Source organism: Pseudomonas kulmbachensis (assembly GCF_963681935.1).
Taxonomy (GTDB): Bacteria; Pseudomonadota; Gammaproteobacteria; order Pseudomonadales; family Pseudomonadaceae; genus Aquipseudomonas; species Aquipseudomonas kulmbachensis.
Map to the genome: position 1 here is coordinate 1992860 of NZ_OY817088.1, position 57383 is coordinate 2050242.

Genomic DNA, 57383 nt, shown 5'->3' on the forward strand with positions numbered 1-57383 from the left:
CATTGCCGAGCAACTCAATGCCTTGGGTGTGATTTATCTGCATGTCGTTGAAGGCGCTACAGGAGGACCGCGAAACGTGGCGGCCTTTGATTATGGCGAGCTACGCAGCCGTTTCAAGCAAACCTACCTGGCCAATAACGGCTACGACCTTGAGCTGGCTACCTCGCGGCTGATCAATGATGACGCCGATTTGTTCGCTTTTGGCCGTCCCTTTATCAGTAACCCTGACTTGATCGAACGCTTGAAGATTGGTGCACCGCTGGCGGCGTTAAACCCGGCTACTTTGTATGGCGGTGGTGCTGAGGGTTATATCGACTACCCGACACTGGCCGAAGCTAACGCTCGGTGAGCACAGACAACACGTCCTCCATGCTGGCGCGCTTTGGGCTTTAATTAAACTCAGAGCACGTGCTGAAGGCAGTTCTGCTGGTTTGACTTGTTCAAGTGTTGTCGAGGTTTCAATGGATCAGCTCGTATCCCGAAGCGTTTCAGCCAGAACATTTATCGATGCCCCTAACTTGTCGATCAAGGTGGGCAACGTCTCTTTTGCTTACCGTGAACTTGGACCGGACGCTGCTGTGCCGATAGTACTGCTCAACCATTGGGCGGCGGTCCTGGATAACTTCGACCCGCGCATCATGGATGGCCTGGCTTCCCGCCATCGGGTTATTGCCATTGATTATCAGGGGATTGGTGCCTCCACGGGGAGTGCTCCCGACACCATCGAGGCGATGGCAAGCGACGTCGTTGCGCTTGTCCTGGCACTTGGGTACTCAAAAATTGATTTGCTGGGGTTTTCACTCGGTGGTTTCGTGGCGCAGCAAGTGGTGCTTCAAGCTCCCGAGCTGGTACGCAAACTCATCCTCACAGGTACCGGACCGGCCGGTGGGGAAGGTATTGATCGAGTGGGCGCCGTCTCGTGGCCACTGATGCTCCGCGGTCTGCTGACGCTGCGTGATCCCAAGTATTACCTGTTTTTTACCCCTTCGAGACAAAGCCGAATGGCTGCCAAGGCTTACCTGCTGCGGCTGAAACAGCGTACGACTGACCGGGACAAACCAGCGACCCCCATTGCTCTGTTACGACAGCTGAAAGCGATCAAGTCGTGGGGTAGGCAGGCCCCACAGAACTTGAGCCAGGTTGGTGTGCCTGTGCTGATTGTAAATGGTGATAACGACATCATGGTGCCAACCCGATTGAGTCAGGACATGGCGGCTCGACTACCCAATGCGCAGTTGGTGATCTTCGAGGACGCAGGCCACGGGGGGATTTTTCAATACCACGCTGAATTCGTGTCAAAGGTGTTGGCCTTCCTGGATGGGTCTGGCTCCCAAGCCGTCCAGTAGGGTTACAGGATTTTTTGAAACTCGACTTGATTTGCAAATAGAGAAGTCATTCAGATGAAAGCATTCATCATTGATCGGTATGGGAAAAACGTGTCCGGGCGGATTGGCGAAATGCCTGAGCCGGCGGTGCAAGACGACGATGTTCTGGTGCAAGTGCACGCGGCGGGCGTCAATGCGCTGGACGTCAAGATTCGCAGTGGCGAGTTCAAAATGATCCTGCCTTATAAGTTGCCACTGGTACTGGGTAATGACGTTGCGGGAACAGTAATCAAAGTCGGCGCGCAGGTTAGCCGTTTTAAACCGGGTGATGAGGTTTATGCGCGTCCTGACCAGAATCGTATTGGTACATTCGCCGAATTCATCGCGATCAAGCAATCCTCCGTGGCGCGAAAACCGTTGAATCTGTCGATGGAGGAGGCTGCTTCAGTTCCTCTTGTAGCGTTGACCGCCTGGCAAGTGCTGGTCGAGACAGCCAAGCTCAAACCCGGACAAAAAGTGCTGATCCATGCTGGCTCCGGCGGCGTGGGCAGCGTTGCCATTCAATTGGCCAAACATCTTGGTGCCTATGTTGCAACGACCACGAGTACGGCGAATGTTGCTTGGGTCAAAGCATTGGGCGCTGATATCGTTATCGATTACAAACAGCAGGACTTTGCTAACGAGCTTCGCGATTACGATGTAGTCCTCAATAGCTTGGGCAAGCGCGAGTTGAGCAAGTCGCTATCGGTGTTGAAGCCCGGTGGGCAGTTGATTTCGATTTCCGGGCCACCTACACCCGAGTTCGCCGTAGATCAAGGTCTGTCCTGGCCGTTGAAGCAGGTGCTGGGGCTTTTGAGTCGCAGCATTCGTAAACAAGCCGGGCAACGCGGCATCAGCTACTCCTTTGTTTTCATGCGTGCAGATGGGCAGCAGCTAAACGAGATAACCACCCTTATTGAGTCAGGAGCGATCACGCCTGTGGTCGAACAGGTATTTGCTTTCGAAGAAACTGCCGCAGCGCTGGCGTATGTTGAAAGTGGCCGCGCGAAGGGCAAGTTAGTGGTCAGGATGGTCTGAGGGGTGACGCCAGGTGCTTGAGCTGCTGTGGTAGTTGGGTTTTCGAGCCTGAGGCCACTATCGCCAGATGGCGACGATGACCTCAAGGGCATGGTTCATCCTGCGATGTACAGCCCGCCGTTAACGTGTAGCACTTCACCGGTCATGAAACTTGAGCCGTTGCTGCACAGGAAGGCAATCACCGAGGCGATTTCGCTCGGCTGACCCAGGCGTTTGAGTGGGGTCTGTTCCACCGAGTCGCTGCCGCGGGTAGCGATCAGGTTCTGGGTCATCGGGGTTTCGATGACTCCGGGAGACACGGCATTCACCCTGGTCTGCGGCCCCAATTCACGGGCCAGGGCGCGGGTCAGGCTCAGAAGCCCACCCTTGGACGTGCCATAGTGCGCGTTGGAGTACGCCCCCCGATGTGCGGCCACCGAGGTCAGGTTGACGATCGCGCTGTTGGCGCGCAGTGCCGGGATTGCCCGACTGCACAGGTAGAACACGCCGTCGAGGTTGATGCTCAGCGTCTGGCGCCATTGCTCATCGGTCATCTGGCGAATCGGTTGCGACTGGTACAGGCCGGCCGACGGCACCAGGAAGTCGATACCGCCGAAGCGCTCGATAGCCAGTTGCACTGCTTTGGCCGAGTCTTCTGGGTCTGCGGCATTCATCTGCAGGGTACTGACGCGCTGGCCGCTGGGGTCGAGTTCTCGGGCAAAATCTGCCAGGCCTTCGCCGTCCAGGTCGGCGAGCACCATCGAGGCGCCATATTGATAAAACAGTTTTGCCACTTCGCGGCCAATACCACCGTTGGCACCTGACAGCAGCAGGACGCGATTGTTGAAGTCGTACATGGTCGGGGTCTCCGTAAGAGTGCCTGGGATCATGGGCCGAGAATGCGCGCCAGATGTTCGTGCTGCAGGTCAACGCCGAGAAACCGACAGATCTGCACGATCTGGCCATAGATCATGTGCTGTCCGTGGTGAACGCGGCAGCCACGCTGGCGTGCCGCAGCCAATAGTGGTGTATCGCCGGCGCGCATCACGGCTTCGCAGACCAGGGCGCCAGCCTGTAGGGTGCTGGGGTCAAGCGGCAGGGCGTCGTCATCCTTGAGGCCCAGAGATGTGGCGTTGATGATCACATCGAAGCCCTGCGCATTTCCGTCACTGGTGCTCAGATCAACCGTGGGGTAGTGCGCTGTAAGGCGTTCCAGCAGGGCTTCGGCGCGGGCCGGAGAACGATTGTAGATCGCCAGTCGTGCCGGGTTTTGCCGGGCAATCGCCGCGGCAATCGACTTGCCGGCGCCACCGGCACCCACCAGCAATACGCGCTTGCCTTCCAGTCGATGACCCTGCTGATGCAGCCCGGCAAGCATGCCTTCGCCGTCGAAGTTGCCACCGGTCAGTCGACCGCTCTCGGGGTCAATCCGAACTGCATTGACCGAGCCGACCTGACGCGCCATATCGGTCAATTCATCGCAGTATTCAACGATGCTTTCCTTGTAAGGGATGGTCACGACCAGGCCGTGCAGGTTGGCAATGCCGGATGCGCCGAGCAGTACCTTGTGCAGGTTTGTCCCTTGTACGTGCAGCGGCACGCAAACTAGGTCAAGGCCCTGGTTGGTGGCGCTTTGGTTGATCACTTGTGGGGTTTTTACATGGGCAATCGGATCGGCAACGATGCCGATCAGTCGCGTCTGGCCACTGATGTGCATGGGGAACCTCAAAGGCAGGAGTAGAAGCGCACGTAGGCTGTCGCGCCACGGGCGGGGTTGACGCAGGAGGCGCGCTTGCATGAAGCCGGTGGTTGTAGCAGTGCTGTGATATGGCCCATGAATGACAACCTGTCTGACATATTTTTTAGTGGTCTGACATGATGTTAGGAGGCTTCGCTTTCAGGTGTCAAGGGGGCTCAGGGGATCAAGCCTGCAGGTACATGTCCATGCGCTTGGCGGCATTGCGCAGGTGTCGCTCGGCGGCTTCACCAGCCAACACCGGATCACGGGCCTGGATGGCCTGGAAGATGGCCTGGTGCTCGTCCTGCACGTCCTGGATCAGCTCGTTGTAAATTTCAGCGGTGTTGCTGCGGGCTTCTCGAATCAGGCGCCGAACGCTGTGGTCGAGGTACTCGTTGAGTGATTTGAAGTGCGGGTTGTGGGTAGCCGCGACAATGGCCTGGTGGAAGGCGTAGTCCTCTTCGTCACCCAACTGGTCATTGACCATCGCGTATTCCATGCCGACCAGCGCCTGGCGAATTTTCTTCAGGTCTTCGGGGGTATGACGCAAGGCTGCCAGGCGCGTGGCGCCCACTTCGATAGTGATCAGGAACTCGAGGATATGCAGCAATGCGTCTTCCTCGCCCAGCGATACTTCCTTCAAGCGAAACGCATGGCGCTCGCCGCGCTTGGCAACAAACGCACCCTTGCCTTGCTGGGTGGTAATCAGTTCTTCGAACTTGAGCTGCGACAAGGCTTCGCGCACCACCGCCCGGCTAACCGAAAACTGTTCGCACAATTGCCTTTCGCTTGGCAATTGATCACCGGTAGCCAGCCGTCCGGACTGGATCTCGCCGCTGAGCCAGTTGACTATCTCCATAGGTAGGGGTTGGTGGGGATGCACGTTAACGCTTTTCATTGTTCAGTCCTCTGCCGGTAGGCAGCACGGGTACAGGCATCGAAGTGATGAGCTGTTGATAGTGAAGCAGCGGGCTGTGGTCTTACAAGTGTTTGAAAAAATATTTTCAGCTTGGGTTGGCTGTTTTAAAGGCCTGCGAGCGAATTATAAAAAAATAAAATTATATTTTAGGGTTCGGGTGCTTTGACTTAAGGCAAGCGTTGTCGTAGTTTTCGCCAACTGGTCAGACATGTTGTTGATGATGTTCTACCAGGCCGTAAATAAAAATAAAAAACGAGGTTTCCATGCACACCAAGACCACGCTGCGTCTGCTCACCCTCGGCACGACCCTGTTCGCTGGCATCGCCTGCGCTGATCCTTTGAAAGTGGCGTTGGTCGAGACCCTGTCGGGGCCGTCAGCCGCCACCGGGCAAATGTTTCGCGCCGCCACACGCTTTCAGATCGAACGGCTGAATGCCGAAGGCGGCTGGAATGGCGAACCGATCCAGCTTATCGAACTCGATAGCCAGGGAACCCCGGCAGGTGCTTCCGAGAAACTCAAAGCCGCCATTGGCAGCGGTGCGCAAATGATCGTTCAAGGTGCGTCCTCAGTGGCCGCAGGGCAGATCACTGAAGACGTGCGCAAGTACAACCTGCGCAACAAGGGTAAGGAGGTAGTGTTTCTCAACGTCGGGGGAGAAGCACTGGAACTGACGGGCAGCAAATGCCACTTCTACCACTTCCGTTTCAACGGGAATGCGCCGATACGGGTCAAAACCCTGGTGGTGGCGATGAAAGAAGCGGGCGCCTTGGGCAGTAAGGTCTATTCCATGAACCAGAACTACAGCTGGGGCCTGGACATGGAAAAAGCTATTACCGAAAACGCGGCGACTGGTGGTTATCAGTTGGTAGGTAAAAGCCTGCATGACACCCAAAAGGTGCAGGACTTCTCGCCCTATATTGCTCGCATCCAGGCTTCGGGTGCCGAAACCGTGCTGACCGGCAACTGGGGCAACGACCTGTTGTTGCTGATGAAGGCCAGTCGCTCTGCCGGGTTGAAACTGCGCTTTGGCACCGCCTTTCTTGACCAGCCGGGTAACCTGGCCAACGCCGGCGATGTCGCGCTGGGGCACTACGTCTCCCATCCTTTCAATATCGAGGCGGCAGGTGAGGAGGGCGAACGCTTTGCTACTCAGTACCAGGCCAGCACCGGGCACCTGCCGGCTTACATCGAACCCCAGACCGTATTTGCCTTGCAGATGGTCGGCAATGTGCTGAAGAAACTGCCGGCACAAGACGGTCGCCTCAATACCCGCAGTTTCGCGCTGGCTCTGGAAAAAGCCAGCGACAGCAACCCGCTGGGTGAAGTGCGCATGCGGACCGAAGATCACCAATTGCTGATGCCGTTTGTGGTGTCGGTGGTCTCGAAAGAAGCTCGCTACAAAGTCGATGGCACTGACATGGGCTTCTTGCCGATCAAGTCGTTCAGTGCCGATGAAGCAGCAGCGCCTGTCCAGGACACCTGCCAGATGCAACGACCTGAGTGACGCCGCATGGCGTGCCGGCCGGTACGTCTTTCTGTCCATCGCGAACGCTGGAGTCGCCTATGGAATTTCTCACAGTTTCACTGCTTAACGGCGTGATCTACGGTCTGCTGCTGTTTATGGTTTCGGCCGGGTTGACGCTGATTTTCGGCATGATGGGCGTGCTCAATTTCGCCCATGCCTCCTTCTATATGGTGGGTGCCTACCTGGCCTATACCCTGCAGAAGTTTGTCGGTTTTACCAGTGCGGTACTGCTCTCGACCGTGCTGGTGGGCCTGCTCGGGGTGATCGTCGAGCGTTTCTTCCTGCGCCGGGTACACAAGCATGGCCACGCTCATGAACTGCTGCTGACCTTCGGCCTGACCTTTATCATTGCCGAGTTGATCAAGTTGTTCTACGGCAATTTTTCTGTCGAGTACCGGATCCCTGAGTTCCTCAATTTTGCTGCCTTCCAGGTATTCAACACGGATTACCCGTTCTATCGCCTGTTGATGGGCGGGGTTTCGCTGCTGGTGTTCGGCCTGATTTACCTGCTGCTGACCCGCACCCGAGTCGGCATCGTCGTGCGGGCGGCGATCCATCGTCCGCAGATGGCCGAGGCCCTGGGGCATAACGTGCCTCTGGTGTTCATGGCGGTATTCGGTATCGGTGCGGCACTGGCGGGGCTTGCCGGAGCGCTGGCCGGAGCGTTCTACACCACCAATCCGAATATGGCCCTGGAGCTGGGCGTCATCGTCTTTGTCGTGGTGGTTGTCGGCGGTCTGGGTTCGATGGCCGGGGCAATGATCGCTTCGCTGTTGATCGGGTTGATCTCCTCGTTCGCAGTAGGTGTAGACCTCAGCCTGGCTTCGCTCTTCGGTTTGCTGGGGGCAGGTGACTGGGCACAGCAGATGGGTGGGCTGATGACCCTCAAAGTGTCCAGCGTGGCGGCAACCATTCCGTTTGCACTGATGCTGCTGATTTTGCTGATCCGGCCGTCCGGGCTGATGGGCGAGAAGGGATAAACCATGAAACTTACGAAAATCCTCCTGGCGGTGTTGTTGCTGGCTCTGCTGGTGCTGCCCGCCATCCTGCCGGCAGCGATGGTCAATGCGGCTATTCAGATGCTTATCGCAGCCTTGTTTGCCTGTGCCTTCAACTTGTTGTGTGGGCAGGGCGGCATGCTTTCGTTCGGCCACGCGGCATACTTTGGCGTTGGTTCGTTCGCCACATTACACGCGATGAATGCGCTAAATGGCGAAGGTTTGCTGCCAACGCCGTTTCTGCCGCTGATCGGTGCCTTGGGCGGCTTTATCTGCGGTTTGTGTGCTGGCTGGTTTGCCACCAAACGGGCGGGTGTCTACTTCTCCATGATTACCCTGGCGCTGGCTGAGCTGCTGCATTCCCTGGCCCCGCACCTGAGTATGCTGTTCGGTGGTGAGGCGGGTATTTCGTCCATGCGCTCCCCTGCCTGGGGCCTGGATTTCGGCGACGCCACCCAGGTGTACTACCTGACGCTGGGCTGGGTGGTGCTGTCGATTGCCTTGCTCTATGCCTTCACGCTGACCCCTATGGGGCGTTTGACCTTCGCCCTGCGCGAGAACGGCCACCGGCTGCAGTTCCTGGGCTACAACGTGCATCGTTTACGGGTGCTGGTATTTGCCTTGTCGGCAATGTTCGCCGGTATCGCCGGGGGCTTGCAGGCGCTGAACCTGGAGTCGGCCAACTACGTGTTGTTCGACATGCGCTTTTCCGCAGAAGTGGTGCTCAATACATACATCGGCGGGGTTAACGTGTTCCTCGGGCCGGTGCTCGGCGCAGCGCTGATGACGTTTTTTGGCAATGCTGCCTCCGACCTTACGCAGTCCTGGTTGCTGTATCAGGGCCTGCTGTTCGTTTTGGTGATGATGTTCATGCCCAGTGGCCTGGCCGGACTGGTGCTGTGCTGGAGTGCGCAAATTCGTCGGCGCGGCTGGCTGGCGGTCATCCCGGCGGCGTTGTCTGCGCTGATCACTGCGGGGCTGTTGAGCCTGGCGGTGGTGTTTGCGATCGAGACGTTGCAGCGGGTGTTTAGCCAGGACTATCAGGCGCTGCTGATAGCGGACCAGCCCTGGCCTGCAATCAGCCTGTTCGGTCGTGAATGGCTACCGGGCGCGCTGCTGACCTGGGCCATGCCGTTGCTGCTGGGGTTGGCGGGGTTGCTGGTCTTGAAGCTGGCTCGTCGGCAATGGCTGCGTCTGCAGGACGATGAGCCGGCGGCCGGGCCCGTCGCCCTCAGATCTCGGGTCGAAGGAGAACAATCATGAGCCGTGCAATCCTGCAGTTACGCGATGTGCACAAGTCATTTGGCGAGGCACACATCATTCGTGGTGCGCAGCTTGAGTTGCACACCGGGGAACGCCACGCGGTGATCGGTCCCAACGGGGCGGGCAAGTCGACCTTGTTCCATCTGATTTCCGGGCAGTTGCAGCCCAGCAGCGGGCAGATTCTCCTGGGTGAGGAAGCGATCCAGGGTTATTCGCCGCAGCACATCAATCACTTGGGGTTGTCGCGTTCGTTTCAGATCACCAACATTTTTCCCGGACTTTCGGTGTTCGAAAACCTGCGTATCGCAGTCATGCGCAAACACGGGATGCAATACCACTTCTGGCGCTCGATCCAGCGTTACCCTGAGGTGCGCGCACAGACCGAGCAATTGCTCGAACAGGTGCGGCTACAGGACAAGCAAACAGTGTGCGCAGCCGAACTGTCCTACTCCGAGCAGCGCGCCCTGGAGATAGGCATGACCCTGGCCTGTGACCCTCGGGTGATCCTGCTGGACGAGCCGATGGCGGGCATGTCCCATGAGGAAACCGACTACGCCCTGAACCTGATTCGCGAGGTTACCCAGGGGCGTTCGCTACTGATCGTCGAGCATGATATGGACGTGGTGTTCTCCCTGTGCGACCGCATCAGCGTACTGGTGTACGGCGAAGTCATAGCCACTGGCACGCCGGATCAGATCCGCGCTGACCGTCGGGTGCAGGAAGCCTATCTGGGAGAGGAGCAATGCGCATGAACTCGATTTCGCCAAACCTGCTGTCGATCAGCGATCTGCATGTTCATTACGGCAAGAGCCATGTGTTGCATGGAGTCGACTTGAGCATCGGTCATAACGAAGTGGTAAGCCTGCTTGGGCGCAATGGCGCCGGGCGTTCGACCACCATGAAAGCAGTAATGGGCCTGGTGCCGCCCAGCGCGGGCAGCATCCAGCTGGGGGGCCGGGAGCTGACGGGGCTGCGTCCGTACCGCATCAGTCGCGCCGGAGTCGGTTTTGTTCCGGAGGAGCGTGAAGTATTCGCCAACCTCAGCGTCGAGGAAAACCTGCGCATGGGGCAGCAAGTGGCGACTGACGGTGCCACGGCATGGACCGTCGAGCAGATGTTCGACTACTTTCCGCGACTGCGCGAGCGACGCAACACGAGTGCAGGCAACCTTTCGGGTGGCGAGCAGCAGATGCTCACCCTGTGCCGTTCGCTGCTGGGCTGTCCCAAAGTGCTGATGATCGACGAACCCACCGAGGGGCTGGCACCGAAGATTGTCGCAGTAGTCGCCGAGGCCATTCGCGATATTCACCGGCGAGGGGTCTCAATCCTGCTGGTAGAACAGAAGCTGACTATCGCCCTCAAGGTCTCCAGCCGTGTCTGCGTAATGGGGCATGGGCGGATCGTCTTCGAGGGCACGCCCCAGGCACTCACCAATGACCCGAGCCTGATGAAGGAGTGGCTGGCGGTCTGAGGTCGCAAGCGCGTTTAACCGGCAGGTCCGCCTGCCATTTTCTACCTGATCCCATCGCCGACCTCGTGTGCGCAAGGGATCGTTGTGTCTGCAATCCACCGGGAATAACAATAAAAATGAGCCTATCTAAACATTTCAGCGCACGACCACTGTTGTTGCTCAGTACTTTGCCGGGCTTGGCCCTGGCCCAGGAGCAAGGTTTTATCGAGGACGCCAAGGCCAGCGTGCAGATGCGCAACTTCTATTTCAATCGTGACTTTCGCGACAGCGGCGCCGCCAGGGCCAAGAGCGAGGAGTGGGCCCAGGGGTTCTTGCTCAATGCTCAGTCCGGCTACACCCAAGGTACCGTCGGTGTGGGGGTCGATATTATCGGTCGCCTCGGGGTCAAGCTCGACAGCGGCGGTGGGCGCGCAGGCAGCTTGTTGCTGCCCAATGACGGCAATGGTTCCGCAGATGATTTCTCCAGCCTGGGGGCGGCGGTCAAGATGAAAGTGTCCAGGACCGAACTGAAAGTCGGGGAGCTGCTGCCGACCCTGCCGATCCTTCAGTACAACGATGCGCGCCTGCTGCCACAGACCTTTCAGGGCGCCATGCTGACCTCCAGGGAAATCACCGGGCTGACCCTCAATGCCGGGCAGATGCGCTCGTTCACCCAGCGCAACTCGAGCAATCGTGAAGACTTGTTCATCGATGGCCGCGCCTTCGCCACATCTGATCGTTACAACTACTTGGGCGGCGAATACCGTTTCAATCAGGAGCGGACCATGGTGGGCCTGTGGGGCGCACAACTGGAGGATATCTACCGTCAGCGCTTTATCCAGTTCACCCACAAACAACCGGTTGGCGCCTGGACGCTGGGCGCGAATATCGGCCTGCTGGATTCCGAAGAAGAGGGTCAGGCCAAGGCTGGGCAGATCGACAACCGTTCGTTCTTCACGGCCCTGAGTGCAGGATTGGGCGGGCATACGCTGATGGCCGCCTGGCAGCGTATGTATGGCGATGACGGCACCATCTGGTTGAGCCCCACCACCACCGTGCTGCCCAGCGATATCCAGGTGCGCAATTTTGCCTCCGCCGAAGAGAAAGCCTGGCAACTGCGCTACGACTACAACTTTGTCGCTCTGGGTGTCCCTGGGCTTAGCGCCTTCGTGCGCTACGTCAATGGCGACAATGTGGCGGTTGCTGGTGGTAACGGCGGCAAGGAATGGGAGCGGGATTTCGACCTGTCCTATGTGATCCAGAGCGGGCCTTTGAAGAACCTCGGGCTGCGCTGGAGGAATGCCATGGTGCGCTCCAATTTCGGCCCCTCAGTGGACGATAACCGGCTGATTGTAAGCTACAGCCTGGCGCTGTTCTGATCGTTGCAGCAGGGTATTTTCAACAAATCCCTTTGACAGACTCCTGGCAGCGAGTTAATTTTTTGCTACTGGTCTGACAAGTAGTTTTAAATGTATGACCAGACATAAAAACAAGTGAGAACAGCATGTCCCATCCAGATATTTCTCCTGCTACCTCCCAACAGTCACGGTCCGATGCAGCCGTTTTCCAGCACAGTGCCTATGCCGGTATCGACGGCAAGGTGGTGGTCGTAACCGGCGGCGGTAGCGGCATAGGCCTGGCCTTGGCCGAAGGCTTTGCCCGCAACGGCGCGCACTTGCTGCTGATCGATATCAATGCCCAGGCCATGGCGGACGCCAAGAGCGCGTTGCAGCACAATTTTCCGTCGACACGGGTTGAATGTTTCCTGGCTTCGGTCACCGACGAAGCTGCTGTCGAAGCTGCCTTCGCTCACGCCAAGGCGTGTTTCGGGCGTATCGATGTGTTGCTCAACAACGCGGGCGTATCGATCAACAAACCGTCCCTGGACATCACTCCCACCGAATGGCGTCGGGCCATCGAGATTAATTTCAACAGCGTGTTCTTCTGCGCCCAAGCGGCAGCACGACACATGATCGACCAACAGAGCGGGGTGATTATCAACACCTCGTCGATGTGGGGCGTGTCCCATTCCGCGGATCGCACTGCGTACTGCGCAACCAAGGCCGCTGTGGTCTCCATGACCAAGTGCCTGGCGGTGGAGTGGGCCGGGCATGGTATCCGCATGAATGCCATCGGCCCGGGCTATACCCGGACTCCGCTGGTGGAAGAACTGCAACGTGCTGGCCGCCTGGACGTCGAAGCCCTGCGCAAGCGCACACCGCTGCAACGCCTCGGTGAACCGGGCGAAATGGCTGAGCTGGCGCTGTTTCTGGCCTCCAGCAGCGCGACCTTCATCACCGGGCAAATTTACGTATCGGACGGCGGCTGGACCGCTAACGGCTTCTAGTTCGCCCTCGTTGCGCGGGCCCGCCGTGGCCTGTCGATTCAAGTCATTTGTGGAGAAGTGAAATGCCGAAAAGTGTTGCCTTGTCGCCGGCCTCGCCGTGGGTCGAGCTCAGTTCCACTGACGCCGATTGGAAGCAGGCCGATCCTGCGTTGCTGGGCACCATGCTCAGCCAATTACACCTGATCCGAGCCTTTGAAGAGACCGTGCTGGAATTGGCAGGCGAAGGCCTGGTGCATGGTCCGGCGCATTCGAGCATCGGTCAGGAAGGAGGCGCGGTAGGTTCGATCGTTGCGTTGGGCGCGGCGGATGAAGTCAATGGTTCGCACCGGGGGCATCACCAGTTTCTGGCCAAGGCGCTGGTGTACCTGATGCCCACTGGTATCGACCCGAAATCGCCTGTCACTGCGCCGATCCAGGATTTGCTGCAACGCACCCTGGCGGAAATCCTGGGCCTGGCCCAGGGGTTTTGCAAAGGCCGTGGTGGTTCGATGCATCTGCAGTGGGCCGAGGCTGGTGCCCTGGGAACCAACGCTATCGTCGGTGGCGGGGTACCGCTGGCAGCCGGTGCCGCCTGGGCCCATCGGCATGCCCGGACCGACACCGTGGCGGTGACCTATTTCGGTGATGGCGCGGTAAACATCGGTTCGGTGCTGGAAACCATGAACCTGGCAGCGGCCTGGAAACTGCCGCTGTGTTTCTTCATTGAAAACAATCTGTACGCGGTCTCCACCACGGTTGAGGAAGCCACTGCCGAGCCACGTCTGTCGGCGCGCGGGCTGGGTTTCAATATCCCGAGCTGGAAGGTCGATGGTATGGACCCGCTGGCGGTTTACCTGGCCATGCAGCAAGCGCTGGCGCATATGCGCGCGGGCAACGGTCCAACCGTTATCGAGGCTGATGTGTACCGGTTCTTTCATCAAAACGGACCGTTCCCTGGCAGCGCATTCGGTTACCGCAGCAAGGAAGAAGAACAGAGCTGGCGTGCCCGTGATCCGTTGGAGCGTCTGGCGCGGGAAATGAAAAAACGCGACCTGATCGACGACGCCGGCTTGGCCGATCTGCGTGAAACCATCAAGCTGGCTATGGTTCAGGCGGCTGCCGCATTGCTCGAAGCCGACCCGGCTGGTAAACCGGGCAAACGACGGATTCGTCGCGAGTTGTGGCCGTCGCCGGACTTTCGCGATGTCGGTATTCGTGGTGACCTCAGTGAACTGGCCTCTGCCCGCACCTGTGAACAGGCGACCTATCGCGGTGGCCTGGAGCCACGCAAGTTCATCGACGCCATCGCCGATGTGATGAACAGGCGCATGGAAACCGATGACAGCATTGTCGTCATGGGCGAGGACGTACACCGTCTAAAGGGCGGAACCAACGGCGCCACTCGCGGCCTGAAAGAGCGTTTTCCGGAGCGCATACTCGGCACCCCTATCAGTGAAAACGCTTTCTGTGGGCTGGGTGGCGGTATGGCCCTGGATGGGCGTTTCAAACCGGTGGTGGAGTTCATGTACCCCGACTTTATGTGGGTCGCCGCCGACCAGGTATTCAACCAGATCGGCAAGGCCCGGCACATGTTCGGCGGGCAAAGTGACGTACCACTGGTGCTGCGTACCAAGATTGCCATGGGCACCGGCTACGGTTCGCAGCACTCCATGGATCCGGCCGGAATCTACGTGACCAATCCGGGCTGGCGCATCGTTGCGGCTTCCACGCCGTTCGACTACATAGGCTTGATGAACACCGCGCTGGCCTGCAAGGACCCGGTGCTGGTGATCGAGCACGTCGATCTGTACACCCAGAACGGCGAAGTGCCTGTGGACGACCTGGACTATCAGATCCCGTTCGGTACTGCCGCCGTGCGCCGTGAAGGTCGCGACCTGACCATCCTTACGTACTTGAGCATGGTCGGGCACTCGCTGGAAGCGGTGGCACAGACCGGTATCGATGCCGAAGTCATTGACCTGCGTTTCCTCGACCGCGCCAGCTTTGACTGGGCCACGGTCGAGGCGAGCATTCGCAAGACCAATAATGTACTGATCGTCGAGCAGGGCGCACGGGGGACTTCCTACGGCGGTTGGCTGGCTGACGAACTGCAGCGCCGTTGCTTCGACTGGCTCGACCAACCGATCCAGCGCGTGACCGGTGGCGAAGGCTCACCAAGTATTTCAAAAGTCCTGGAGCGCGCCGCCTGTGCCCGCACCGAGGAAGTGATCGAAGGCCTGCAACAGGTCATCCGTGAAAAAGGGGCACACCAATGAGTATGAAGATGCTGGTTCCAATGGAAGTGGGAATTTGCTGCGTCGATCTCCCGGCCCTCAGCCGTTTTTATCAGAATGTGTTGGGTTTTACCTTTGTCGCCCAGGTACATATGCCCGCTGCCGCCGCGCAACAGGTCGGTCTGAGCGAAGGCGGCTACAGCGTGGTGCGTCTGCAGACGCCTTACGGTGAACGGATCAAGCTGCTGGCACCTGAGCGGGCGCCAACCCGGCATGAACAGGGGTTGATCCTCGACCGCCAGAATGCGAGCTACCTGACGTTCATTGTCGAAGATATCGCCACTCTGGTGGCCGACCTGAAACATGCCGGTGCGAGCTTTTTCGCCGGTGATGCGCCGATCCAGCTGCGACCTGACGTGAAGGCTCTGTTCTGCCGAGACCCGGAAGGCAACGTGCTGGAACTCGTGGAATACGCCGACATCGCCGCCTACCGTCCCGACCTGTTAAACGACCGGAGTGCCTGATGGCCAAGCTCTTACATATGCCGGAGGTGTCGGCCAACGCTACCCACGCCGCGATCCAGAACTGGACCCTCAAGGAAGGCGACACGATTAGCGCCGGTGATTGCATTGCCGAGATCGAAACCGAAAAGGCGCTGGTCGAACTGGCAGCCGAAGAAGATGCGGTGCTGGGCAAGATCCTGGTCGAACCGGGGCGTGAGGTGGAAGTGGGGGCGCCGATTGGGGTGCTGTTTGCCAGAGGCGAAACTAATGTCGATATTGCGGCGCTATTGGCCAAGGCTGGTGCGCTGTCGGCGGCCAATGAACCGGTGGTGGATGATGCACCTGTGCTCCAGCCTCGGGCCGAGGTGGCATCTGCGATTGACGTCTGTCATAGCGAGCGCATCTTCGCCAGCCCTCTGGCCCGCCGCCTGGCGGCGGCCAAGGGCCTTGACCTGACGAGCCTCAAGGGCAGCGGGCCAAACGGGCGCATCGTCAAGCGCGACGTCGAGGCAGCACCCGCTGCCAATGCAGCGCTCACGTCGGTGGCGGCGCCGGTATCGGCTATCGACTTTGATGAAGTCCCGCACAGCAGTATGCGCAAGACCATTGCCCGGCGCCTGGTGGAGAGCAAGGCCACGGTCCCGCATTTCTATCTCGAGCTGGAGTGCCGGATGGAGCCTCTGCTGGCCCTGCGCGAGCAGGTCAACCGTACGGCATCGAGGAAGATTTCGATCAACGATTTCATCGTCAAGGCGGTGGCCGTCGCCCTGCGGCAAGTTCCGGCAATGAACGTAACCTGGACCGAGACGGCGCTGCGCCGCTATCACCAGGCGGATGTCTGCGTGGCGGTCTCCACTGATAGCGGCCTGATTACGCCAGTGGTGCGCAATGCCGACAGCAAGGCTCTTTCGCAGATCAGCGCGGATGTGGCGGAGCTGGCCGGGCGTGCCCGCGACGGCCGTCTGCGCCCCGAGGAATACCAAGGTGGCAGTTTCACTATCAGTAATCTGGGAATGTTTGGCGTCGAGCAGTTCAGCGCCATCATCAATCCACCCCACGCGGCGATTCTGGCGGTGGGCGCAACGCAGCTGAAACCGGTGGTTGAAAACGGTGAGTTGACGGTCGGTTCGGTACTGCGTTGCACCCTCTCGGTGGATCATCGGGCCGTGGATGGCGCACTGGCGGCGCAATGGCTGGCAGTGTTCAAGGGCCTGCTGGAAAACCCGTTGGGCATGCTGATCTGAGGGAGTTGCCATGAGCGAAATAAAATTTGATGTGATCGTCGTGGGTGGCGGTCCCGGCGGTTATGTGGCGGCCATCCGCGCCAGTCAGCTGGGGCTGCGCACGGCGTTGGTGGAAAAGGCGCAGTTGGGTGGGGTCTGCCTCAACTGGGGCTGTATTCCGACCAAGGCCCTATTGCGCAGTGCCGACGTACTGCGCCTGATCGGCAATGCGAGCAGCTTTGGTATCGAGGTCGCAGCGGCCAGGCCTGACCTGAAGGCAATCGTCAAGCGTTCCCGCGATGTGGCCGCCCAGTTGCATCGGGGTGTCAGCGGGTTGATGAAAAAGCACCGCGTCCAGGTGTTCAACGGACATGCGCGACTGGATGGGCCGCAGCGGCTGAAAGTGACCGGGGAGAAGGGTGACTTTAGCCTGTCGGCGCCGCACATTATTCTGGCAACCGGTGCCCGGGCACGGGTACTGCCGGGCATGGAGCCGGACGGTAAACATTTCTGGACCTACCGCCAGGCGCTGGTGCCGGACAGCGTGCCCAAGCGGCTGGTGATCATCGGCGCGGGTGCGATCGGTGTCGAGTTCGCCAGTTTCTATCACGCTCTTGGCGCCCAGGTCAGCCTGGTGGAAATGGCTGAGCGGATTCTCCCGATAGAGGATCAAGAGATCAGTGCCCATGTGGCGCAGGCCCTGACTCGTGACGGTATCCGGCTGTACACCGGCTGTGCGCTGCAAGGCAGCAAGGTGGAGCAGGGCATAGTGCAGTTGCGTCTGGAAGGAAAGAGCAATGAAACGCTGGAGGCCGACGTAGTGCTGGTGGCTACGGGGATTGTCGGTAACGTTGAGGAACTGGGGTTGGAAAGCACTGGGGTCAAGGTGCAGCACACCCATGTATTGGTGGATGATTTTTGCCGCACGGGCGAGCCGGGGGTATACGCCATTGGTGATCTTGCCGGGGCGCCGTGGCTGGCGCACAAGGCCAGTCACGAAGCCGTGCTTTGTGTTGAAAAAATCGCGGGTTTGAATCCCCATCCATTGGATTCCCGGAGCGTGCCGGCCTGTACCTATAGCCACCCGCAAGTCGCCAGCGTCGGCTACACCGAAGCCCAGGCGCGCAGTGCCGGCAAGACAATCAGGGTCGGTAAGTTCCCCTTTGCGGCTAACGGCAAGGCGATTGCCATGGGCGCTACGGAGGGTTTCGTCAAGGTCGTGTTCGACGCGGCCAGCGGCGAGTTGCTGGGCGCCCATATGGTCGGGGAGGAGGTTACCGAAATGATTCAGGGCTACGCCATCGCACGGGGGCTGGAGACCACAGAGGCTGAACTGATCGACAGTATCCTGCCACACCCGACCATGTCCGAAGCCATGCATGAAGCGGTACTGGCAGCCTACGACCGTGCCCTGCATGGCTGAGCGCAGCATGGATTGCGCTCCTTTCTGCGGCCGCTGGGCGGATGGGGCAGACGAGTTTTCGAAGAGCTTCCTCGGCTTGTAAGTCGCCCTGAGCCGGGCCCCATCACTATCAGGTTACAGTGTCAGGGCCCGGGTTCGTGCCTGAACCACCGCCTCTATTACCTGGCAGACTCCGGCCATATCCTCTGTACTCAATATGTTGAGCGTTTTAAGTGCTTCGCTAAAGCCCTCTGCGCGTTCGCATGCCATGCGAACTTGCAGGGTGTTTTTAGCGCCCTTGATAGCATTAAGTTGACGGTGCAAGCCGACACGTACCGCGTCGGGCATGCAAAGAGTTATAAAGGAACCAACACCTTTGCAGTAACGTATGCTCATCGCTTTATATACCCAATCCATGTGATTTTAAAGCTGACACTAAGGGTGTTCTATTGGCGCTGCTTGTAGTGTTTTGCACGCTTGCCAAGTGTAATTTATCAAAATTTTTATATATGTTTGCGGCAGGTCAGTTCAGGTCTTTAAAGCGCTTGGCTCAAGGCTTTTATGCCTTGTTTGCACTGTTTTAGTGCCTGCCGGGCTGCGTTGTAGTTCGCAGATTCTCGGTAGGTAATGTGCCGGGTCTGGGCGGTCAGGAGTGTCACAATAAGTTCATTTAATGTTGGCCGTCTTAGTGTGTACCGCCTATCAAGTATTATTGCGGAGGTTTTATGGGGTGGGTAGTTATACTTTTTATATAACTATTTAGTTTTGATAGCTTCGGAGTTGGTAACTGCTGGGTGTCCGCTGACAGCTGAAATCGGTGGATTAAGGGGGGCGTCATTCAAGCCCTGCCAGGTTGGCCGTTAGCCATGCCCTGTGTACTGCGTGCGTGAACCGGGTAGCGAGCTGCCCGGCAAGCGTTTGGCTGCTGATTCGTTATAGCTCGAATCTAGTCTCTTATTCCTTAAAACAAGTACAAATAGATTTTATAGTACGTTTTAATCTATCAAGGTGGCTGAAGTGATTGGCGTGCTGGTCTTTGAAAGCAATGGCGCTCTTACCCTTGAGCCAACGATTTTTTTCGCACTCGGCTCTATCTCACGTGGGCAGTTTTATTCGGTTTGTGCCGCCTCGAACGCAACTTCGGCAAAGGTCCGTAAATCAGCGGTCAGTCTGCCCATTTAATTATTCTACTTTCAGGAAGAACGATGTCTGATCCAAAACCTCTGTTGTTTGCGCTCTATGAGCAAGCGAGTGTTGGCTGTGGTGGCGCCCCCAGCCTCTGGACGCACCCGGCTGACGAGCGATTGAGCATCAACTCTTTAGGGTACTGGTCGAATCTGGCGCGTATTGCCGATCAGGCGCATATGGACATGCTGTTTTTCGGAGATGTCCTGGGCTTCTACGATGTGTTTGGCGGTAATGCCGAGGCTGCGATGAAGTGGGCCGTGGAAGCACCGGCAAACGACCCGTTGATGATTATTCCGGCACTGGCGGCAGTCACCGAAAACCTGGCCTTTGGCGTCACGGTAACTACCAGCTACGAGCATCCGTTCACCCATGCCCGGCGCTTCAGCACATTGGATCATCTGACCAATGGCCGGATAGGCTGGAATATCGTGACGTCGTACCTGTCGAGTGCCGCTCGAAATTTCGGCCTGGAACAGATGATCAAGCATGACGATCGCTATGAGCGTGCGGAAGAATTTCTCGACGTAACCTATAAGCTTTGGGAGGGCAGTTGGGCCGATGATGCTGTGGTCGCCGACAAGGCGCGTCAGCTTTATGCGCGTGGTGATCGCGTGCGTCCGATCAACCATGTCGGGGAGCATTATCGCGTAGCCGGGCCGCACTTGACGGCCCCGTCGCCGCAACGTACACCGCTGCTGATCCAGGCAGGCTGGTCAGGTCGTGGACGTGAGTTTGCGGCCAAGCACGCGGAACTGATCTTCGTTGCCAAGTCTAACCCGCATGAGATCCGCCAAGGTCTGGAGGAGATCTGGGTTCAGGCCCAGGCGCGCGGTCGCGCGGCTGAAGATGTCAAATCGCTGACTGTGTTGCGCATCGTAACGGCCAAAACGGAAATTGAAGCCCAGCGCAAATATGATCAACTGCAGAGCAATTACCACTTGCAGGCGCAACTGGTCAGTTATGCAGGTGATACCGGTATCGACATCAGTCGCTACGCGGACGGTGATGCGCTCTCTACTCACACCGAAGGCATGACTTCCTATGTGATGCGTGCAGATGGTAGCGGTAAACCGTTAACGGCGGGTGACGTCAAACAACGTTTTGCCAACGTCACCCGTGGCAGCGATTTGATTCTGGTGGGCACCCCGCAACAGGTTGCAGACCGGATTGAGGAGCACGCTCGCATTTCCGGTACCAGCGGCTACATGCTCAACCCGTTGATCAGTCCTGGCAGTCTTGAAGACTTTGTAGAACTGATTATTCCCGAATTGCAAAAACGTGGCTTGTATCGCACCGAGCCTCAGAGCGGGACCTTGCGCTCGCGATTGCGCGCAGACGGCGCCAGTCACTTACCAGCGTCAGCTTATGGTGCATCGTTTCGTTTCGATCAAGGTTTATAGGGGGAATCTGCGCAGACCACCCATTTGCAGGCGCAGAGGCTTAAAACAAGGCAGGGGCAACTTCAGAAGGTTGTTTGGCAACCCGTACAATGCCGCTACTTTCGCTATTTGCCCCTGTTGCTGACGTTTTGATCCACCTCAAGGACCGCGCCGATGATTACCTCTCCTGACCAACTTCTTTTTCTGCCAGGTGCCTCCGGCAACACACAGTTCTGGCATCCAGTTGCGCAAAAGCTTGCCACTCGAGCGCAGAAGTTCCATGTGGGCTGGCCTGGTTTTGGCGATACACCCTCTATTCCTGGCGTGAACAGCATGGATGATCTGGTTGTGCGGGTGCTTGGCGATATCGATCAACCGACGGCGTTAGTCGCTCAGTCCATGGGCGGTATCGTTGCTGTGCGTGTGGCGCTTGAGCGCCCTGAACTGATCACGCATCTGGTACTGACCGTTACCTCTGGGGGTGTCGATATGTCCGCCCTGGGAGCGCAGGATTGGCGCGATGAATTTGCTGCCGATAATCCGACCTTGCCGCGCTGGTTTCTGGACGATCATACCGACCTTACGCATCGACTGGCCGAGCTGCGTATGCCAGTACTGCTTCTTTGGGGCGATTGCGACCCTATCAGCCCGGTTCGTGTCGGGGAGCGTCTTGCGCAACTCATTCCACGGGTTGAAATGCATGTGCTTGCCGGCGGCGGGCATGATCTGGGATTTACCCATGCCGATGAAGTGGCCAGCTTGATCGATAAGCATCTGGCTTACTGATGCAATTGGTCCAAGCGGCTGTTCGCCTCTTGGACCTGGACGTCGCTGGTCTCGCTATGCCCTTGCTGAAACGACAACCCCCGGTTTTTCCGGGGGTTGTGTGAAGCCAGAATCATGCTTTCAGGCGTACGGGTTTCAGCCGTTGGAAACTTCGCCTGCCGGAAGGATTTCCTTGCTGCGCCAGTGCGGCAGCGAGTTCCAGTAGCGCTCGCCCTTGGCGTCGTCGTACATGCCTTCCCAACGCGAGATCACCAGTACCGCCAAGGCGTTACCAATCACGTTCAGGGCAGTACGAGCCATGTCCATCACGCGGTCAACACCGGCGATAAAGGCCAGGCCTTCCAGCGGGATACCCACGCTGCCCAGGGTGGCCAGCAGCACCACGAAAGACACGCCCGGTACACCGGCGATGCCTTTGGAGGTGACCATCAGGGTCAACACCAGCAGCAATTGCTGGCTGATCGACAGGTCGATGCCGTACAGCTGAGCGATAAAGATCGCCGCGATGCTTTGGTACAGCGTCGAACCGTCAAGGTTGAACGAGTAGCCGGTCGGAACCACAAAGCTGCAAATCGCCTTGGGTGCGCCGTAGGCTTCCATCTTCTCGATCACACGCGGCAGCACGGTTTCGGAGCTGGCAGTGGAGTAAGCCAGAACCAGCTCATCCTTGAAGATGCGCATCAGCTTGATCACGGAGAAGCCGAACAGCTTGGCAATCAGGCCCAGTACTGCGAAGGCGAAGAACAGGATGGCGGCGTAAACCAGCACTACCAGTTTGGCCAATGGCACCAGGGAGGCGAAGCCGAAGTTGGCAACCGTCACAGCGATCAGCGCGAACACACCGATTGGCGCGTAGTTCATGATCATGTGCGTGACTTTGAACATCGACTCGGACACGCCCTGGAAGGTTTTCACCAGCGGGTCGCGCAGTTCGGCGTTCAGGCTCGACAAGCCGAGACCGAAAAGCACCGAGAAGAAGATGATCGGCAGCATCTCACCGCGAGCCATGGCCGCGAAGATGTTCGAGGGGATCAGGTTGAGGATGGTCTCGATAAACGCATGTTCATGCGTTACTTCAGCAGCAGTGGCTGCATATTTGGAGATATCGACCGTGCCCAGGGTGCTCATGTCGATCCCGGCACCGGGTTGGAACACGTTGGCCAGCACCAGGCCGACCAAAATCGCGATGGTGGTAACCACCTCGAAGTAAAGAATGGTTTTAAGACCGATGCGACCGAGTTTCTTCGCATCTCCCACACCTGCAATACCCACTACCAGCGAAGAAATAACGATCGGGATTACGATCATCTTGATCAGGCGGATAAAGATATCGCCGGCAGGTTGCAGCACGTTACTGATCCACCAGGCCTTTTCGGCACTGAAATGGTTGAGCAGCGCGCCGATTGCAATCCCGAGGATCAGACCGATCAGGATCTGCCAGGCGAGGCTAAGTTTTGCCTTCTTCATATTATTTTTTTTTTACCTTTACTTCAGTTTGATGTAGTTAGGTGCCCGAACCGGAACGCTCAGCGACCGAAAAGCCTGTGCATCAGCTCCGGATAGGTCGCTCGGAAATCATGCTTAAAGCTCTCTGGCAGACCGTTTAGGCGGCGCGACTATTCCAATGCGCGAGAGCGGCGTCTAATGCTGTAAATGCCTACCCTATGCAGAATAAGCATGCATTTATCCAAAAAAAGCATAGGTACTGGCTGTTCGAATACGCCATTTCGGGGGGCATAAGTGCCGTACCCCGGCAATTACAGGGGGGCGAGCATTTTTGAATGACGCGATGAGGGGCTGAAGCTGCGGGGGCGGAAAACAGGAAAAGTTAAAAAAATGTGTAATTTAATCCTGTATTGGCTCGATGGCCGGAGTCCTTTGGCCATGACGGGGGCATCCGATCGGGCGGGACGGCAATGATACTGCGGTCATTGCCGTCCACGTCTTTCGAATCATGGTCTGCGGCCTTGTACAGACCTGAGCCTGGATCTTTAGCGGTGTTTGTTCTTGTTTTTGTGCTTCTTGTTGCCTTTGTGGTGTTTGCCACCCGAGTCATGCCTGCTGCCATCGTCGGCAAGATTGTTGCCTATTGCCCCACCAGCAGCGCCACCAAGGCCAGCACCTATAGTGGAGCCGGTTGAACCTCCCAGTTTGTTACCGATGACCGAGCCACCGGCTGATCCGAGCCCGCCACCAATGGCTGCTTCGGTTTTGTTGCCTCTTGGTGCACCGATCGCGCCACCGGCAGCACCACCGACTCCGGCCCCAACAGCGGCACCAGTGGCCCCGCCTAACTGTTGCCCGACAATATTACCCAGCGCGCCACCAACACCGCCGCCGACTGCGGCGGTCCCGTCTCCAGCAGCCATTGCTCCTTGTGCGATCAGGATGCCCAGAGCAAGGGCAGGTAGTGTCATTCGCATTGTTATGTTCCTCGGGGGTAGAAATCAGGGCGCCCAGGAGTTCAGGCATGCCTGAGTATATAGAGGGGTTTTTGAACTCAAAGTTCGATGATGGCGCCAGGCAAAAATTGACAATTATTAGTTGTTCGCAACGAGTAACACTTCGCCTCAAACCGTGTTTATTTCAACCTGGAAATAAACCGGACATCTGCCAGCAAAATCGCTCAGGCAATCTGCGCGCCATTCACTCCGGGGCTTGCACTAAAGCGCTGGAGTTCCCCAAGTACACACCTTGTTTCAGGAACTGTTGCCCAATGCGAAGAAGTACCTCGCTGCCACTGTTGGCTGCCCTCTGCGTTTTGCTTACCGCCTGTGCCGGCAAGACCGTCCAGCCTGAAGAGTATTCAGGCTTTCTTGATGATTACAGTCAACTGACGCCAAAGCAGCTGTCATCAGGGCAGACCGTTATGTCTTGGGTAAGCCCAGCACTTGAGAGCAAACATTACTCCGGCGTTTATATCGAGCCGAGCCAGTTCTATCCGCAACTGTTGCCTACCGAACGTGAGCCGCAATCGACACTTAACGCCGTGACTCATTACTACGATGCTGCGCTCAAACATGAGCTGGGCAAGGTAATGACAATCGTCGCGGCTCCAGGCCCGGACACTTTGATTGTCAGGCCCGCTATTATCTCGGTCACGGCTAAAACTCAGAGCTTGAGGTTTTATGAGTTGTTGCCAGTTACCTTGCTTGCTGCCGGTGTCAGTACGGCTACCGGTATTCGCGACCAGGACAGTGAAATCAGCACCGAAATAGCTGTTGTCGATGCTGCTGATCAGAAGGTTTTGGCGCAAGTTGTGCGCAAAGGAACGGGCCTGACACTGGAAAATGACAAGCAGGTCATGACCCTGGATGATTTTAAGCTGGTGCTTGATGGCTGGGCCCTTGATATGCGGCGCGAATATTTATCCAGCCGCAAGTAAAGGCGGTTACCGGAGCTTTCGCACGTTGATCACCAGTTGATTATCATCGGTAATAACGGGCGAAAGTCATGTGTCCGGTGGTGCAAGCCATGGTCGATTTCCAGCGTGATCAAGTGTTCCTCACCTTGAGTGAGTTTGAATCCGTCGACCAGGTTTGCGCTGTTCGCCGCTGTTGAGGCGCCATGGCAGTGGGGGCTACTAACGTTCACGGATGTGATTTCGTGGAATTCGTTGCGATGCTCGAGTGGTTGCGCTCGGGCTGCCGGAGCCTGATCGGGCCTTTTGGCAAATGACAGAAAGAACCACATCGGCTCGGACACGCAGGCCGTACCTACATCCACTTTCAGGCCCGCGGGCAAGTAAGTCGGTCGATAATCCCACGTAGTAAATGTTGGCGCCTGATGGTCTGCGCAAGGTCTAAAACAAATACCGAACGGCGAAACTACGCCATCGGTACACGTCAGCCGTTCAAAAAGTCGGGTTGGCGCGGTCAGCGGACTTTGTGCCTGAGCCTCATCAGTGAGATGCAGAAGCTCAATAAAGGCATTATGGAAAAAGAACCTTCTGTTTGCAGTGCCTTGACCGGGATGCACGTTCGGCGTCCCCTCCGAGAGGCCCAGCGACTTCATGGCGTCAGCCGCCTGCTGGTGATCTCTCACGCAAATAAAAACATGGTCTATTTCCATCTTAAAACTCCTTTAGCTGTCCTTGGCCTGGTTGCGCCTATCGAAAATGTGCAAGTGCTCTCCCTGTTTCAGTCGCGTGAGCAGGCACTGATAAATCTCGCAAGGCAAATGCGCCGCAGGGTTAGTGAGGCGCAGGCGGGTTACTCGACTTCAAGCGCGGCCTGAATCTGATCCGCATATTTGCTCAGCCTGCTCAGCTCCGACTGCAGCTGGGTGGCGCTGCTTGAGTTTAAAACTTTGGCCTGGATCAGCGTCAAGGCAGCGGCAACAGCTAGTTCTCGTTTGATCTGCGGGCTTGCAGCGCCAAAGGCAGTGTCGCCTCTGAGATTTTTGAAGTGCTCAGACATGCTGCTCTCCTTGTTATTGATTTGAACCTCAGCATTACCGCCAACCGGCCACTATTTCAAGTTCGTGGGGATCAATGGATAAACCGCATCCACCTGCGGTTTGAGAATAACCAGCGCTTTCATCTGTCCTCGCTTCAACGCATCGGCCCGCGACATGCCCGCGCATAAAACCAGCAGAAACGATTAACTTGCAACAATGCTTTTAATTCGGACGACCGGTAATTCTTCAGCAGTAACTTTTGACAGCAGATATCTGTTCAATCAGGTTCAAACTGACCTTGCGATTGCGCAATCCTACGGCCTATGAATAGAGCGCAGGGATGGCTCCTGTGTAATGTTTATTGGCTTTTGCCCCACGAAATGTCTACCGGTACAAAGTTTTAACAGTTTGTGCGATGCAGGTAGGCGGGAAGGGTGGGTGGCTTGCGCCAATAATCTACAAATAAAAGCGTCAAAATAATGGCTCAAAAGCAGGTGTTTTCTCGTTGAAATTAGGGTGATAATCCTGACTTGTTCAAAATATTGACGATGTCATCGTGATGCCTTATTTTTAGTGTGGTATGCACGGTCATATGCCGATTATTGCCAGCGCAGGGAGCGTTTTTATGAGTCGTACAGACGACATATCGAATTTATTCAGCCGGTTCGGAGCAACTTCGGACAGCTATTACGAGTTTGAAAGTCAGTTCGATTACAAAAGTACGCCACCGTCGCTGGAAAAGACGGCTGTGCCGGTCGAGCAAGTGCCTTTGGCTGCGGCCATAGCACCAGTGGTCGCACTAGTTGCTCCAGTACCGCAATCGGTGCCGCTGGTTGTCGTCTCTCCAGTTGCACAAGCCACAGCGCAGCCAGCCGTGCCATCAGTGGTTCTTGCTATTGAGCCACCGAACCTGCCCATTCAGGCGCCGTTGATGACTCCTGCGGGCGCCGGCAAACCGCTGCGCAATTTGCTTGCCGAAGTGGTTCTTGCCCGTCAGACCGGTGCCCAGTCCTTGCACAATGAGGCGCTACCGCGTCCACCCAAGTGCAAGGCGCATATCGTGGCGCTGGTTTCGGCCAAGGGTGGGGTTGGCAAAACTACCCTGAGCGCCGGTTTGGCCAGCAGCCTGCGCTTGAGCGGTGGCAAGACCCTGGCCATCGATCTTGACCCGCAAAATGCGTTGCAATATCACCTCGGGGTCGAGTCCGGCGTGCCTGGCATGTGCAATACCAACCAGGCCGCAACTGCTTGGGCCAGCCTGCTGCAACATGGGTTCGAGGGGGTGCAATTGCTGCCTTATGGCGTGCCGAGCAACGATGAACGTAGTGCTCTGGAACGTGAGATGAGCCAGGATCGTCATTGGTTGGCCCGGCAATTGGATCACATGGCGCTGGGCGAAAATGACCTGGTGATACTCGACACCCCAACCGGCCGCACGGCGTATCTGCAGCAAGCTCTGGACGTGGCCGATCAAGTGCTCGTGGTCACCACTGCCGATGCCGCCAGTTTTATCACCATGGACCAAATGGATCGCTTGCTTGGCGCCCTGGGTGCGCGCCCGGCATTCTCGGTCTGCAACTATGTGGTCAATCAGTTTGATGCAGGCCGCGAGTTTTCGCGGGACATGCTTGAAGTGCTCAAGCGTCGCCTGGGCAGGCAACTGCTTGGGGTCATTGCTCGGGATAACACTCTCGGCGAGGCCTTGGCTTACGGCCAGAACCCGCTGGCGACGCCAAGCGCATCAGCCGCCTGCCAGGATATGTTGTTGCTCAGCGAGCAGCTCAAGACCAGGTTTCAGACCCCTAGCGCTGTAGAGAGCTCGGCCTCATGAGCAAAGCAAGCAGCGAACCCTCAGCCGAACAGACACGTGCCCAGGGTTGGGCCAAGGCCTTGGCTGATCGTGTGGATCAATGGCCGGTTGCGGCACGTCGTGTGCTGATCATTGGCTCGACAGTATTTTGCTTTCTTGTCGGGTTGCTGATCATCACCGCTCCTTTCGAGTTTTACGCGCAGTGCGTGTTTGCCATTGGCTGCTTTGGTGCTGCCCTGGTGTTACGCAGAATTCCCGGGCGACTGACCGTTCTGATCATGATCGGCCTGTCGTTGACTGCCTCGCTGCGTTACATGTACTGGCGCCTGACTTCGACCCTGGACTTCGACGACTGGATCGACATGGCGTTTGGTTACGGCCTGGTACTGGCAGAAATTTATGCCCTGATCGTGTTGGTGTTCGGTTATTTGCAGACAGCCTGGCCGCTACGGCGCCAGCCGGTATTGCTCAAGGGGCCGCCGAGTGAGTGGCCGGTCGTTGACGTGTTTATTCCGTCCTATAACGAAGCCCTCGATATTGTGAAACTGACCATCTTTGCCGCGCAGGCAATGGACTGGCCGCAGGACAAGCTGCGTGTTCACGTGCTGGATGACGGTCGCCGCGAGGACTTCCGCGAGTTCTGCGAGCAGATCAACGTCAACTACATCACCCGTGACAACAACCGGCATGCAAAAGCCGGCAATCTTAACGAGGCGTTGCAGGTCACCAGCGGCGAGTTCGTGGCATTTTTCGATGCTGACCACGTGCCCACCCGTTCCTTTCTGCAAGTGAGCATTGGCTGGTTCCTGAAGGATCCGAAACTGGCGATGTTGCAGACACCGCACTTTTTCTTTTCCCCGGACCCGTTCGAGAAGAATCTCAACACCTTCCGTTCTGTACCAAATGAAGGTGAGCTGTTCTATGGTCTGGTGCAGGACGGTAACGACCTGTGGAACGCCACGTTTTTCTGCGGCTCCTGCGCGGTGATCCGGCGCAAGCCCCTGATGGAAGTCGGCGGGGTAGCGATCGAGACCGTGACCGAAGACGCCCACACAGCGCTGAAACTCAACCGTGCCGGTTACAACACCGCCTACCTTGGGATTCCGCAGGCGGCCGGTCTGGCAACAGAAAGCCTGTCGCGCCACATTAGCCAGCGGACTCGCTGGGCGCGGGGCATGGCGCAGATTTTCCGTACCGACAACCCGTTGTTCGGCAAGGGGCTGAACCTCGGCCAGCGCCTGTGCTACCTCAACGCGATGCTGCACTTCTTCTATGGCCTGCCACGTCTGGTGTTCCTGACAGCGCCTTTGGCCTACCTGTTTTTCAATGCGCAAATCTTCCATGCGTCGGGGCTGATGATCATGGCCTACGCATTGCCGCATATTTTTCATGCCAGCCTGACCAACTCCACGATCCAGGGACGGTTCCGTCATTCGTTCTGGAACGAGGTCTACGAGACCGTGCTGGCCTGGTACATCATGGGGCCGGTGCTGATGGCGTTGGTCAATCCCAAGTTCGGTGGCTTCAACGTCACCACCAAGGGCGGGATCATCGACGAAAAGTTCTTCGATTGGAAACTCGCCCGGCCCTACATCATTTTGCTGACCCTCAATATGGCGGGCCTGATCTACGGGCTTGCACGGCTGGCGATGGGGGAGGAGGGCGCAACCACCACCCTGCTGATCAACCTGGTGTGGACGCTCTACAACGTCATTATCGCCAGTGCCGCGGTGGCCGTGGCCAGTGAAACCCGACAGGTACGCTCTGAACCACGGGTAGCCGCCAAATTACCGGCGCGCCTGACCCGGGCCGATGGCAGCGTGATTGAAGGCGTTACCCAGGATTTCTCGCAAAAAGGTGTTGGCTTGCGGTTGCCGCCAGGTGTCAGCGTGCCTCAGGGCGAGCGGGTACAGGTATCGCTGTTCCGCAACCGGCAACTAAGCGTATTTCCGGCCGTCATTGTATTCAGCCGTGGCGAATTGCTGGGGGCGCAGTTTGATCCCCTGACTTTGCGACAGCAAAGCGATCTGGTACGCCTGACGTTCGCGCGCGCCGACACCTGGGCCTCGACCTGGGGCAGCGGGCAGGTTGATACGCCGCTGGCGGCCCTGCGCGAGGTCAGCCTTATCGGTCTGCATGGTATTCAAGAACTCTTTAAAGCCTCGGCCATGGAAGTGCGCAGCATGCTGCGCCGTCGCCGCGTCGCCCCATCCACGCTGGAAAATGCCCTGGACAAGTGATGAATTCAACCACTCTAGCCTTCGCCAAACTGCGCGTGCCCCATCGCGCACTGGCACGTCTGACCTGCGCCTTGCTGGCCTTGAGCGGTACAGCTGCCTTTGCCGAGACCACGCCCACCGCAGCTATCGCGCCCGGAGCGAAAAGCTACACCGTGACCCTCAAGCAATTGGGCCGCAACTATCCGATGAGCCTGCGCGGCGTGGAGTCGACTGACAGCGTCAACTTCGATGTGCGGGCCGATTCGATTGTCACCGGCGCCCGTCTGAATTTGCAGTACACCTATTCGCCTGCACTGCTGGCGGATCTGTCGCAGATCAACGTGCTGGTCAACGACGAAGTAGCCGCGAGCCTACCGTTGCCCAAGGACAAGGCCGGGCAACTGCAACAGCAGATTGTGCAGATTCCGCCTCATCTGATCACTGAGTTCAACCGCTTGAGCCTGCAGTTTATCGGGCACTACACCATGAGCTGCGAAGACCCCCACCACTCGAGCCTGTGGGCCAAGATCAGCAATGCCACCGAACTGGGCATTGACGTTTCGCCGCTGGTCTTGCCCAACGATCTGGCGATCATGCCGCTGCCGTTTTTCGATCGTCGTGATGCCCGTGCGTTGAACTTGCCGTTTGTGTTCGCCGCAGCGCCCGACAATGCCACGCTGGAAGCAGCCGGAGCCCTGTCGTCCTGGTTCGGCGCCCAGGCCAGCTACCGCGGTGCGCGGTTCTCGTCGGGTTACAACCAGATCCCTGCCAGCGGAAACGCGGTGGTGCTGGTCAGTGGCCCTGATGCATTGCAAATAGGTGGCCTGAACCTGCCGCCTGCCAAGGGCCCGACCCTGACTGTGATGACCAACCCCAACGACGCCAATGGCAAGTTGCTGGTGGTCAGCGGTCGCGATGGTGCCGAACTCAAGCGTGCCGCAACTGCTCTGGTACTGGGTAACCAGGCCCTGTCGGGCAACAGCGTGGTAATCGACCGGCTGAATGTGGTGCAACCGCGCAAGCCTTATGACGCGCCGAACTGGTTGCCGAGCGATCGTCCGGTAAAGCTGGGTGAGTTGCTGCCCGCCAAAGAGCTGAGCGTCTCTGGTTTCAATCCGGGTGACATTACCGTGCCGCTGAATTTCGCTCCGGATCTGTTTACCTGGCGCGATGAGGGGGCGCCACTGCACCTCAAGTACCGCTATACGCCGCAAGAAAAATCCAACAACTCGTCGCTCATTATCGGTTTTAACGATGCGCTGATTCAGTCGCAGAATCTGTTGTCCCAGGACAAGCTCGACAAAGGCGTGCTCGGCGGGCTGAAAACCAATGACACCCTGAGCCTTGAAACCAATGTGCTGTTGCCGCTGAACTCGGCTGCCCTGCAGTCGCGCCTGCAACTGCGCTACATGTTCGATTACCTCAAGCAGGGCGAATGTAACGACATCATCATTGACAATATGCGCGGCACCATCGACCCCGATTCGACCCTCGATGTCAGCGGCTACGACCACTTTATCGCCATGCCCAACCTTGGCGTGTTCAAGGATGCCGGCTTCCCGTTCACACGCCTGGCAGATTTGTCGGAAACCGCCGTAGTGCTGCCTGACAACGCAGGTGCATCGGACCTGGATGCCTATCTGACAGTGCTCGGGCGCTTCGGTCATGCCACTGGTTACCCGGCTACCGGTGTGCAGGTGATCCAGGCAGGGCAGGTAGCAAGCGCAGCGGACAAGGATCTGCTGGTACTGGCCTCAGGTGCCAACCAGCCGTTGCTGACGCAATGGGCTGACCGTCTGCCCGCCAGCTATGCCGAAGGGCAGCGCAGCTTCCACCTGTCTGATCTGCCGATGCGTGTGCGTGACTGGTTCAGTCCAGACCCTGAAGCCAATTTGCGCAAAACCCGGATGGACATGGCGTTTTCAGGGGGTACGCGCAGCACCTACCTGACCGGTTTCGAGTCACCCCTTAAAAACGGTCGCAGTGTAGTGGTGATCGCCAGTACTCAACCCCAGGGCTTGGCCGAAGCGACCAATGCCTTGATTGGTGGTGAAGACTACGCGCAGCCGATCCAGGGCAGCCTGGTAGTGGTGCGCGGTAAAAATATTGAAGCACTGGTGGCGGACGAGCAGTACTACGTCGGTAGCCTGGGCTTGATCAAGTACCTGCAATGGCAGATGTCGCGGCATGTGCTCCTGGTGCTGTTGCTGACCGGTCTAGGCGTGGTGTTGCTGAGCGGTTTGGCATACCTGGCTTTGCGTGCGCGGGCCAACAAACGGCTGCAAGGTGAGCCGGAGCGTCCAACTGATTATTCAAAGCCAGAAGCCCCAAGTACCAAGGAGAGCTAGGCTGAGTTAGCACAACTTTAATCGGAGCCTGATTTCGCTGGGCTAAATGGACAAACACTTCCCCGAACAGGGGAAGTAGCAACCGATGTGGGAGAAGAAATGCCAGCGCGCCGTCACGCCGTAGCCTTCGGGATACTTGCAACCCTGATCCACACCAGCAGCTTTGCCGCACTTGATGATGCAGGCAAGGCGTTGCTGCAACAGGGTCAGTATTGGCAGGCCCAGAATGATCAGGCACGGGCCACCGAAGTCTGGAAAAAGCTCTTGTTGGTTGATCCACAGCAGGCAGATGCGCTCTATGGTCTGGGCATGCTGGAGCTCAAGGGCAAGCGTACCGATGGTGCGAGCAATTACCTGGAGCAGCTCAAGCGATCTCATCCGGGCGAGCGCCAGACCTTGCTGCTGGAGCAATCCATTGCCCTGCAAGCGGGCGATAACGCCGAGCAACTGGACAAGGCGCGGTTGCTGGTCACCAACGGTGAGCTGGAAAAGGCAGTACCGATCTATCGCAAACTGTTCGCGGGCAAGGCGCCACAGGGTGATCTGGCTCTGGAATTCTACAACGTGCTGGGCTATACGCCCGGCGGTTGGAGTGAAGCGCGTCAGGGCCTGGAGCGTTTGCAGCAGCAGTCTGCGAACAGCGCGAGGATTCAGTTGGCGCTGGCCAAACTTCTGGTGCGTAACGAAACCACGCGTTCTGAAGGCATACGCCGACTCGCGCAACTGTCGAGCGTGCCTGAACTGGGTGGTCAGGCCACTGAAAGTTGGCGCGAAGGCCTGGTCTGGTTGGGCTCGCCACGCCCGGCGGACAAACCGTTGTTCGAGGCTTACCTCAAGGCCAATCCGGACGACAGTGCCATCCGCACGCAAATGAACAGCCGCGGCGCCGCGGGTGTTGCCGCGCAGCAGAACCCTCATGTAGCTCGGGGGTTCAAGGCATTGCAGGACAATCAACTTGAGGTTGCCGAGCAAGCGTTCCTCGCGCGTCTTAAAGAACAGGGCAACGATAGCGATGCCCTTGGTGGTCTTGGTGTGGTTCGTGAACGTCAAGGGCGCTTCAGTGATGCCAACGAACTGCTGACCCGTGCCATCGGCCGGGGTGGCAACCCGCGCTGGCAGTCCGCGCTGGACGGCAATCGCTATTGGAACCTGCTCAATCAGGCCGAAAAGGCCCGGGCCGGACATGATCTGCAAAGATCGCGCAGCCTGTTGCAGCAAGCCATCGCCAGCAAGCCACGTCAGGCTGACGGTTATATCGCTCTGGGCGGTGTGCAGGCCGAACAGAATCAGTTGGACAATGCTATGGCCAGCTACCGCCAGGCCTTGACTCTGGACAATGGCAACCCTGATGCGATGTTGGGTCTGATCAATGTGATGGCGCAAAACGGCCAGGCTAACCAGGCACTGAAGATGGTCGAGGGACTGACCCCGGCCCAGAAGCAGCGCCTTGGTGATCTTCGCCCGTTACACGCAGCGGTCGCGGCGGGGCAGGCCAAAAATGCCGAGCGCAGTGGCGACCTCAAGGGGGCGATTGCCGCGCAGAAAGAAGCGGTGCGCAATGATCCGCAGGGTGTGTGGACGCGCTACGATCTGGCGCTTTATTACCTGCAAGCCAAATCCCCGGATCTGGCCCGTCAGACCATGGACGACTTGCTCAAGGCCAACCCGCAGCAACCTGAGGCATTGTTCGCCAGCGCCTTGCTGTCGAGCCAACTGGGCGAGTGGTCGAAGGCGCAAAGTACCCTGGATCGAATTCCTGTCAGCCAACGCACGAGCGCAATGCAACAACTAGCCAGCGAAGTTCAACTGCAATCTCTGGTCAGCCAGGCCACGGCTCTGGCCAAACAGGGCGACCGGGCCCAGGCCTTGACCTTGCTGCGCCGTGCCGAATCGGATGCCGATGGAAAACCGCAATCCCTTGGAATGCTGGCTTTGGCTTACGTTGATGTGGGTGACTCCGAGCACGGTTTATCGATGCTGCGCAACGCAATCGCGCAAAGCAGCAACCCGTCGCCAGCACTGCGTCTGGCCTATGCAGGCGTGCTGCTTAAAACCGGTGACGATGAGCGGGTCAACCAGCTTCTGCATGAACTGCAACGCCAGCCGTTGACTGCGGCCGATCAGCGTAGCTACGACGAATTGCTGTACCTGTACACCGTACGCCAGGCGGATCTGCTGCGCGAGAAGGGCGACCTGGTCGCCGCTTATGACACGCTTGCCCCGGCCCTGGCCCAGCGTCCGAACGATCCGGTGGCGGTCGGCGCCCTGGCACGCATGTACCTGGCCAACGGCAACACTGACAAGGCGATCGAACTCTACAAACCGCTACTGGCCAAATCACCGGACGATCCGCAATTGCAGATCGGTATGGCGCAGGCCTTGAGCAAGGCCGGCGATCACCGCGGGGCTGAAAAAGCCGCAGACAGAGCACTGGAGCTGGCTCCGAACGATGCCATGGTACTTGCCAGTGCGGCGGGAATCTTCCGTGCCCAAGGGCGCAACGCCAAGGCGGGGGAGTTGTATGCTCGCGCCCTGGCCTTGCAGGCGCCGGCCAAGGCAGATGCCAACCCGTTCGCCGGTACAGTCGCGGCCAACCCGTTTGTGGGCAAATCCGGGCAGCGTAGCCAGTCGCGCTTGTCCGAAGCCAGCCCTTCGCAGATTCCGCAACCGGCCCAGGTGCAGATCGCCGCGCTGGCCGCTGAAGATGAGGCACCTGCCCGCGGTTTGAGCAGCAATAGCCTGGCGATGAACGACAGGGCCGGCGGGTATGACGCACAGCCATTGCGCAGAGGTTTCGATGATGACAGTCGTCTGGCCGTGGCCCGTCCGCAGGATCCGCAGGAAGAGGCGCGCAAGTCGATGCAGACCGCACTCGACCAGATCAAACAGGAGCGCAGCCCGCGCATTACTCAGGGTGTGACCATTCGCACCAACGACAGTGAGTCGGGCCTGAGCAAAATCACGGATGTCGAAACCCCGTTGGAAATCAGCATGCCGGTGGGTGATGACCGTATTGCCTTGCGCGTGACCCCCGTGTCGCTCAATGCCGGTGGCGTCAAGGACTCGGCGAAAACCCGGTTTGGCGGGCCGAACGAAGCGCAAATGGCGGCCGCGCAAGCGTTGCTCGGATCCAGCCCCGATGCCGATCAATTGAATACGGCTCTTGGCGTCAACGGCCCGGCCGGCCGGCAGAAAGACACCGGCGTCGGCCTGGCGGTCGGATACGAAATGCCGGAACTGGGGCTCAAGGCAGATTTGGGCATGAGCCCCATGGGCTTTCTCTACAGTACGGCGGTTGGCGGTGTCAGCATTGATCGCGCGTTCCGCGAGGACAGCCATTTCCGTTACGGCGCCAGCCTGTCGCGGCGGGCGGTGAATGACAGTCTGGTGTCATTTGCCGGTGCCGAAGATGCCCGCAGCGGCCTGAAGTGGGGCGGAGTGACTGCCAGTGGCGGGCGCCTGCAACTGGGTTACGACAACAGCGAGTACGGCGTGTACGGCTATGGCGGGATGTACAAACTGCAGGGTCACAACGTCGAAGACAACACCCGTCTCGAAGGCGGCACCGGCATTTACTGGTATCTGCTCAACGACGACAGTGAACAACTGACCGCAGGCCTTGGGGTCACAGCTATCAGCTATGACAAAAACCAGGGCAACTTTACCTACGGTAACGGTGGCTACTTCAGCCCGCAGAACTTCTTTTCCATTGGTGTTCCGGTCAGTTGGTCGCAACGCACCGATCGCTTGAGCTACACGCTCAGAGGCTCGGTGGGCCTGCAGCACATCGAGCAGGATTCGGCGCCGTACTACCCGAACGACCGCAATATGCAAGCTGCACTGGAACAGATCTCGCAGGCCTACGCGGCTTCCGGTTCCACTTTGACAACCCGGTATTCGGGCCAGAACAAAACTGGCATCGGCTACAACTTCAATGCGGCCGCCGAGTACCGCCTGAGCAACAACTACTTCCTGGGCGGTAGCTTCGGGATGGACAACGCCCAGGACTACAAGCAATGGACCGGCGGTTTATACCTGCGGTACATGTTTGAAGATTTCACCGGGCGCATGGCGATGCCGGTCAATCCTTACCTATCCCCTTATTCATCTTCTTCAAATTAAGCAGCAGGAGCTTTCACCGTGGCAGTATCGATTCTCGCGGGCATGACCATTTTGATGATTGGCGACAGCCACCTGGCAACACCGGATTACTTGATCGCCACGCTGCACAGCGATCTGGTTGCCCAGGGGGCCAAAGTGCACACTCTGGGCATTTGCGGCGCCAATGCGGGCGACTGGCTCAAAGCTACGCCGGGTGCCTGTGGCGGTGCCGAACGTCGCGGTACGGAAAAAGCAGTGGTGCTGGGCGGCAAGGCCGCGACGGTGCCAATCAGCGAATTGCTGGCTACCGATAAGCCGGACCTGGTACTGATCGTCATGGGCGACACCATGGCCAGCTACACCAAACCGGCGTTTCCCAAAGCCTGGCTGTGGCAGCAAACCACTGCGCTGACCAAGGAGATAGCCGCCAGCGGAACACGTTGTGTGTGGGTTGGCCCGAATTGGGGCACTGAAGGTGGCAAGTACGGCAAGACCTTTGCCCGTGTCGAAATGACCTCCAACTTCCTCGCCGCCAATGTTGCACCGTGCAGCTACATCGACTCGCTGAAGTTCTCCAAACCGGGCCAGTGGGCCACGATTGACGGACAGCACATGACCGCGACGGGGTACAAAACCTGGAGCGACGACATCAACAAGGCGTTGCTGCAAACCCCGGCCATCAAGGATGCCAAGAAATGAAAAAGTTGTTCGCGGCGCTAGTGTGCGTGCCTGTCTTGTCGTGCAGTGCGCTCGCGAGCGCGCAAGTTGCGCTGTATCCAAGCGGCCCGGATCAAGACGCCGCTTTCATCCGCTTCGTTAACGCCACCACGGAGCCGCTGGACGTGATCGGCCAGGCAGGGCAGCCGCCCTTGCGCCTGGAGACGGCAACACCTGCGTCGTTGCTGTTTGCGGTGGACTCGACCAAACCGCTCAAGGGCTTTCTGGTCAGCGGCACGCAGAAGCTGGAGCTGGACCTGCAAGTGCAGCCTGGCGAGTTCGCAACCATTGTGGTCGTGCCGCAGGGAACGGGCATCGAGCAAGTCGCCGTGCGCGAAACGCCGGACGACTTCAACGGTCTCAAGGCGTCGTTGGCGTTCGTTAACGTCGATAAATCCTGTAGCGATGCCAGCCTGCGTCCTGCTGGACGTAGCGCCGACCTGTTCAAGGCGGTGGCGGTCGGCAGCTTGCAGCGACGCTCGATCAACCCGGTGAACCTGTCGGTACAACTGGTGTGTGCGAACGCCAATGTGGGGGCGCCGCTGGAGCTGGGCGATCTCAAAGCGGGCGAGCGCTACAGTGTATTGCTGGTGCCTTCTGCCACTGGGCCGCGTCTTTTGAGCGCCACGGACACTGTGTCCCACTGATCGGATTTTGTCGCTGCCATGGTCTTCGCCTCACTCGAGTTCCTGACGCTGTTTCTGCCAGCCTTTCTGCTGATTTATGCATTAGGCAAGCCGCAGTGGCGCAACGTCATTTTGTTAATCGGCAGCTGGTTGTTCTATGGCTGGCTGAACCCGATGTTCCTCGCGTTGCACGTGGTGTTGACCATCGTTGCCTGGGTCGGCGGGTTGCTGATTGATCGTTCCCGCGAGGATTCCAAGGGTCGGGTACGGTTACTGATTGCGTTGATCGTGTTCAACACGGCGGTACTGTGCTGGTACAAGTACGCCAACATCCTGGCCGCGACCTGGATCGAGCTGATCACCTATCCGGGCGCGATGCCGCTGGAGTGGCAGCGGGTGGCGCTACCGGCTGGGCTGTCGTTTATCGTGCTGCAGGCGATTTCCTATCTGGTGGATGTACACCGTCACACCGTACCGGTGGAACGCAGCTTCATTAATTACGCGACCTACATCTCGATGTTCGGCCACTCCATTGCGGGGCCGATCATTCGTTATGACTGGGTGCGTCGCGAGCTGACCAAACGCTATTTTGACTGGCAGAACTTCTCTCTGGGTGCGCGGCGTTTTATGGTCGGCATGTGCATGAAGGTGCTGGTAGCCGACACCCTGTCGCCGCTGGTGGACGTGGCGTTCCATATCGACAACCCATCCTTCGTCGACGCCTGGATCGGTTGTCTGGCCTACGCGCTGCAACTGTTTTTTGACTTCGCCGGCTACAGCGCCATGGCCATCGGCCTGGGGTTGATGCTGGGCTTTCACTTCCCGGAAAACTTCAATCAGCCGTATCTGGCCAGCAGCATTCAGGATTTCTGGCGGCGCTGGCATTTGTCGTTGTCCAGTTGGTTGCGTGACTATCTGTACATCGCCCTGGGCGGCAACCGCCACGGTGCCTGGAAGACCTACCGCAACCTGTTCCTGACCATGGCCATCGCCGGTCTGTGGCATGGTGGCGACAGCTGGAACTACCTGTTGTGGGGATCGGCCCACGGTGTCGCGCTGTGTGTCGACCGGCTGTGGTCGCGGTCGAGCTTGCCGAGCATTCCACCTGTGCTGGCGCATACGCTGACATTACTGTTCGTGTTTCTGGCCTGGACCCTGTTCCGTGCCCCGGACTTCCATGCGGCGCTGAACATGTATGCCGGTCAGTTCGGCTTGCACGATTTTGCCCTGGGCGACGCGCTGGCGGTGACCCTGCGCTCGGCGCACGGGCTGGCGGCATTGCTTGGCGTCGCGTGCATTATCGCGCCGTTGTTCAAAAGCCGTTATGAGCAACGGTTCGGTGCCAGGGCCTGGTTTGCTCCGATAGCGGCCCTGTGGCCGGTGGCGGGTTTTCTGCTCTCGTTCGCGTTGATCGCGAGCCGTGAAGCGGTGCCCTTCCTGTACTTCCAGTTCTGATGGCCGCGCCCATGTCTTCTTCATCACCCAAACCGGCTGTACCGACCGAGTTCACCATCCGAGTCAGCAAACTTGGTGGCTGGGTATTTGTCGTGTTTCTTGCGGCCAGTTTCGCCTCGGCTGTCTGGCTGTTACTCAGCGGCAAGGTCGAGATCCTGCCGCCTGACCTAACCCGCGATGCGGTCCTGCATGGTGAGGTGACACACAAGCTTGCCAAGCAACTGTCCAAGGCTGGTGTACCAGAAGGGGCGGCGGACCTGGAGCGCGGTGCGAGCTGGCTGGCGTTTCACGACACGGGAGCTCGGGTACGGCCGGGGTGTGCCGGTTGGCTGTTCCTGACCGATGAAATGCGGATTAACCGTCACGCCCAGGCCAATGCCGAGGCCAAGGCTGCGGTGGTGCGCGACATTCAGCAGCAGTTGGCCAGGCGCGGTATATCGTTGCTGGTGGCCGTGGTGCCGGACAAGAGTCGGATCGCCAGTGCGCAGCTGTGCGACTTACGGCGCCCGCAGCAGTTGCAAAACCGCGTAGTGAGCTGGGTCGATGAGTTGAACCAGGCAGGGGTCCAGGCTGTTGATCTGGCGCCGGTGCTGCAGCCCATTGGTGCCGATGCGTACCTGCGGACCGACACTCACTGGAGCGAAGCAGGTGCCTCTGCGGCGGCCAAGGCGATTGCCCGGCGGGTCCAGGCGATGGGCATCAGCGCCACGCCAGCCAGGGAATTCGAGAGCATGGAGCAAGCCGCGCAGCGGCGTCCGGGTGATCTGGTGCGCCTGGCGGGTCTGGAGTGGCTGCCGTTGAGCTGGCAGCCCGCTGCGGAATCGGTGGCGACGAGCCGCACCAGCGCCAAGGCCAACACGGCGCAAAGCGATACCGACAACCTTGATGACTTGTTCGGTGACGCCAACCTGCCCAACGTTGCACTGATCGGAACTTCGTTTTCACGCAATTCCAACTTTGCCGGATTCCTGCAACAAGCCCTTGGCGCATCGATTGGTGACTTCGCCAAGGACGGTGGCGAGTTCTCGGGTGGCGCCAATGGCTACTTCAGCAATTCGGCTTTCAAGCAGACACCGCCCAAGCTGGTGATTTGGGAAATCCCCGAGCGCGACTTGCAGACGCCTTACAGTGAAGTGATCAAGCCCTTGTAGATCGCAGCATGTGCACAAGACCGTAGATACTCTGTTCCAGGTCAAAGAAAGCGTGGGAGCGAGCAGGCTCGCTCCCACACTTGAAGAGTTGCTACGACATTTCTTGTCCTGGCTGAGCAGCGACTACCGATCGTTGTCGGCCAAGGACCCAAGAATCTCTTTACGGCAAACCTCGATAATCTCATCCGCCAGCGGCGAGTCATCCGGGCAGGCACGCGACAGTACAATCGCACCGATGGCATGGGCCATGCTATCGATCAGCTTGGCCCGCATGTCCTGTGGCTCCACGCCGTTCAATGAGAGACCCGCCTGCTCAATGGCCGCCAGCATGTTCTCGAGTCCTTGGGCAAAGCTTGCCTTGACCGCTTCAGGCTGACGCGCAGCATCACCGCACAAGGCCGCCATGGTGCAACCCGTTCCCGGGGCATCACGGTGTTGGCGGGACAGGTAATGATCAAAGAACCCGGCAATACTCTGGCCGGCGCTGTTTTCCAACGATTGTGCTAGCCCGCACGCGGCAGCTTGCGCCATCAAGTCGGCCTTGGAGCCAAAGTGCTTGTAGAACCCGCCATGGGTGAAACCGGCAGCCGCCATCAGGTCCGCCACCCCGACCCCATCATAGCCACGCTCGCGAAACAGCTTCGATGCCGTCTCGATAATGTGCGCCCGGTTCGCCTGGGCCTGTGCCTTGGTGACCCTCATCGTGCAATACCTCGTTCAAACCACTGACTGTCAGAAGCTCAATATACATGGATGTTGATCATAATCAAAACCCTTGACGATTAAGATTACGCTCATCATCATAACGACTGGTTGACCGATATGCCGTATCCCGCGGCTTGATTCTTCTTCAGAGCGCTCCTTCATGACTACTCAATCATCTGTTCTCATCACTGGTGCTTCCAGCGGCATTGGTGCTACTTACGCCGAGCGTTTCGCCCGTCGTGGCCACGATCTGGTACTGGTTGCCCGCGACAATACGCGGCTGCAAACCCTGGCGGCACACTTGCGCCAGGAGCACGGTGTGGCCGTCGATGTTGTTCAGGCAGACCTGACCTGTACCCGTGATCTGGAAGCTGTGGAGGCACGTCTGCGCGAGGACGCGACGATAGGGATTCTGATCAACAATGCGGGCGTGGCCCAGGCCGGGAGTTTTCTGGAGCAGACCGCGCAGAGTCTTTCAGACCTTATTACGCTTAACACCACAGCGTTGACGCGCCTCGCCAGCGCAATTGCGCCGCGGCTCGTCCTGGCCGGTGAGGGGGCTATCGTCAATATCGGTTCGGTGGTTGGTCTGGCACCGGAGTTCGGCATGACGGTTTACGGTGCGAGCAAGGCTTTCGTGCTGTTTCTGTCCCAGGGGTTAAGTCTGGAACTATCCGCCAAGGGCGTTTATGTTCAGGCGGTCCTGCCTGCTGCAACCCGTACCGAAATCTGGGAACGGGCGGGTATCGATATCAATACCCTGGCCGAGGTGATGGACGTGGGCGAACTGGTCGATGCAGCGCTGATCGGCTTCGACCGACGTGAGCTTGTGACCATCCCGCCACTGCAGGACGCCGCTCGTTGGGACACACTTCAGACTACGCGCCAGGCGCTGCTTGCTGACATCAGGCAGGCCCATGCAGCCGAACGCTATCGTCTGTGATGCATCGAAACGGGAGCATTTGGTGCTAGTCTGGTGAGCAAACAAGGCCATGAAATCCATCGTGGCCCATGTTCTTCACGGTCTCGATACCATGCCTGCAAGCACTCAGACAAACCCCGCTACCATCGATCCCAGCTGCGCAACACCGCGGTTCTGGCGGGATGCGCAGCTGCCTTTTATCGAAGCGCGCTCAATCGCCGATGGCCGCAAAGTCTGTTATGCCCGGCACTCTCACGAGATTTTTTCCATCGGGGCGATCACCTCCGGTTGCTGCAACTACCTGCATGAAAAAACCTGTCACAGCATCAGCGCAGGCACGGTGGTGTTGATGAACCCTGGCGATGTTCACGCCTGCAATCCGCTCGACGATCAGCCTTGGTCATACGTGATGCTGTATGTCGATGCGCAGTGGTTGGCAGGTATTGAGCAAGGTTTTGCTGAGGAGGCCAGCGAGGTGTTTCAGCCCGTCGCGGCCACCCATACGCAATCTGCTGCATTGTTCAATGGCCTGACCGGTCTTTACGCGCAACTGGTCGACCCGCATCGGGACGTTCTGGCCAAGCATGAAGCGGCGGTCCTGTTTTTCTCGTCGATGCAGCAGGAGCTGGGCCGCTCTGTTGCATTGCGCAAGCCCGCCAATGTGCGGGTCGAGCGCGCCGCCGAATACATCGACGAGCATTTTTTGCGCACGATCCGGTTGCAGGACATCTGTGCTGCGGCCAGCCTGTCAGAGGCCTATCTGATTCGTGCTTTCGAGCAGCGTTACCATATGACGCCCCACGCCTACCTGATCAACCGACGGATTCAACACGCGCAAACGCAGTTGCGCGAAGGTGCGTTGATTGCCGACATCGCGCAGCAGACCGGCTTTGCCGACCAGGCGCATTTCCAGCGGGTATTTAAAAAGCACCTTGCGGCCACGCCTGGTCAGTACAAGACTTAAAACCACAGTAACGACACCGCACAGCCCGCCAACATGGCCGCCATGCAGCGGTTGAACAGGCGGATGCGCTTTGCGCTGTGCAGGTAACGGCTCAGGAACGCTCCGGTGTAGGCCCAGCAGGCCACGGACAGGTAACAGACCACAAAATAGATCAGCGCGAACGACCAGATCAGGGTGGCCTCGCCCCCGGAAACGAAGGCGCCCATCCCCGCGACAGCCGCCAACCAAGCCTTGGGATTGAGCCATTGCATTGCCGCACCATTGATGAAAGAGGGTTGCTGCGTGCCACCTTCAAAGTCAATTCGACCGTTATCCAGCGCCAGCTTCCAAGCCAGATAAAGCAGAAATGCCATCCCGGCCCAGCGAATCAGATCGGTCAGTATCGGCCACTGTTTAAGCACTTCATGCAGACCGAAGCCGGTAAACAGCAACAACACCACAAAACCGACCGTTGCCCCCAAAACATGGCGCAGGCTGGGGCCCAGGCCAAATTGCATGCCGGAACTCAGGGCCACGACATTAACCGGCCCCGGTGAGATAGATGCAGCCAGGGCGAACGCCGCCATCGAAATCAACACGCTCATCGTTACTGTGCTCCGCTTTATGGTTGTGTCTCGAGGTTATTGGGCGCGCACCTTGGCGTATTGAACAAAACTCCCCTTTGATGATGTGGTTGGGTCCAGCCCGATCAATGACCTTGCGTACGTGAAAATTAAGATGTATTTTTTCATGAAATTAAATTATATAAATTTCATGGCGGCCCGGGATGAACAAGCAAGAAGAGATCGCTGCGTTGGCGATCCTTATCCACGACCTGCGCAAGCACAAGAAATACACGCTTAAGGAACTGGCCGACAAAATCGGTCGTTCGGTGGGTTTTCTGTCGCAGGTCGAACGCGGCTTGTCACAGCCAACGGTGGCCGACCTGACCGCGATCAGCGAAACCCTGGGCGTACCGACCACCTACTTCTACAGCCTGCCCAAGCCCAAGCAACTGCCTTGGGTGACCCGCCCGGATGAGCGTCGCACGCTGTACCTGGGCAACGGAATTACCGACATTCTGGTCTCGCCGAAAATCCGCGCTTCGTTCTCCATGCTCGAAAGCCTGCTCGAAGCGGGTGCCAGCAGCGGGGAACGGCACATGACGGACAGCTCGGAGCAGGGCGGTTATGTGATCGAAGGCCAACTGACCCTGTGGCTGGGTGATGACGATGAGCCCGCCACCTTGAACGCCGGTGACAGCTTTCAGTTTGACAGCCACACCCGCTGTCGTTACGCCAACCTGACATCACAGCTCACGCGAGTTCTGTGGGTCTACACCTGATAACAATAAAGGAAGTTTCGAGATGGATGCTGCGTGCTCTGATCTGCTGGCCGAAGTGCGTGCCTTTCGCCAACGTAACCCCGAGGTACGTTATGTCGACCTGATTTGCTTGGATATCCCGGGGCATTTTTACGGCAAGCGTTACCCCATCGACATGCTGGAAAAAGTGGCCGCGGGCAGTGTGCTCAAGTTGCCGCAAAACTGCGTGTTATTGGGCGTACAGGGCGGGCTGTTCAAAATTGGTGATTACTGCTTTAACGACGGTGACCCGGATGCCGTGCGGCGTTTGGTGGCGGGTACGCTCAAACCAGTGACGTGGGAAAGCAAACCGCTGGGCCAGATGCTGATTACCTCGGACGGCACCGAAAAGCCGATTGTTTTCGAACCCCGCGAAGTACTTGCCCAAGTACTTGCCCGGTTGGCTCGCAAGGGTATTCACCCGGTGGTGGCGTTCGAACTGGAGTTTTACTTGTTCGACAAGCAACTGCGCGATGGCTTGCCGCAGTTCCCCCGTGATCATTTAAGTGACGATGCCGACGACCAGCCCAATATGCATATCGAGCGGTTGTCGCGCTTCGCTCCTGTGCTCGATGAAATGGTCGACGCGGCGCAGGCCCAGGGGATCGATGCGACCGTGATTACGGCCGAACTTGGCCCGGGCCAGTTCGAAATCAATTTTGGCCATCTCGCTGATGGTTTGCGTGCAGCGGACTGGGCGGCTCTGTTCTGTCGCAGCACCCGCGGGGTTGCCCTCAAGCACGGCTATCGCGCCAGCTTTATGGCCAAGCCTTACCTGCAGCATCCGGGTAGTGGCATGCATGTACACGTCAGTCTGTACGACACTGAGGGCAACAACCTGTTGGCCGCCAGGCAGCAGCAACCGCTGCGTCACGCCATCGCGGGGTGTCTGGAACTCCTGCCCGCGAGCATGCCGGTTTTTGCCCCGAACCAGAACGCATTCCGGCGTCTGGGTGGCACGACCAATATCGCCAACCAGGCAAGTTGGGGCTATGAAGACCGGGATGCCTGTTTACGGATTCCTGAGTCGGACGCCAAAAACCTGCGGGTCGAGTATCGCCTGGCAGGCGCCGATGCCAATCCGTATCTGGTATTGGCAGCGATTCTGGTCGGGTTGGAGCATGGTCTTGAAGCAGGTAAAGAACCGATCCTGCCACTCAATGAAGACCGCAACAGCGGTATTCCTTTCCCGCTGGAAATGCTTGAAGCAGTGCGGACCATGCAGCATCAACCGCACCTGCGTGAAGGCTTGGGTGCCGAATTTGTAGACGTTTACTGTGAGAACAAACGCCAGGACCACCTGGCCTTTATGCAAGAAATCAGTGCTCGGGAATACCGCTGGTTTTTGTAAAAGTCATCCCGCAAAGCAGTTTTTTGGGCTCGCGCAATGATCGCGTCCGACAGCAGATTTTCAGGCGATACCTGCTATACCTACAGATCAAATAAGGAATTGGTTAATCAGGGCGATGAGAAATCAGACTGTCAGATCTGCGTCAGCGGCCTTGCCGCTGTTGTTATTCATGCAGGTGGCGCATGGGGCTGAGCCGCCAGTAACAAGCAGTACCAGCGATTCGGATTGGCTATTGTTGGCGAGCCCATTTGTGTGGGCTCCGTCAATGAGCGGGCAGGCGGCGCTGGGCGGGGTCAATACCAAAGTCGATGTCCCGTTCTCGGAAGTCTTGAATAATCTGAGTTCCGTGTTTATGGGCAATCTGGAGCTGACCAATCGCACGCTGGGTTTTTATGTTGATGGGGTGTACGCGAAAACCGACCAGTCAGAAAGAGTGTATGGGCGCAAGGTAGGGCTGGCGATCACCCAGACCACCCTTGCCGCTGGCGTGTATTACCGTGTCTATGAGTATGAGCTGGGGGGCGCCACGATTTTTGGCGAACCGCGCACCTGGCGCGTCGAGCCCACGGTCGGTGTGCGCTGGACCAAGCTGTCGACCAAGCTGGAGGTCAACTCTGTTGGTTTCAGCACCAAGAAAGAAACCGAGTGGACAGACCCGTTCGTGGGCTTGCGCATGCAGGCTGACCTGACCGATCGCTGGACGCTCTCTGGTGAAGCCGATACCGGCGGGATGGATACGGCTTCCAAGAAGACCTGGAACGCCCAGACTTATCTGGGCTACCGGATGTACTTGGCGGATCACCCCACGATCATTCGTGTCGGCTATCGAGTGCTGGCGCAGAACTACCAGACCACCGACTTTACCGGCAACAAGTTCAAATATGACGTGACCCAGCGCGGACCGGTGCTTGGCCTGTCCATGCGCTTCTGATCTGCAGAGGAGACAAGGGAATGCAACTGCTCAAACACACCCGACATCTGGCGTTGGCACTGACCGGCTTTATGCTTGCGTTGCCTGCTGCCAATGCCTGCACCCGCCTGGTTTATCTGGGTGACAACGACACGGTGATCACCGCGCGGTCCATGGACTGGAAAACTGACGTGGCAACCAATTTATGGATCTTCCCCCAGGGCATGCAGCGTACTGGTGAAGTGGGGCCAGGGTCGGTCAAGTGGACGTCAAAATACGGCAGTGTAATTGCCACCGGCTATGACATTTCAACCACCGACGGGGTCAACGAAGCCGGGTTGTCCGCCAACCTGTTATGGCTGGTGGAGTCCGAATATCCACCGGTCAATAAAGACAAACCCGGGCTGAGCATTGCAGCCTGGGCGCAGTATGTTCTGGATAACTTCAGCAGCGTTGCCGAGGCGGTCGCGGTACTCAAGACCGAGCCCTTTACGGTAGTAACCGCCCAGGTACCGGGGGAAAGTCGCCTGGCGACGTTGCACCTGTCGATGTCTGATGCTTCAGGCGACAGTGCCATCATCGAATTTATTGATGGCAAGCAGGTTATTCACCATGATCGCAGCTATCAGGTCATGACCAACTCACCCGCATTTGATGCGCAGTTGGCGATGAATGCGTATTGGCAATCCATTGGCGGCACGGTGATGCTGCCCGGAACCAATCGCTCGGCAGATCGATTTGCCCGTGCGTCTTTCTATGTCAATGCCGTGCCAAAAAACCAGGACGCACGTTTGTCGCTGGCCAGTGTATTCAGCGTGATTCGCAACGTCTCGGTGCCGTACGGCATCACCACTCCCGGCGAGCCGAACATATCTTCGACCCGCTGGCGCTCGGTGATCGATCACAAGCAGGGGCTGTACTTCTTCGAGTCGGCGATCACCCCCAACACGTTTTGGGTGGACTTGAACAAGATCGATTTTTCAAAGGGCACAGGCACCGTTAAAAAGCTGGACCTGGGCCCGGACCAAAGCACGATTTATTCCGGCGAGGTCTCAAGCCGCTTTCAGGTCACCCCTGCGTTCAAGTTTGAAGGTGCGTAATATTTGTAGCCGCTGACGAGGTACGAGGCCGCGATCGGCTGCGCAGCAGTCGTAAAAACAGGCTCTTCGCTTTGCCAGCTAAACCCGCTACAGAGGATTTGCGATCGCTTCGCAATCGATCGCAGCCTCGTACCTCGGCAGCGACTACAAGTGCTGTGTAATTAAAACGTCTGCTCCTTGCCGCCGATCAGTGATCCAGCGGGTTGCGGCTGTGCGTACCGTTGACCAAGCGCTGGATACCAAGCGGGTTGGCGTCTTTCAGCGCATCTGGCAGCAGGCTGTCGGGATAGTTCTGGTAGCACACTGGGCGCAGGAAGCGGTCGATGGCCAGTGTTCCCACCGAGGTGCCACGGGCATCGGACGTCGCCGGATACGGCCCGCCATGTACCATCGCGTCACACACCTCGACACCAGTTGGGTAGCCGTTGAGCAACAGGCGGCCGGCCTTGCGCTCAAGTACCGGGACCACCTCGGCGAACGCTTGCAAGTCTGCGGGCTCGGCAATCATTGTCGCAGTCAGTTGACCATGCAGGCTCTGCAGTGCCAGGAGCAACTGCGCCTGATCCGCGACTTCGACCACGAGGGTCGTAGGCCCGAACACTTCTTCCTGTAACACTTCAGCGCCACCGATCAGCAGGCTGGCATCGGCCTGGAACAATTGCGGGCTGGCCTGCTTGCCTTGTTGCGGCGCGCCTGCCAGATGGTGAATACCCTCGATGCTCGCCAGGCGCTCGATGCCTTTGCTGTAACTGACCAGTCCCCCGGCATTGAGCAGCGTTTGCGGTGCTTGGTCGCTGAAAAAGTCGCCGAGTGCTGCGACAAAGGCGCTGAACTCAGGAGAACGGATACCCAGCACCAGACCAGGGCTGGTGCAGAACTGCCCGGCCCCCAGCATCACTGAACTGCCCAATTCCCGGGCAATCTGCTCGCCGCGTACAAGCAGTGCCTGGGGTAATACCAGTACCGGGTTGATGCTCGACATCTCGGCAAACACCGGGATTGGCTGCGGCCTTGCAGCGGCCATGTCACACAGGGCACGGCCTCCCGATAAGGAACCGGTAAAACCGACCGCTTGAATCGCCGGATGCTTGACCAGCGTAGCGCCCACGCCCGCGCCGTAGATCATATTGAACACACCAGCAGGCATGCTGGTGCGCTCGGCGGCGCGCACTATGGCGAGGGCTACCCGCTCAGCCGTTGCCATATGCCCGCTGTGAGCCTTGAATACCACTGGGCAACCGGCGGCGAGTGCCGAGGCGGTATCGCCGCCAGCGGTGGAAAACGCCAGAGGAAAGTTACTGGCACCAAACACGGCTACCGGCCCCACGCCGATACGGCACTGACGCAAATCCGCTCGTGGCAGTGGCTGGCGATCGGGCAGCGCCTGATCGATGCGTGCACCGTAAAAATCACCGCGACGCAGTACGTTGGCAAACAGGCGCATTTGCCCGCTGGTGCGTCCGCGTTCACCCTGGATACGAGCAGGTGGCAAGGCGGTTTCACGACAGACGATGGCAACGAAGTCGTCACCCAGCGCGTCGATTTCTTCGGCGATGGCTTCCAGGAATTCAGCCCGTCGAACGGCTGGTAAGTTGCGAAAGGCAGGGAAGGCGGTGTTGGCGGCGCTGACCGCAGCATTAACTTCGGCTTCGGTGGCCTGGATAAAATGGTAGGGCAGCGCCTCGCCGGTACTGGCATCCACGCTTTGCAGCTGAACGGTTCCGGCACCGCTGCGCTGGCCGCCAATAAAGTTGTGGCCGGTGATGTGGGTCATATGAATTTCCTTTTAGATAAAGTGCCTGTAATCGCTGGCGAGCGAGATTGCGTAGCAGCAGCCTCGTTCCTGCAGCAGCGGCCACATTGGTTTCAAGGGCTACAAAAAGTCAGGTGATCGCCCCGATCTGCCACGGCACGAACTCGTTCTGGCCGTACCCGTGCTGTTCACTTTTACTGCGCTCGCCAGACGCGATCCGCAGCATCATGCGGTAGATGTATTCGCCGCGTTCTTCGATGGTCGTGCCGCCATCGGCAATCGCGCCGCAGTTGACGTCCATGTCTTCTTCCTGGGTTTTCCACAGGTACGTATTGGTCGCCAGCTTGATCGAGGGCGAGGGCGCGCAGCCATAGGCCGACCCTCGGCCCGTGGTGAAGGCGATCAGATTGGCACCACCGGCAACTTGCCCGGTGGCTGAAACCGGGTCATACCCCGGCGTATCCATAAACACCAAACCATGGGCGCGGACCGTTTCGGCATATTCATAAACCTCGACCAAATCGCTGGAACCCGCCTTGGCCACCGCCCCGAGGGATTTTTCCAGGATGGTGGTCAAGCCTCCGGCCTTGTTGCCCGCCGACGGGTTGTTGTTCAGCTCTGCGTTCATGCGTTTGCAATAGTCCTCCCACCAGTGGATGCGCTTGATCAGCTTCTCGCCGACTTCGCGGCTCACCGCGCGGCGTGTCAGCAAGTGCTCGGCGCCATAGATCTCCGGAGTTTCCGACAAAATCGCGGTGCCGCCCGCAGCCACCAGTCGATCAACTGCGTTGCCCAGCGCCGGGTTGGCGGTGATACCCGAGTAACCGTCCGAGCCGCCGCACTGCAGGCCGATAATCAAGTGTTCAGCGCTGACGGGCTGGCGTTGCACGCGGTTGGCTTCGGCCAGCAGAGATTTGATCTGGGTGATACCGCTGGCGATGGTTTTTGATGTGCCGCCAGTGCCCTGAATGGTGAAGGTGCGCAGTAACTCGCCTGCCTCCAGTCCTTGCGCGGTCAGCAAGTCAGCAATCTGATTGGTTTCGCAGCCCAGGCCGATCATCAGCACACACGCAAAGTTGGGATGCATGGCATAACCGCCCAGGGTGCGGCGCAACATCGCCAAGGCCTCACCGTTCGGGTCAACCGCACAGCCAAAGCTGTGGGTCAGCGCTACAACGCCATCGACATTGGGGTAGTCAATCAGGGCCTGGGGGTTGATGTCGCGGCGAAAATGATCGGCGATGGCCTTGGCCACGGTGGCGGAGCAATTCACTGAAGTCAGGATGCCCACATAGTTGCGGGTAGCGACCCGGCCATCTGGGCGCACGATGCCCATAAAGGTGTCATGGGTCTGCTGAGCGCGACCGCGTGAGTCCACGCCAAAGGCGTAGTCGCGAGTAAAATCACCCATTGCCAGGTTGTGCACATGCACATGTTCACCGGCTCTGATCGATTGGCTGGCGAAGCCAATGATCTGGCCATAGCGGCGCAGCGGCTGGCCGATTTCCACGTCGTGGGTCGCGATCTTGTGCCCGGCCGGGATTGCATCCAGCGCCACCAGCGCGTCGGCTTGCAGCATCAGGCCTTGGGGTATGGGCTGGCGGGCGATCAGTACATCGTCCAGCGGGTTGAGTCGGATCACGGCATTGGCAACGTTTTCGCTGCCTGTTGTAGTTATGAGTTGCACCGCAGTTATCTCAATGGCGAGCCTTCAAGACCCTTCTGGCGCCCACTGTAGTTTTTGTCGGGAGGCCTGCCCAATGACGAATGTTGATTGGGCGATAACCGTGGGGTATTCCTCAGGTTCGCGCTGCGTCCCAAGCGCTCATCACCTGAGTGACCGCTGCATCCAGTACGGCATGGGGCACGCCATCCCGGGCGAGCGGGGTCAGCCCCAGCAAAAAGCACTCAAATACGGCGGCCAACGTCGTGGGGTCGGTCTGCTCAGAGAGTTCACCCGCCGCTATGCCGCGCTCGACGCAGGCAATAAACGCGGCCCGGCTGCGCACTCGGGCTTCCACCAGCGGGGCACAAATGGCCAGGGTCTGGGCAGAGCTGGCACTCATCAACCCCAACGTCACCAGGCAACCTCGTGGATGACCCGGTTCGCATTGCATTTTGGCTGACCCGCGCAATGTCAGTTCGATAGCCTGACGCGGTGGCAGCCGGGTGTCGAACAAACTCTCGGTGGCCTTGCCGTGGCTATTGAGATAGCGCTCCATCACTTCCTTGAATAAAGCCTCCTTGGAGCCGAAAGCCGCATAGAAGCTGGGTGCGCTAATGCCTGAGCCAATATTGGCCTTGAGCTGGCTCAGCGAGGTTGAATCATAGCCTTGCTCCCAAAACAGGTGCATGGCCTGTGTGATTGCCGCATCCCGGTCGAAAGTACGCGGGCGTCCCATTTGTGCCATTTCAGTCTCCTGCGTTACGAGACATAAATACTAGTCGATACAAAAGTCGTTGACCAATATTTCCCGTCACTCTACATTTGTACCTATCGATACATAACTACACAAGGCAGGGCCCCATGGCGCCAGAGCAAAACACCACTGAACGATTACCCATGGGCGCGCTGCTGGCGCTGGCCATGACCGGTTTTATCTGCATCGTCACCGAGACCTTGCCCGCTGGCCTGTTACCGCAAATCAGCCAAGGGCTTGACGTGTCTTCGGCACTGGCAGGGCAAATGGTCACGGTCTATGCGCTGGGTTCTCTCCTGGCGGCCATTCCGCTGACCATCGCAACCCAGGGCTGGCGGCGGCGCAATGTGTTGCTGCTGACGATTGTCGGTTTTCTGTTGTTCAACTCGATTACCGCGTGGTCTTCGGACTATGGCGCGACCCTGATTGCACGGTTTTTTGCCGGTGCTTCGGCCGGTTTGGCCTGGAGCCTGCTGGCAGGTTATGCACGGCGCATGGTTGCACCGCATTTGCAGGGTCGAGCCATGGCAGTCGCGATGGTGGGCACTCCGATTGCACTGTCGCTCGGGGTGCCGCTGGGCACCTGGCTGGGGGCGCTGGTGGGTTGGCGTACGGCATTTGGTTTGATGTCGGCATTGACCTTGGTGCTGATGGTCTGGGTCGTGGTCAAGGTGCCCGATTATCCGGGGCAGGCGGCCTCTGAGCGTATTGGCTTGCGCCAGGTGCTGCTGACGCCGGGAGTGCGTTCTGTGCTCGCGGTGGTGCTGACCTGGATGCTGGCGCACAACATGCTTTACACCTACATCGCGCCTTTTGTGGCATCAGCGGGGTTGGGCAATAAGGTCGATATCGTGTTGTTGGTGTTCGGGCTGGCAGCACTGGTGGGGATCTGGCTAACCGGACGGCTGGTGGATCGGCATCTGCGCAACTCCGTTTTGGCGAGCCTGGCGACATTTGCCGCGATCTCGCTGCTGTTCGGTTTTTTCTCCCGGTCGGTTGCTGTTGTCTACGCCGGTATTTTTGTTTGGGGGCTGTCCTTCGGCGGCGCCGCGACACTGTTGCAGACAGCCTTGGCCGATGCTGCCGGGGAGGGCGCTGATGTTGCGCTGTCGATGAATGTGGTGGTCTGGAACAGCGCCATTGCCGCCGGGGCATTAACCGGCGGGGTACTGCTCGATCAAGTAGGGGTTGGCGTTTTCCCCTGGGTGTTGCTGGTACTGTTGCTGGTCGGGCTATGGATCGTGTTCAGCGCCCGTACCCACGGTTTTCCCCATGGGCACAGACAAGCAGGTGCAGCGGTTGTCGGGCATTGACTGCCTATAGCTGGCGCTGTGGGCTCAACTGATCTGCCCGCCGCTTTCCAGCACATCGTGTTCGGTATTCAGTGCCGTGATCACGGCGATGCGCAGCCCTTCAATCACAGTGCCCAGTGCCATGGACGGCCCGCCACACAGCGCCGCCTGTTGCGGCAGTGGCGGGACGTGAATAAAACCACCGCGGACTGCGGACCCGGCCAAAGCATGCTGCAGGTAATAGAACACCTGATTGCAGACAAAGGTCCCAGCGGTGTGTGACACCGAAGCGGGAATGCCGGCAGCTTTTATCGCGCGCACCATGGCCTTGATCGGCAAGGTACTGAAATAAGCCGCAGGGCCCTGGGCCACGACAGGGGTGTCGATCGGCTGGTCGCCTAGGTTGTCGGGGATGCGGGCGTCGTTGAGGTTGATGGCTACCCGCTCGATGCACATGTCTGTGCGGCCGGGGCCCAGCCCGACCGCGATCACCAGCTCTGGCTCGAACTCCTCCAGTAGCTGCGACAGCCGTTCCGGTGCCTGGGCAAACACACACGGCAACTGGCGGGCGACGATCCGCACATCGCCCTGAAAGGTGCCGTCCAGAGGGCGCACGGCCTCCCAGGACGGGTTCACGGTGTCTTGGTCGAACGGTTCGAAACCGGTCAGCAGCACAGTACGCATATTGACCTCACATCATGACGTAAAGAAGCACGATATTGACCACCAGCATGATCAGTGCCGTGGGCATTTGGGCCTTGATCACGGCGTATTTGTCCGGCAGCTCCAGCAAGGCAACGGGCACGATGTTGAAGTTGGCCGCCATCGGCGTCATCAGCGTGCCGCAGTAGCCGGAGAACATGCCGATTGCCGCCATGACCGCCGGGTTTGCATCGTAGATCCCCACCAGTACCGGTACGCCGACCCCGCCGGTCATCACCGGGAAGGCGGCAAAGCCGTTACCCATGATCACGGTAAACAGAGCCATGCCCAGCACATAGACCATCACTGCGACCAGGCGATAGTCCATGTTGATGTACGCGGTGGTGATGTGAGCCACGGCGGCGCCGACCCCGGCGTCGTTGAACAGCAGGCCAAGCATCGCCAGCATTTGCGGCAACACCATGGTCCAGCCCAGCGCTTCGGTCAGGCGGCGTGACTCGCGTAACCCTTGCAACGGTGTGTCGCGGGTCAGGATGCACGCCAGCACCAGGGCTACCATGCAGCCGATCCCCAGAGACACAAACGTGGTGTTCTTTGGGTCGAGCAGCGGTACGCCACCGATCTGGGTGTTCTTCAGCAGGATGGAGCCGATCACCGTCACCAGCGGAATCGACAGCGCCGGGATAAACAGCTTGTGGCCCAGGCGGCCAGCACTGGCCCGGGCAGCCTTGATATGCAACTCGGCGTGGGCGCCACGGCCAACACCGCCGATGCCCGCGATACCGGCCATGACCAGCACACCAACACCGACCACAAACGGCGACAGACGATCACCAATCAGAAACACCAGGGCGAACAGCGCCCAGAACAAGCCGCTGGTCCAGCGTTTCGGGTGGGTGCGGTCGCTCACAATCATGCCCGCGGTGATCAGCAACAGAACGCCAGCCAACCAGTAGAAATACTCAATGGAAATAATCATCGTGCCAGCTCCTGGGCTGCGTCAGCTTGTTCCTGGGCGACTTCGGCCATGCTGCGAGACAGCATCAGGTCGAAGCGATACAGGCGCAGTGCATGCACGATAAAGGCGCAAATGGCAGTCGGAATGCCCCAGAAGGCGATATGCAGCGGCTCGACATCAAGCCCGGAACCGAGCAGGAAGGTGTGCATCAAGGCGATTGCACCAAAGGCCACAAACACGTCTTCACCAAAGAACAGACCGATGTTGTCGGTGGCCGCGCACATGGCCAGGACTTTCTGGCGGACCGGGGCAGGCAGTTTGCCGTACTTGTTTTCGGCAGCTCCCTCGGCCATCGGTGCCAGCAGCGGGCGGACCATTTGCGGGTGACCGCCCAGGCTGGTCAGCCCCACTGCGGCGGTGGTCTCGCGCACAAACAGATACATGATCAGCAGGCGCCCGACGGTGGCGCGTTGAAAGCCGGCGATCCAGTTTTGTGCGTGCAGGCGCAGACCGTGGCGTTCCAGCAGGCCGATTACGGCCAAGGGCAATAGCAGAATTAATTGCAGGGCGCGGGTTTGCAGAAAACCTTCACCCATTTCGCTGATGATTTTTTCCAGCGGGAAGTTGGCTGCAAGGCCGGTGACGATGGCTGCCGCGCTGACCACCAGTAGCGGATTGAAGCGCAGTACAAAGCCAATGATGATGACGAACACGCCAATCAGGGGCCATAGATTTACGACGGTTTGCATGAGGGGGAAATCCCTTAGCTGATTGCCGCAGCACCAGGGCAGGCTGGTGTGAGCAAGTCGAAAGCGGTCAGGCACACTTTCGAAAAATCGGTACGCTGCCGGACTCAGCGTGTTTTTTTATTTTTGACGACCTATGGGTGTCATTGCTCGATATGTTTGGTGGCTTTAGGTTGTGCGTCCAGTCAATAAAAGTTGTCACCGCTGAACAAAAAAGTTTTATCAATCACCGACTTAAGCCGACTGGCCGGAGGCTGCGGCAAGGGTTTACAGTGATCACCTGGTTTTGATTGGCTGAGGCGTCCTGCACATGAATATGCGATTTCTTCTTACATTCGTCTGGGTGGCGCGTCTTGGCAGCTTTCGACTGACCGCCGAAAAGCTATCAAGCACCCAAGCGGCTATTTCGAGTCGCATTTCAGTCCTCGAAACCGAGCTTGGCGTGCAATTGTTCCAGCGCGATTCACGCGGGGTGAACCTGACCCGTGAAGGCCATCAAGTGCTGGGCTACGCCGAGGAGATGCTCGCTACTCAGCAGCGTTTGCTGCAGTCACTGGGGCAGGCGGACAGATTTTCCGGGCGTTTGCGCATCGGGGTAATGGACACCGTCATTCACAGTTGGCTGGGCGATCTAATCAGTGCGCTGAGCCGCGACTATCCTCAGGTCGAAGTCGAACTGACGGCCGATACCGCGCTTAATCTCAATGAACAATTGCTTAAAGGTCAGCTGGATTTGATCTTCCAGACAGATTTGTTGCGCGCCGAAGGCGTGCGCAATGTGCAACTGGCCAGTTACCCCCTGAGCTGGATCGTCGCCAGGGACGCGGCACTGGACCGTCGCTACGAGAGCCTGGCAGACCTTTGCCAGGAGCGGCTGCTGACTTTCTCACGGCTATCCCGGCCGCACCAGGACATGCTCAATTTCTTGCACCAGCAGGGCATTGCCACGCCGCGCATCAGTTGCATCAACTCAGTGGCGGCCATCATCAAGCTGGTGGCCGACGGGTTCGGCATCGGCGCCTTGCCGCCTGTGCTGGTCAGCCGTGAACTGCAGAGCGGGGCGATGATCGCCGTACCGATCGAAACTGCACCGGGTTTTGCCGTGTATGCCAGTTGGCGCGCAGGGGCAGGGCTTGAGTTGAACGAAGCAGTGGTCAGCCTGAGCCAGTGCGTGGTCGCCGAGTACCAGCGCAATGTTGTGCCTGAGCACTTTGTGCTTCCGGGTAACTGATCCGTATTTTTTCGCGTTATCTGCGACTGTTATGTGTGCAGTTTGCGGTGCAAAATTCCCGTCAACCTTTCGAGACAGACGAGGACGTGAGTACACAGCAGCGCTCGCGAGTGGTCGGCTGATGTTCTGCGCCTGTTTTATTACGAACGTTTGATGGGGAAAATTGATGAACAAGATGGCTTGGTTTTTGGGCGGCTTTTTGGTGCTGACCATCGGCATCGGTATTTTGGCGACGATTCCGCCGGGTTAATGCGCAGCCTTTGCCAGCGCCAGTGGGCAAACCAGTTTTGCCCGCTCGGCCAGGACACTTCTAAGTTGCTGCATCTGTGCGATGCGCTGATCAAGAATCTGTAGTTTTTGGGCAAAAATCTCTGCCAGCAGCGCCACGGGTTCTTCTGTGGCAGTCCACAACATTGGCAGGTTTTCGCCGATCTCGGCCAACGAAAAACCCAACTGTTGCGCCATTTTGATGTACCCGACCAATTGCACCGTTTCAGGTGTGTAGCAGCGATAGCCGTTGGCGCTGCGGGTTGAGCCAATCAATCCTTTCTCCTCGTAAAAGCGCAAGGCATCCGGGCTGGTTCCGGTCAATCCGGCGATCTGGCCAATCTTCATGGTGTTCCCTCACGAGTGTTGACTCTGGACTTAGGTCCAGGGTTTAGCCTGGCGTTTTCGATAGTGAGGTAATGCAATGATCGACTCAAGAACGAACCTGAAAATTGTCCGTGCCAGTGCCTGGTATGACTTGATTGTTACTTCTGCGCTAATGACGCCCTGGACGGCGGCGCTGCTGCTGAGTGTGCTCGCAGGCTGGTCTGCGCAACTAGGGCTTGAGCGAGTGTTTCCAGCCTTGGATGCTACGCAAATGATGCTGGCTAACTTGCT

General features: G+C 58.3%; 50 protein-coding genes (2 of these 50 running past the window's edge). 34 read left to right on the forward strand and 16 right to left on the reverse strand.

The window, feature by feature from the left end; all coding sequences use genetic code 11:
- The 3 genes from U5A05_RS09120 to U5A05_RS09130 all read left to right on the forward strand — a co-directional run.
- Positions 1-349 carry the 3' end of an alkene reductase gene (locus U5A05_RS09120; protein WP_321836159.1) on the forward strand. It extends 746 nt beyond the left edge of the window, so only the last 349 of its 1095 coding nucleotides appear in the window; its start codon lies beyond the left edge, outside the window; the stop codon is at positions 347-349.
- 112 nt (positions 350-461) lie between these two features.
- Complete coding sequence (locus U5A05_RS09125) at positions 462-1346, forward strand: alpha/beta fold hydrolase (RefSeq protein ID WP_321836160.1); 885 nt, start codon at positions 462-464, stop codon at positions 1344-1346.
- A 54-nt stretch (positions 1347-1400) separates the two neighbouring features.
- Positions 1401-2402 carry an NADP-dependent oxidoreductase gene (locus tag U5A05_RS09130; RefSeq protein WP_321836161.1) on the forward strand — a complete coding sequence of 334 codons (1002 nt, stop codon included), beginning with the start codon at positions 1401-1403 and terminating at the stop codon, positions 2400-2402.
- A 95-nt stretch (positions 2403-2497) separates the two neighbouring features.
- Here U5A05_RS09130 and U5A05_RS09135 read toward each other — a convergent pair whose 3' ends face one another.
- From U5A05_RS09135 to U5A05_RS09145, 3 genes are all read right to left on the reverse strand, one after another.
- Positions 2498-3238, reverse strand: a complete 741-nt coding sequence (locus U5A05_RS09135; protein ID WP_321836162.1) for an SDR family NAD(P)-dependent oxidoreductase — start codon at positions 3236-3238, stop codon at positions 2498-2500.
- Between the two features lie 29 nt (positions 3239-3267).
- Positions 3268-4098, reverse strand: a complete 831-nt coding sequence (locus tag U5A05_RS09140; protein WP_321836163.1) for a shikimate dehydrogenase family protein — start codon at positions 4096-4098, stop codon at positions 3268-3270.
- A 205-nt stretch (positions 4099-4303) separates the two neighbouring features.
- On the reverse strand, positions 4304-5017 hold the full coding sequence (locus tag U5A05_RS09145; protein ID WP_261741791.1) for a FadR/GntR family transcriptional regulator: 714 nt from the start codon (positions 5015-5017) through the stop codon (positions 4304-4306).
- 284 nt (positions 5018-5301) lie between these two features.
- On the opposite strand from U5A05_RS09145, the gene U5A05_RS09150 reads away from it, so the two are divergent.
- The 13 genes from U5A05_RS09150 to U5A05_RS09210 all read left to right on the forward strand — a co-directional run bounded on the left by U5A05_RS09150 (position 5302) and on the right by U5A05_RS09210 (position 21316).
- Positions 5302-6543 carry a branched-chain amino acid ABC transporter substrate-binding protein gene (locus U5A05_RS09150; RefSeq protein WP_261741792.1) on the forward strand — a complete coding sequence of 414 codons (1242 nt, stop codon included), beginning with the start codon at positions 5302-5304 and terminating at the stop codon, positions 6541-6543.
- Positions 6544-6602: 59 nt separating this feature from the next.
- Entirely contained in the window at positions 6603-7544 is a 942-nt protein-coding gene (locus tag U5A05_RS09155; protein ID WP_261741793.1) for a branched-chain amino acid ABC transporter permease, read from the forward strand.
- A gap of 3 nt (positions 7545-7547) precedes the next feature.
- Positions 7548-8825, forward strand: a complete 1278-nt coding sequence (locus tag U5A05_RS09160) for a branched-chain amino acid ABC transporter permease (protein WP_321836164.1) — start codon at positions 7548-7550, stop codon at positions 8823-8825.
- Positions 8822-9577 (forward strand): ABC transporter ATP-binding protein, encoded by a 756-nt coding sequence (locus tag U5A05_RS09165; protein WP_321836165.1) that lies wholly within the window; start codon positions 8822-8824, stop codon positions 9575-9577. The genes U5A05_RS09160 and U5A05_RS09165 overlap by 4 nt, the downstream gene beginning before the upstream one ends.
- The gene (locus U5A05_RS09170; RefSeq protein ID WP_321836166.1) at positions 9574-10296 is read left to right on the forward strand and encodes an ABC transporter ATP-binding protein; all 723 of its coding nucleotides are present in this window, start codon (positions 9574-9576) and stop codon (positions 10294-10296) included. Before U5A05_RS09165 ends, U5A05_RS09170 begins: the two co-directional genes overlap by 4 nt.
- A gap of 116 nt (positions 10297-10412) precedes the next feature.
- Entirely contained in the window at positions 10413-11654 is a 1242-nt protein-coding gene (locus tag U5A05_RS09175; RefSeq protein WP_261741797.1) for an OprD family porin, read from the forward strand.
- Positions 11655-11779: 125 nt separating this feature from the next.
- Positions 11780-12622, forward strand: a complete 843-nt coding sequence (locus U5A05_RS09180) for an SDR family NAD(P)-dependent oxidoreductase (RefSeq protein ID WP_261741798.1) — start codon at positions 11780-11782, stop codon at positions 12620-12622.
- A 62-nt stretch (positions 12623-12684) separates the two neighbouring features.
- Positions 12685-14877, forward strand: coding sequence for an alpha-ketoacid dehydrogenase subunit alpha/beta (locus U5A05_RS09185; RefSeq protein ID WP_321836167.1), 2193 nt, complete (start codon positions 12685-12687; stop codon positions 14875-14877).
- Complete coding sequence (locus U5A05_RS09190) at positions 14874-15359, forward strand: VOC family protein (RefSeq protein ID WP_321836168.1); 486 nt, start codon at positions 14874-14876, stop codon at positions 15357-15359. The genes U5A05_RS09185 and U5A05_RS09190 overlap by 4 nt, the downstream gene beginning before the upstream one ends.
- Positions 15359-16582: a pyruvate dehydrogenase complex dihydrolipoamide acetyltransferase gene (locus U5A05_RS09195; RefSeq protein WP_321836169.1), complete on the forward strand. Its 1224-nt coding sequence runs from the start codon at positions 15359-15361 to the stop codon at positions 16580-16582. Before U5A05_RS09190 ends, U5A05_RS09195 begins: the two co-directional genes overlap by 1 nt.
- A gap of 10 nt (positions 16583-16592) precedes the next feature.
- On the forward strand, positions 16593-17984 hold the full coding sequence (lpdA, locus tag U5A05_RS09200; RefSeq protein ID WP_321836170.1) for a dihydrolipoyl dehydrogenase: 1392 nt from the start codon (positions 16593-16595) through the stop codon (positions 17982-17984).
- A 1184-nt stretch (positions 17985-19168) separates the two neighbouring features.
- Positions 19169-20551, forward strand: a complete 1383-nt coding sequence (locus U5A05_RS09205) for an LLM class flavin-dependent oxidoreductase (protein ID WP_321836171.1) — start codon at positions 19169-19171, stop codon at positions 20549-20551.
- 153 nt (positions 20552-20704) lie between these two features.
- Positions 20705-21316 (forward strand): alpha/beta fold hydrolase, encoded by a 612-nt coding sequence (locus tag U5A05_RS09210; RefSeq protein ID WP_321836172.1) that lies wholly within the window; start codon positions 20705-20707, stop codon positions 21314-21316.
- Positions 21317-21451: 135 nt separating this feature from the next.
- Here U5A05_RS09210 and gltP read toward each other — a convergent pair whose 3' ends face one another.
- Both gltP and U5A05_RS09220 read right to left on the reverse strand, forming a co-directional pair.
- On the reverse strand, positions 21452-22783 hold the full coding sequence (gene gltP, locus U5A05_RS09215) for a glutamate/aspartate:proton symporter GltP (RefSeq protein WP_261741805.1): 1332 nt from the start codon (positions 22781-22783) through the stop codon (positions 21452-21454).
- Positions 22784-23307: 524 nt separating this feature from the next.
- A complete protein-coding gene (locus U5A05_RS09220) occupies positions 23308-23739 on the reverse strand; it encodes a glycine zipper domain-containing protein (protein WP_261741806.1) in 432 nt (143 codons plus the stop codon).
- Positions 23740-23786: 47 nt separating this feature from the next.
- Between U5A05_RS09220 and U5A05_RS09225 the strand changes: the two genes are divergently transcribed.
- Positions 23787-24701 carry a DUF3313 domain-containing protein gene (locus tag U5A05_RS09225; protein ID WP_321836173.1) on the forward strand — a complete coding sequence of 305 codons (915 nt, stop codon included), beginning with the start codon at positions 23787-23789 and terminating at the stop codon, positions 24699-24701.
- Positions 24702-24730: 29 nt separating this feature from the next.
- Here the strand turns inward: U5A05_RS09225 and U5A05_RS09230 are convergent, their stop codons facing one another.
- Both U5A05_RS09230 and U5A05_RS09235 read right to left on the reverse strand, forming a co-directional pair.
- Positions 24731-25387, reverse strand: a complete 657-nt coding sequence (locus tag U5A05_RS09230; RefSeq protein ID WP_321836175.1) for a VOC family protein — start codon at positions 25385-25387, stop codon at positions 24731-24733.
- Positions 25388-25527: 140 nt separating this feature from the next.
- On the reverse strand, positions 25528-25734 hold the full coding sequence (locus tag U5A05_RS09235; protein ID WP_261741808.1) for a hypothetical protein: 207 nt from the start codon (positions 25732-25734) through the stop codon (positions 25528-25530).
- Positions 25735-26339: 605 nt separating this feature from the next.
- On the opposite strand from U5A05_RS09235, the gene bcsQ reads away from it, so the two are divergent.
- The 8 genes from bcsQ to U5A05_RS09275 all read left to right on the forward strand — a co-directional run bounded on the left by bcsQ (position 26340) and on the right by U5A05_RS09275 (position 40141).
- Positions 26340-27545, forward strand: coding sequence for a cellulose biosynthesis protein BcsQ (gene bcsQ / locus U5A05_RS09240; RefSeq protein ID WP_321836176.1), 1206 nt, complete (start codon positions 26340-26342; stop codon positions 27543-27545).
- The gene (gene bcsA, locus U5A05_RS09245) at positions 27542-29764 is read left to right on the forward strand and encodes a UDP-forming cellulose synthase catalytic subunit (protein WP_261741810.1); all 2223 of its coding nucleotides are present in this window, start codon (positions 27542-27544) and stop codon (positions 29762-29764) included. Before bcsQ ends, bcsA begins: the two co-directional genes overlap by 4 nt.
- Complete coding sequence (gene bcsB, locus U5A05_RS09250; RefSeq protein ID WP_261741811.1) at positions 29764-32091, forward strand: cellulose biosynthesis cyclic di-GMP-binding regulatory protein BcsB; 2328 nt, start codon at positions 29764-29766, stop codon at positions 32089-32091. Before bcsA ends, bcsB begins: the two co-directional genes overlap by 1 nt.
- A gap of 99 nt (positions 32092-32190) precedes the next feature.
- A complete protein-coding gene (locus U5A05_RS09255) occupies positions 32191-36213 on the forward strand; it encodes a cellulose biosynthesis protein BcsC (protein WP_321836177.1) in 4023 nt (1340 codons plus the stop codon).
- Positions 36214-36267: 54 nt separating this feature from the next.
- On the forward strand, positions 36268-36891 hold the full coding sequence (locus tag U5A05_RS09260; RefSeq protein ID WP_261742405.1) for an SGNH/GDSL hydrolase family protein: 624 nt from the start codon (positions 36268-36270) through the stop codon (positions 36889-36891).
- Positions 36888-37556 carry an alginate O-acetyltransferase AlgF gene (locus tag U5A05_RS09265; RefSeq protein WP_321836178.1) on the forward strand — a complete coding sequence of 223 codons (669 nt, stop codon included), beginning with the start codon at positions 36888-36890 and terminating at the stop codon, positions 37554-37556. The genes U5A05_RS09260 and U5A05_RS09265 overlap by 4 nt, the downstream gene beginning before the upstream one ends.
- A gap of 18 nt (positions 37557-37574) precedes the next feature.
- Positions 37575-38990: an MBOAT family O-acyltransferase gene (locus U5A05_RS09270; protein WP_321836179.1), complete on the forward strand. Its 1416-nt coding sequence runs from the start codon at positions 37575-37577 to the stop codon at positions 38988-38990.
- Positions 38991-39001: 11 nt separating this feature from the next.
- Entirely contained in the window at positions 39002-40141 is a 1140-nt protein-coding gene (locus U5A05_RS09275; protein WP_261741816.1) for an alginate O-acetyltransferase AlgX-related protein, read from the forward strand.
- 123 nt (positions 40142-40264) lie between these two features.
- On the opposite strand, the gene U5A05_RS09280 is transcribed toward U5A05_RS09275, so the two are convergent.
- Entirely contained in the window at positions 40265-40843 is a 579-nt protein-coding gene (locus tag U5A05_RS09280) for a TetR/AcrR family transcriptional regulator (protein WP_261741817.1), read from the reverse strand.
- Positions 40844-41006: 163 nt separating this feature from the next.
- On the opposite strand from U5A05_RS09280, the gene U5A05_RS09285 reads away from it, so the two are divergent.
- Positions 41007-41789 (forward strand): SDR family NAD(P)-dependent oxidoreductase, encoded by a 783-nt coding sequence (locus tag U5A05_RS09285; RefSeq protein WP_321836180.1) that lies wholly within the window; start codon positions 41007-41009, stop codon positions 41787-41789.
- A gap of 91 nt (positions 41790-41880) precedes the next feature.
- On the forward strand, positions 41881-42732 hold the full coding sequence (locus U5A05_RS09290; RefSeq protein ID WP_321836496.1) for an AraC family transcriptional regulator: 852 nt from the start codon (positions 41881-41883) through the stop codon (positions 42730-42732).
- On the opposite strand, the gene U5A05_RS09295 is transcribed toward U5A05_RS09290, so the two are convergent.
- Positions 42729-43316 carry a LysE family translocator gene (locus U5A05_RS09295; RefSeq protein WP_261742407.1) on the reverse strand — a complete coding sequence of 196 codons (588 nt, stop codon included), beginning with the start codon at positions 43314-43316 and terminating at the stop codon, positions 42729-42731. The two genes, U5A05_RS09290 and U5A05_RS09295, sit on opposite strands and share 4 nt — an antisense overlap.
- Before the next feature lie 182 nt (positions 43317-43498).
- Here U5A05_RS09295 and U5A05_RS09300 point away from each other — a divergent pair, with 182 nt between their 5' ends.
- The 4 genes from U5A05_RS09300 to U5A05_RS09315 all read left to right on the forward strand — a co-directional run bounded on the left by U5A05_RS09300 (position 43499) and on the right by U5A05_RS09315 (position 47435).
- Positions 43499-44056: a helix-turn-helix domain-containing protein gene (locus U5A05_RS09300; RefSeq protein WP_261741819.1), complete on the forward strand. Its 558-nt coding sequence runs from the start codon at positions 43499-43501 to the stop codon at positions 44054-44056.
- Between the two features lie 22 nt (positions 44057-44078).
- Positions 44079-45425 (forward strand): glutamine synthetase family protein, encoded by a 1347-nt coding sequence (locus U5A05_RS09305; RefSeq protein ID WP_321836181.1) that lies wholly within the window; start codon positions 44079-44081, stop codon positions 45423-45425.
- Between the two features lie 250 nt (positions 45426-45675).
- A complete protein-coding gene (locus U5A05_RS09310; protein WP_261741821.1) occupies positions 45676-46356 on the forward strand; it encodes a hypothetical protein in 681 nt (226 codons plus the stop codon).
- A 20-nt stretch (positions 46357-46376) separates the two neighbouring features.
- Entirely contained in the window at positions 46377-47435 is a 1059-nt protein-coding gene (locus U5A05_RS09315; protein WP_261741822.1) for a linear amide C-N hydrolase, read from the forward strand.
- 187 nt (positions 47436-47622) lie between these two features.
- Here U5A05_RS09315 and U5A05_RS09320 read toward each other — a convergent pair whose 3' ends face one another.
- The 3 genes from U5A05_RS09320 to U5A05_RS09330 form a co-directional block, all read right to left on the reverse strand.
- Complete coding sequence (locus tag U5A05_RS09320) at positions 47623-49209, reverse strand: aldehyde dehydrogenase (NADP(+)) (RefSeq protein ID WP_261741823.1); 1587 nt, start codon at positions 49207-49209, stop codon at positions 47623-47625.
- Positions 49210-49318: 109 nt separating this feature from the next.
- Positions 49319-50875: a UxaA family hydrolase gene (locus U5A05_RS09325; RefSeq protein ID WP_321836182.1), complete on the reverse strand. Its 1557-nt coding sequence runs from the start codon at positions 50873-50875 to the stop codon at positions 49319-49321.
- Between the two features lie 112 nt (positions 50876-50987).
- A complete protein-coding gene (locus tag U5A05_RS09330; RefSeq protein WP_261741825.1) occupies positions 50988-51599 on the reverse strand; it encodes a TetR/AcrR family transcriptional regulator in 612 nt (203 codons plus the stop codon).
- 116 nt (positions 51600-51715) lie between these two features.
- Between U5A05_RS09330 and U5A05_RS09335 the strand changes: the two genes are divergently transcribed.
- The gene (locus U5A05_RS09335; RefSeq protein ID WP_321836183.1) at positions 51716-52921 is read left to right on the forward strand and encodes an MFS transporter; all 1206 of its coding nucleotides are present in this window, start codon (positions 51716-51718) and stop codon (positions 52919-52921) included.
- Positions 52922-52945: 24 nt separating this feature from the next.
- Here U5A05_RS09335 and pcp read toward each other — a convergent pair whose 3' ends face one another.
- The 3 genes from pcp to U5A05_RS09350 are packed head-to-tail and all read right to left on the reverse strand — an operon-like array spanning position 52946 to position 55270.
- A complete protein-coding gene (gene pcp, locus U5A05_RS09340; RefSeq protein ID WP_321836184.1) occupies positions 52946-53584 on the reverse strand; it encodes a pyroglutamyl-peptidase I in 639 nt (212 codons plus the stop codon).
- 7 nt (positions 53585-53591) lie between these two features.
- On the reverse strand, positions 53592-54542 hold the full coding sequence (locus U5A05_RS09345; protein ID WP_261741828.1) for a DUF979 domain-containing protein: 951 nt from the start codon (positions 54540-54542) through the stop codon (positions 53592-53594).
- Complete coding sequence (locus U5A05_RS09350; RefSeq protein ID WP_261741829.1) at positions 54539-55270, reverse strand: DUF969 domain-containing protein; 732 nt, start codon at positions 55268-55270, stop codon at positions 54539-54541. The genes U5A05_RS09345 and U5A05_RS09350 overlap by 4 nt, the downstream gene beginning before the upstream one ends.
- Positions 55271-55577: 307 nt before the next feature.
- On the opposite strand from U5A05_RS09350, the gene U5A05_RS09355 reads away from it, so the two are divergent.
- Positions 55578-56498 carry a LysR family transcriptional regulator gene (locus U5A05_RS09355; protein WP_261741830.1) on the forward strand — a complete coding sequence of 307 codons (921 nt, stop codon included), beginning with the start codon at positions 55578-55580 and terminating at the stop codon, positions 56496-56498.
- Positions 56499-56744: 246 nt separating this feature from the next.
- Here U5A05_RS09355 and U5A05_RS09360 read toward each other — a convergent pair whose 3' ends face one another.
- The gene (locus U5A05_RS09360) at positions 56745-57113 is read right to left on the reverse strand and encodes a MerR family transcriptional regulator (protein ID WP_261741831.1); all 369 of its coding nucleotides are present in this window, start codon (positions 57111-57113) and stop codon (positions 56745-56747) included.
- 76 nt (positions 57114-57189) lie between these two features.
- On the opposite strand from U5A05_RS09360, the gene U5A05_RS09365 reads away from it, so the two are divergent.
- Positions 57190-57383 carry the beginning of a hypothetical protein gene (locus tag U5A05_RS09365; RefSeq protein ID WP_321836185.1) on the forward strand. 223 nt of this gene lie beyond the right edge of the window, so only the first 194 of its 417 coding nucleotides appear in the window; the start codon lies at positions 57190-57192; its stop codon lies off the right edge, out of view.

What these genes read in the sequence shown, in the direction of transcription:
- U5A05_RS09255 (WP_321836177.1), top strand. Translation starts at nt 32,191, where the DNA reads ATGCCAGCGCGCCGTCACGCCGTAGCCTTCGGGATACTTGCAACCCTG.
- U5A05_RS09190 (WP_321836168.1), top strand. Translation starts at nt 14,874, where the DNA reads ATGAGTATGAAGATGCTGGTTCCAATGGAAGTGGGAATTTGCTGCGTC.
- U5A05_RS09210 (WP_321836172.1), top strand. Translation starts at nt 20,705, where the DNA reads ATGATTACCTCTCCTGACCAACTTCTTTTTCTGCCAGGTGCCTCCGGC.
- bcsQ (WP_321836176.1), top strand. Translation starts at nt 26,340, where the DNA reads ATGAGTCGTACAGACGACATATCGAATTTATTCAGCCGGTTCGGAGCA.
- U5A05_RS09330 (WP_261741825.1), bottom strand. Translation starts at nt 51,599, where the DNA reads ATGGCACAAATGGGACGCCCGCGTACTTTCGACCGGGATGCGGCAATC.
- U5A05_RS09150 (WP_261741792.1), top strand. Translation starts at nt 5,302, where the DNA reads ATGCACACCAAGACCACGCTGCGTCTGCTCACCCTCGGCACGACCCTG.
- U5A05_RS09360 (WP_261741831.1), bottom strand. Translation starts at nt 57,113, where the DNA reads ATGAAGATTGGCCAGATCGCCGGATTGACCGGAACCAGCCCGGATGCC.
- U5A05_RS09270 (WP_321836179.1), top strand. Translation starts at nt 37,575, where the DNA reads ATGGTCTTCGCCTCACTCGAGTTCCTGACGCTGTTTCTGCCAGCCTTT.
- U5A05_RS09145 (WP_261741791.1), bottom strand. Translation starts at nt 5,017, where the DNA reads ATGAAAAGCGTTAACGTGCATCCCCACCAACCCCTACCTATGGAGATA.
- bcsA (WP_261741810.1), top strand. Translation starts at nt 27,542, where the DNA reads ATGAGCAAAGCAAGCAGCGAACCCTCAGCCGAACAGACACGTGCCCAG.
- U5A05_RS09195 (WP_321836169.1), top strand. Translation starts at nt 15,359, where the DNA reads ATGGCCAAGCTCTTACATATGCCGGAGGTGTCGGCCAACGCTACCCAC.
- lpdA (WP_321836170.1), top strand. Translation starts at nt 16,593, where the DNA reads ATGAGCGAAATAAAATTTGATGTGATCGTCGTGGGTGGCGGTCCCGGC.
- U5A05_RS09125 (WP_321836160.1), top strand. Translation starts at nt 462, where the DNA reads ATGGATCAGCTCGTATCCCGAAGCGTTTCAGCCAGAACATTTATCGAT.
- U5A05_RS09345 (WP_261741828.1), bottom strand. Translation starts at nt 54,542, where the DNA reads ATGATTATTTCCATTGAGTATTTCTACTGGTTGGCTGGCGTTCTGTTG.
- U5A05_RS09225 (WP_321836173.1), top strand. Translation starts at nt 23,787, where the DNA reads ATGCCTGAGTATATAGAGGGGTTTTTGAACTCAAAGTTCGATGATGGC.
- U5A05_RS09300 (WP_261741819.1), top strand. Translation starts at nt 43,499, where the DNA reads ATGAACAAGCAAGAAGAGATCGCTGCGTTGGCGATCCTTATCCACGAC.
- gltP (WP_261741805.1), bottom strand. Translation starts at nt 22,783, where the DNA reads ATGAAGAAGGCAAAACTTAGCCTCGCCTGGCAGATCCTGATCGGTCTG.
- U5A05_RS09355 (WP_261741830.1), top strand. Translation starts at nt 55,578, where the DNA reads ATGAATATGCGATTTCTTCTTACATTCGTCTGGGTGGCGCGTCTTGGC.
- U5A05_RS09260 (WP_261742405.1), top strand. Translation starts at nt 36,268, where the DNA reads ATGATTGGCGACAGCCACCTGGCAACACCGGATTACTTGATCGCCACG.
- U5A05_RS09135 (WP_321836162.1), bottom strand. Translation starts at nt 3,238, where the DNA reads ATGTACGACTTCAACAATCGCGTCCTGCTGCTGTCAGGTGCCAACGGT.
- U5A05_RS09305 (WP_321836181.1), top strand. Translation starts at nt 44,079, where the DNA reads ATGGATGCTGCGTGCTCTGATCTGCTGGCCGAAGTGCGTGCCTTTCGC.
- pcp (WP_321836184.1), bottom strand. Translation starts at nt 53,584, where the DNA reads ATGCGTACTGTGCTGCTGACCGGTTTCGAACCGTTCGACCAAGACACC.
- U5A05_RS09280 (WP_261741817.1), bottom strand. Translation starts at nt 40,843, where the DNA reads ATGAGGGTCACCAAGGCACAGGCCCAGGCGAACCGGGCGCACATTATC.
- U5A05_RS09155 (WP_261741793.1), top strand. Translation starts at nt 6,603, where the DNA reads ATGGAATTTCTCACAGTTTCACTGCTTAACGGCGTGATCTACGGTCTG.
- U5A05_RS09315 (WP_261741822.1), top strand. Translation starts at nt 46,377, where the DNA reads ATGCAACTGCTCAAACACACCCGACATCTGGCGTTGGCACTGACCGGC.
- U5A05_RS09185 (WP_321836167.1), top strand. Translation starts at nt 12,685, where the DNA reads ATGCCGAAAAGTGTTGCCTTGTCGCCGGCCTCGCCGTGGGTCGAGCTC.
- U5A05_RS09290 (WP_321836496.1), top strand. Translation starts at nt 41,881, where the DNA reads ATGCCTGCAAGCACTCAGACAAACCCCGCTACCATCGATCCCAGCTGC.
- U5A05_RS09130 (WP_321836161.1), top strand. Translation starts at nt 1,401, where the DNA reads ATGAAAGCATTCATCATTGATCGGTATGGGAAAAACGTGTCCGGGCGG.
- U5A05_RS09160 (WP_321836164.1), top strand. Translation starts at nt 7,548, where the DNA reads ATGAAACTTACGAAAATCCTCCTGGCGGTGTTGTTGCTGGCTCTGCTG.
- U5A05_RS09265 (WP_321836178.1), top strand. Translation starts at nt 36,888, where the DNA reads ATGAAAAAGTTGTTCGCGGCGCTAGTGTGCGTGCCTGTCTTGTCGTGC.
- U5A05_RS09180 (WP_261741798.1), top strand. Translation starts at nt 11,780, where the DNA reads ATGTCCCATCCAGATATTTCTCCTGCTACCTCCCAACAGTCACGGTCC.
- U5A05_RS09170 (WP_321836166.1), top strand. Translation starts at nt 9,574, where the DNA reads ATGAACTCGATTTCGCCAAACCTGCTGTCGATCAGCGATCTGCATGTT.
- U5A05_RS09205 (WP_321836171.1), top strand. Translation starts at nt 19,169, where the DNA reads ATGTCTGATCCAAAACCTCTGTTGTTTGCGCTCTATGAGCAAGCGAGT.
- U5A05_RS09175 (WP_261741797.1), top strand. Translation starts at nt 10,413, where the DNA reads ATGAGCCTATCTAAACATTTCAGCGCACGACCACTGTTGTTGCTCAGT.
- U5A05_RS09230 (WP_321836175.1), bottom strand. Translation starts at nt 25,387, where the DNA reads ATGGAAATAGACCATGTTTTTATTTGCGTGAGAGATCACCAGCAGGCG.
- U5A05_RS09295 (WP_261742407.1), bottom strand. Translation starts at nt 43,316, where the DNA reads ATGAGCGTGTTGATTTCGATGGCGGCGTTCGCCCTGGCTGCATCTATC.
- U5A05_RS09140 (WP_321836163.1), bottom strand. Translation starts at nt 4,098, where the DNA reads ATGCACATCAGTGGCCAGACGCGACTGATCGGCATCGTTGCCGATCCG.
- U5A05_RS09320 (WP_261741823.1), bottom strand. Translation starts at nt 49,209, where the DNA reads ATGACCCACATCACCGGCCACAACTTTATTGGCGGCCAGCGCAGCGGT.
- U5A05_RS09335 (WP_321836183.1), top strand. Translation starts at nt 51,716, where the DNA reads ATGGCGCCAGAGCAAAACACCACTGAACGATTACCCATGGGCGCGCTG.
- U5A05_RS09350 (WP_261741829.1), bottom strand. Translation starts at nt 55,270, where the DNA reads ATGCAAACCGTCGTAAATCTATGGCCCCTGATTGGCGTGTTCGTCATC.
- bcsB (WP_261741811.1), top strand. Translation starts at nt 29,764, where the DNA reads ATGAATTCAACCACTCTAGCCTTCGCCAAACTGCGCGTGCCCCATCGC.
- U5A05_RS09165 (WP_321836165.1), top strand. Translation starts at nt 8,822, where the DNA reads ATGAGCCGTGCAATCCTGCAGTTACGCGATGTGCACAAGTCATTTGGC.
- U5A05_RS09220 (WP_261741806.1), bottom strand. Translation starts at nt 23,739, where the DNA reads ATGCGAATGACACTACCTGCCCTTGCTCTGGGCATCCTGATCGCACAA.
- U5A05_RS09285 (WP_321836180.1), top strand. Translation starts at nt 41,007, where the DNA reads ATGACTACTCAATCATCTGTTCTCATCACTGGTGCTTCCAGCGGCATT.
- U5A05_RS09235 (WP_261741808.1), bottom strand. Translation starts at nt 25,734, where the DNA reads ATGTCTGAGCACTTCAAAAATCTCAGAGGCGACACTGCCTTTGGCGCT.
- U5A05_RS09275 (WP_261741816.1), top strand. Translation starts at nt 39,002, where the DNA reads ATGTCTTCTTCATCACCCAAACCGGCTGTACCGACCGAGTTCACCATC.